The following is a 56891-nucleotide window of genomic DNA, read 5'->3' as shown; positions in this document are numbered from 1 at the left end:
TTTGCTGTTTTTTGCGCTGATGGCTCGGATATTGCGATCGCCCCGTTGGCGATCGTGGTTAATTGCCGTATTTTTGAACGTCGCTCTAGTTGTCAGTTTCTACGGCGTGCGGCAGTGGATTGACAAAGTGCCGCCATTAGCTACTTGGAACGATCCGACTTCTATTCAAGCCAATGTCACGCGAGTTTACAGTTTTCTGGGAAATCCTAACTTGCTTGGTTCCTATTTACTGCCGGCTATTGCATTGAGCGCCGCCGCACTTTTTGTGTGGAAAGGATGGGGAACAAAAATTTTAGCATTGACGATGCTAGTGGTGAATTGCGCGTGTTTGCGCTACACCGACAGCCGGGGTGCTTGGATCGGTTTTGTGGCTCTACTGGTGGTATTTTTAGTGTTGCTGTGGTACTGGTACAGCCCTTTGATGCCTCGGTTCTGGCGGACTTGGGCGCTGCCGTTAGGGTTAGGAGGTTTGGTTGGAGCCTTAATTTTGGGAGTGGCTTTAGTCGAGCCTCTGCGCGATCGAGTTTCGAGTATGTTTATTGGACGAGGTGACAGTAGCAACAATTTTCGGATTAATGTTTGGACGGCGGTGATTGACATGATTCGCGATCGACCAATTCTCGGAATTGGCCCGGGCAACACTGCTTTTAATAAAGTTTATCCGCTTTATATGAAGCCGAAATTCACTGCTTTGAGCGCTTATTCCGTGCTGCTGGAAATTGCGGTGGAAACCGGTTTTATCGGTTTAACTTGTTTTCTGTGGATGCTAACAGTAACAGTCAATCAAGGTTTGTTGCAGATAAAAAATCTGCGGGATGCACAATTTAACATCTCTAATTTAGAGGAAGAATCCCGCAATCGCCAATCTAAAATCCCAAATCTAAAATCGAATCAGGGGTTTTGGTTGATTGGGGCGATCGCAACTTTAGCCGGCATGATGGCCCACGGTTTTGTCGATACAGTTTGGTACCGGCCGGAAGTTAATATGCTTTGGTGGTTGATGGTAGCAATTATTGCTAGTTTTTACAGCAACTCGCACCAACAGCAAGATTCAGCTTTGACGGAGGGCGAGTAGATAGAATTGCTGGCGGGGATTTTCTCCCCGCCGGGTGCGGATTCCAGCAATAGCCGATACAGCAATGATAAAGAGTTATATCAGTGCCAAAAAAGAATGCAGCTTTATGCAAGCTGCAAACCATTATAGCCATAAGTTATTTCCAATTCTTCAATTATTAATCTCAAATCTCAAATGCTATAAGGTGCGGAGGGCGCACCCTGCATACTACTAATACATACTACATACCTGTTGCTGTAAAGTGGTGATGGTACACTCTACAAAATTTATTGAAAATAACTCTTATTCTTCGCTATCCGAAGGCATGATGAATCTGGGACACGGATATTTTCCACCATCTCTATCTCTGCACCCCCTCCTCCTCGCTTGATTAGAGTCGAACGGCGTTTCGACTGATTCATTAACGGTAATTTTAACAGTCGAAGGAGTTGGCAGTGCTGTTGAGGCTTGACTTAGCTCCAGTACCGTTATAATTGCCAGTATGGTTGATGAAAACAAAACTGTGCGTTTCATTTATTTGTTTTTTCCTCGTTTAATCGTTGACGTGCCATCCCTATCCATATATCCTCATCGAATTCTTGAGAATCCGCATACTTTAGACAAATTTTCCACTGCGGTAGCGCTTCCTTCGTATTTTTCATCTTTTCTAGGACTTGCGCTTTTAAGCAGTAGCTTGCTGGTATTTCACTATCAAGTTTAATCGCTGCATCCAGATGTTGCAATGCCTCTGAATATCGACCCTGTTCCAGGCGAGCCCATCCCAAGTTTTTGAGTAAAGAATATTTTACTCGATCGTCCTCAGCTAATTTCAAACCTAGCCACAAGAAATGAACCGCAGCCGGATAGTTTTTTTGCTCAACTATATATAATCTAGCCAGATTGCTGTAAGCAGCAGGTAGACCGAGTTTTGCAGCTTGCAGATATTTTCCCCTGGCGCACTGTAAATCTTGCACCTCTTCGCAAAGCCATCCTAAATTGTAAAGAGCTGTTCGGCTTTTTGGATCTACCCAGAGGGCTAACTCATATGCTTTTTGAGTATCCGCCAATCGATTGGCTTTGTAGTTTTCAAACGCAATATTATTAAAAAAAGATGCCAGTTCCGGCAAAGCAATTTTCCAGCCGCCAAAGCCTACTGCTAGCATCAGTAAGAAGGCTCCCCACTTGGAGTTATGATGCTTTTTTGCTGGCTCTTTCATGGCATTGAAAAGGTTAGCTAATGGTGTGATTTTTAGCATTTTTTAACTTGAGAGTTGGGCGATATTTTGTTTTCCAGATTTAATTGCCACCCTAATGGCATCATAATCTTAGGAAATGACTCAGGATTGAGCCCATTTCTCCATAAGAGTTTGTAAGTCCACAGCCGAATGCTTGAGTAATGCTGCCACTACCTAGATGTATTCGAGCATAGGTTAATCATTCATGAGACTCCACAAGCCATCCGGATATTTTCAGGAAAAAAGAACCGGGAAGTCGGAACCGGGAAGAAGGCAGGACGGTTGGCGATTAAATAAGTAATAATACTTAGTTTAGAGGTGGCGATCACCAATATGTGACTGTATTAGGAGGTAAGAGGGCTCTCCTGAGTTTTAGGTGATTTTAAGGCGTTGCATAATAGCGGGATGATTTTGATTTTTTTGTAGGATGGGCTCATGGGCCCGTGCGGTGTATTTTCATAGCAGGCGGGACGCCTAACCCCTACTCCCCACAATCATCATCCTCAAATTGTGCAACGCCGATTTTAAAATAAAACTTCCTGCGGTACGGGCTCTAAAGCCTGCGTGAGGGAGACGCTCACACTACCGTTTCCACCACAAATCCAGGAGAGCCGATAGGATGGACTCCGTTGAATTAACTCTAATAGGACTTACGCAAAAAATCATTTTTTACACTATCTGTAGTTGTAAGGTGCGCCTAGCGCACTCTACAAGTAGAGTCTGTGCGTAAGTCCTGTCTAAATTAAGTTTGTAGTGACGGTGGAACTCCTCAAAATCCTCCCTTGAGGATATTGAAAAATATTATGATGAGTAATTAACCGAACGCGAGCTAAAATAATCAATCACTAGGGACAATCACCAATCACTAATTACTAATGACTCCTGACTAATAAACATCTCCCGAAATTCAATCTCAACCTTTAAGTCGCAAAGGTTTCAGTTTTTTTCCGGAGATGTCTCATGACAGATGACTAAGGACTGATGACTAAAATTGCTTCATCGCTCTTTCCATATCCCGCTTGTCTTCGCGTTTCTTCAAATCTTCGCGCTTGTCGTACAGTTTTTTCCCTTTACCCAAACCGATATCCAGTTTTACCCAACCGCCTTTCAAATACATTTTTAACGGCACTAAAGTCAAACCTTTTTCTTCGACTTTGCCGATTAATTTGCGAATTTCCTGCTTGTGCATCAGCAATTTACGGGTGCGGCGCGGCTCGTGATTAAAATAGTTGCTAGCACTTCTCCAAGGCGAAATGTGAACGTTTATCAGCCACAGTTCCCCGTTCCGAACTAAGCCATATCCATCCCGCAAATTGGCTTTTCCTTCCCGAATAGATTTGACTTCGGTTCCCTTCAACTCGATGCCTACCTGATATGTCTCTATAATTTCATAGAGATGGCGCGCTTGTCGGTTATCGCTAACAATTTTGTATCCGGGACTTTTTTCGCTCATTTTTACCTCCGCTAAAATTAATTATTATAACGCTAGCTTCTCTGTAGAGAAAATCGAAGCTTGACAAAACTTAAATAATCGGTCTAGACATTACCAATTTGGCTGAGCTAAGATGTCACCAACGTGAATGTCAAGCGGTATCATGCAGCGCACCAAGATCACTGATTCTGCAATTCCAAATTCTGTTACTCCTCATCCTGCGGTAAATTTGCTTTGGCTGGCTCCTTTTTTGCTGGCGCTTGCTTGGTTTTGGGCCAATATCTCGGCTGTTAAGTGGCTGTTATCCTCGTTTGTTGAGATACCCACACTGTACAAGATAGTAATTGGTTTTTTGATTGTAGCATTAGTAGTGCGCTCGAGCGGGAACTCCGTTAGCGCAGCCCTCGAAGAGGATCGCCCGCCGGGATTTTCGCCCAATTTCGTTTTGAGGCGATATCCGCTGCTGTTGATGTTGGGTGCTGGTATTTGCTCGATCGCCCTTCAGTGCATAATTGATATCAAACAAATTAATGTTCTGCTATTTATCCTAGGAACTTACGGGCTGTGCGGCTTATTGGTGGAGCAGAACTTTTGGCGAAAAAACTTACCAGTTGCGGGCTTGCTGGCTTGTATTTTACCATTCAACAGTCAGTTGAATAGCGGCTTAGGTTTGCCGGCGCGAGTGGTGACTGCTCAAGTAGTAGAACATTTGCTCTCAATGCTGCACGTTGGGGCTATTTCTTCTTACGATATTATCGTTTTGGAAAACGGCATCGCTCACGTTGACGTGCCTTGTAGCGGCATTAAAACTCTCTTAGTGGGAACCCTATTTTTGCTGGCTGCTACCTGGCTCGAAAAGCGTAAATTGAGTTTAAAATGGCTGGCTGTATGCGCTGCTAATCTCTTAATGTTGGTGTCTGCTAACGCTTTGCGGGTTGCCGTGCTAGTGCTGGTTGCCCAAGTTTTCCAACAGCCCACCTATGCAGAAATCCTGCACGTACCCCTGGGAATTGTGGGTTTAATCTGCGCTTGCTTCTTAAGTTGGTTGATGCTGCAAAAGGTTCCAAAATTTCAAGAAACAAAAGAAACTGATTTTAATTCGCAACGGGATTTAGAAATACTCAAAAATCAGCCTTTGGCTAAGCCGGGACTAATTGTGGCGGTGGCTGTTTTGGGTGCAATTTCTCAATTGTATCATGTAGAAAGTGAAAAATTAGCGATCGCCCCCCTGAAATTTCCCGAACCGATTGTATCCGAATCAATCCCGCTGAATTCCAGCGAACTAAAATTTTTTGGCAATTACCCCGGCACCCAAACAGAGAAAAAGAGATTTGTGTCAGGCAACTTGCGCGGTTCCATGCTCACAGTAGCCAGCACATCTTGGCAGACTTATCACGCACCAGAATTGTGTTTTATAGCCAGCGGTATCCCCGTCAATCGAATAGAAAGAAAACAGCTAACTCCTGCTGTAACGGCGCGCTGGCTGTCTGTGAAAGACAACAAACTATCCGCTGCATACTGGCTGCAATCGGCGCAGCAAACTACCGATAACTTCTTGTCCCGCATCGGCAGCGACATCACCCATAAAAATCATACTTGGGTGCTAGTTTCCATTCTCTTTGACAGTTCCGTAAACCCCGCAAGTTATGAAATCAAAAACTTCGCTAATACTGTACATAATACCGTCGATTTTAGCTTAAAAATAGGTAAAAATGAAAAATTTGAAACAGGCATTTAATATAATCTTTCAGTCAATATTTTGGCTGTGGAATCTGACATTTTTGTCAATTGTTTATCTAGGAATTTTGCCCTATGTAGGAATTCCCTTAATTCAAGCCACAATAGACAGAACAATCCCCCTGCAATTTTTGTTAACCTTAACAGCACTGATAGCAATACCGACACTATCTACCGTAATCGGATTCAGGAGTTTTAGGAAGCAACCCTTGCAGCTAATGCGATTGTTTTACGGAGTAGAAACACCATTATTTTTGCTCTGCTTACTCCGGTTATTTATCCTGCGAGAACTCACCCCAGCTAGTTCTCAAATCATCGCTACTATCGCTTTGTGCATTGCAGCCTTTTTAGTGGAAATGCTGTACGGATATGTGGGGCAAATAGAAAATGTTCAAAACATTTCAGATTTCCCAACTTCCCATAAAAAACAACCTCGTTTTTTAAGCTTAATCGGAGAAAAGCCAAGTGTCTGGCTGCAATTAGGATGCCACAGTTTAATGCTAGTAGTTGGTATTTGGGCGGCAACATTGCTGATGTTTTACGCTCTACCTGTGGCATTGTTTACACTTTATGGATTTTTTACCGTAGTCATTGAATTTTTCAAATTTACATGGGTATTACCATTTCTGGAGATGTTTAAATACCAGGCCTTTGCCTGGGCTTTCATTTGGATACCGCTATCCTTCATATTCTTTGGTTTAAGCTGTAGCTTGTTCGTGGTTATGCCTTCGCTGTATGGCTTTCTATACATTCATTCCGGGCGGAAAATATGGCAGAGTTTTGCTGCACAATACGGGAAAAATAAAGCGCTAATCGGAAGTTTGGGAGTCATAGCAGCTTGGCTGGCTATTTTCTCCGCTTTGCAGCAGCAACCACAAGTTGCAGCAATGAAAATGCTGGCGACTCCCGCAGCAAATGACACTGCTCGCCAAACTTTATTAGCCAAGTCTGATATGATTCGATCGGGCTTAGTCAATGCTTATTTGTCCCCTTACCGCTACCTCAGCACTGTAGGAGAAAACAACCACATTTATGAGATGTACAAAAACACTTTGAATTTTTCTGACGCAGCCGCTCAGACAGTGCAGAACAGCTATAATTTTTTAATGTCGCCGTTTTTGTATCAAGGCTCTAGTGCTGATGTGGAAAAAGCCGAAAAACTCTATGGCCAATTCTTCGATACGGAACTGCAAAAAGGCGACACAGAAGCAGTAAAACACGCGGTACAGTCAACATCAAACCGGGAAGAAGCAAAAGCAGGTTTGCTGAATGTCAATCAGGAAAAAGTATGGTTGCAGTCGCAAGAAGTGACAGTCAAAGAAAACGGCGACTGGGCTGACGTTCAACTCTACGAAGTTTACAAAAATCAAACGCCGAACTTGCAAGAAGTATTTTACTACTTTTCCCTGCCGGAAAGCGCCGCAGTTACAGGAGTTTGGCTGGGAGATACTGGCGATTTAAACAAACGTTTTGTATTTACGGTATCCCCTAGAGGTGCCGCCCAGCAAGTCTACAATCAACAGGTAGCAGAAAGAGTAGATCCGGCTTTGTTAGAACAAATTGGCCCCAAACAATACCGCTTGCGGGCTTTTCCAATTCCGGTAAAACGAGAATTCACCCAAACAGACGGGCCAACGGAAATGCACCTGTGGCTTACTTACAAAGTCATGCGCCAGCCGCAGGGTTGGGCTATGCCTGTTTTGGCTGAGAAACGCAACATTTTTTGGAACCAAAATACTCGCCGCACGATCGCCGGGAAAGATGTAAAATACAGCGGGAAAGAAGCAATAGAAACTTGGCTGCCATCCTTTTTGCCCGCAGCCGCACAGCAACCGCTAACAGCGCAGCAGGCGGTTCTACCGGGAGGAAATATCATTTCTGCTAAGCCACTGGCTGATGCAAATTACTCGCTACCGCAAGGCAAAAAATTTGCAGTTATTCTCGATACTTCTCGCAGCATGGCGGCGGAAAGTAAGGAAGTAAAAGAGACTTTTGAATGGTTGAAAGCGAATGCAGCAGGCAAAAATGGTGTTGATTTGTATGTCGCCAGCGCTGCGGGAATGCCACCTAAGTTTGTGGAAGATGTACGCAATTTCGATGCGGGAAAGGTGACATTTTATGGTACGCTCCAGCTCAAAGATATGCTCCAACAGTTTACACAGTTGCGGGGCGATAAAAGTTACGATAGTGTATTTTTGGTGAGCGATCGCCACAGTTACGAATTATCGGACGATCGCAAACCTAAACTTTCCATCTCTGCACCCCTATGGACAGTGCATTTGGGAGGTTTGCCCCCCGGCTACGACGACGCAACTTTAAAGGTGATTCAAGATAGCGGCGGTGGAGTTGCTACGGATGTCAAAGAGGCGATGCAGCGAGTAGCAACCACAGCAGCTTCCGGCCCATCTACAGTTAGCGTTGTTGACGGCTATGCTTGGAGTTATGCCAAAACCCCGCAGTCGAAAAAAACCGCTAAATCGGCGGCAGTTGCAGAGTCAAAAAATGCCGGAAATGAAGGCTTTAAACCGATAGCTGCGCGGCAGTTGATAACTGCACTTAGCAAGCAGAAAAGTTCAAATCAATTGACGCAACTGGATGCGATGCACGCAGTAGCTAAAAATTTCAAAGTGGTGACGCCTTATTCTTCGATGATTGTGTTAGTTAATGACGCGCAAAGGGAGCAGCTAAAAGCAGCGGAAGCTAAGAGCGATCGATTTGACAGAGAGGTAGAATCCGGTAAGGAGGAGTTGAGTAAGCCGAATAATCCTCTGAATGTTTCGGGGGTTCCTGAACCGGAAGAATGGCTGCTTTTGGGGGTTGGTGCGATCGGGATTTTGGTGGTTTTCCTCCGCCAGCGGCGCGCGAAAGCGGTAGGTTGAAAGTATTAAAAGTCGCAGATCCCCGGGCCGGACACGGCATTGCCGTGTCCCTACAGACGATCGCGTACAATCTATATTTACCGCTACCTTTCAGAATTTTAACTTCCAGCTTCCAGCCTGGTAATGAGTAAATGACTGATCAATTATGACTAATCTATCTCCACAAAAACTCGATCGCCCTCAATCTTTACCGGATAAGATTCAAGGGCATCGGCTGGTGCATTCAAACATTTACCGCTATCTAACTTGTACTGATACTTATGGAACGGACAGGTAATGATACCGCTGCTTACCTTACCCATGTCGATCGGATATTCCAAATGACTGCAAGCATTGCGGTAACAAGTGACATTCATGCCTTGACGGTTTAATATCACTGAAGTTTCCTCAACTTTTACCTTCAACACACCCCATTCGGGAACTTGATTTACTGCTGTTATCTCTACCCACATATAATCTTTCTCGTTTTAAATAAATGATTGCAAACTAATGGGCGATCGTCCTTGAATGCAGCAAGGGCGATCGGTGCGACACTCTCCACACCTGAGAACCTAACCGTTTTCCTCGCCATTTCCCAGGTACAACCTGACAAATTCATCAGCCGCCTGCCGATTGAAAGTCTGCAACGCTTGCTTAATTGCAAATACCGCCTCGGCAGATGGGTCTCGTTCTTCACTTACCCAACGGCTAACGTTTGAGCGATCGATTTCCATCTTTGCCGCCAATTGATATTGACTGATATCGTATGCCTCTAATATTTTTTTGAGGGCTTTACCTGCTCTTCCCATGCTCCCGATTGTGTCAGAGAGTCATGCTCCTGTAAACGTTGCTGATTGTCATCTAATGCGCTACACTGCGAGTAGTTGACAATTAGCACCTATCAGATCGAGGAGATCGACGGCCATGACTCAAACACAGCTTTTTGTTTCCACAGATATCAACGAAATCCCTACATCGCCGACTTTGCACCCAAATCCTGTGCCTGCTGAACCAAACCGAGAACCTGTGCTGATTCTGGTGATTGGCTCCCAGAAGGGAATCGATAAAATTGTTAGCGCACTCTACTTGCGTCGCTTTGCAGCAGTTCAAGAATGGTCGCAGATTTTACCTGCCCCGACTATCGGCAAGCTCATGCGGAGTTTGATTCGCTATGTTTCTTTAGATTAAATTGGGCAAAAATGCTCTTTTACATCAGACGCAGTGTTCTGCAAAACTGAATGGGGCGATCGCATTTTGAATTAAGTGCGAGGGTTTCTTCCTTCTCAATTTAATTGTAAGGCTGCTCAAATACCAGAGTCTGGCTGGTGCGATCGCCTCAATATTTGACGATCGGCCTCAAACATACTATTCAGCTTTTCCCTAGGGATGAATCTGGCTTAAAATCACCCTCAATCTGTCGTAATCATCCTTCAGCAAAACACTCAAACTCCTCCCCGCTTCCACCAACCAAGATCGATCGCGCATCCGCAACTGATAAATCTCCCGAATCGCCGCCGCCGTCAGCGCATCCACCGGCGCATTAGCCACCCCCAGCAGCGTCCTCAAAAAATCCAACTGCACGGTAAAATCAATCACTTCATCCGGTTCGCAGCGATAAACCGCCTGGTGAATTTGCGGCGGGCGCGGCGGCAAATACTGATAAATTTTACCCCTAGATGGGCCGTGGCCGTTCAACCTTTCCGGCGCAGCCTCAAACCCCACTATCGCCACTCGAAACTCGGTTTTGAGCATCGCAAAAATCTGCGGTTGTTCTTCCCGCAACTCTTCCAGCGACAAACCCAAAGCGCGAGCTCTGTGCACCGAGTCGATCGGGCTAGTCGTAGCGTAATAAACCACCCCGTAAATTTGATTTTTCGACTCTTCATCCTCGGCCTTCACCCAACTCCCAAAAGGCGGCATCACGGGAAAGCTTAAGTCTTCCGGTTCCAAACATTGAGCCAAAAACTCCGAAGTTGCCGTCTCGATCACCTCAGCAATGCGATCGGGATGGCGCTCTTTTGTAGCAAATTGGGGTAAAGGTAAACGCATAGTTTTAGTGATTAGTCATTAGTCATTAGTCATCAGTTATCAGTCATTAGTCATTAGTCAAGGGTTTTCATTTAGTAACCTGGTCTTGGGTACTTTACCAAGTACAAATTACACCTTAACCCTTACCAATGACTAATGACCGCTGACTATTTCACGCGACCAGCCGTCGCATCCACAAGTTCCAATTGCGACAGCCGAAACGTGATCAGCTTGTCCCAATTGCCACCTTCAAACAGTACCGCGACCTTCCCGTCGGTAACTCGCTGGACTTGTCCTTGAAAGGCGTAGTAAATCTCACCCTTATCTTTAACTCGAACTGCCGAACCTGGAAAAATCATAATTGTTTGAATGTTATGTTTGCTGTTTACAGTTTACCTTTTCTTGGCGATCGAGACTTGATGCTAAAACAGGCAAGATGCCTGTTCCACAAACTAAACAGGCAAGATGCCTGTTCCACAAACTAAACAGGCAAGATGCCTGTTCCACAAACTAAACAGGTTTCTTGTGGGGTGGGCGTCCCGCCCGCCCATCAAAAGCTGATTAACAATGCAAGATGTGAGTTAGGCTAAGGCTGCTACGGAAACTTTACCGGCAATGCGGCCCGCGATCGCCCGCAACTCCCTAGCTGAAGCAGAACCCGGTTGCCCCACCACGATCGGCACCCCCGAATCGCCACCTTCCCGCAACGGAATTTCCAGGGGAATGCGGCCTAACAGCGGCACTCCCAACTCAGCAGCAGTCTTTTCCCCGCCACCGGAACCGAAAATATCGTATTGCTTGTCTGGCATATCGGGCGGCACAAAATAGCTCATGTTTTCCACAATTCCCAATACCGACACTCCCAACTGCTGGAACATCTTTAACCCCTTGCGGGAGTCCAACAAAGCCACAGTCTGGGGCGTCGTCACGATCACGACACCAGCCATCGGCACAGCCTGCGCCATTGTCAACTGCGCGTCTCCAGTACCCGGAGGCATATCGACAATCAAATAGTCTAAATCGCCCCAATTTACCTGATAGAGGAACTGCCGGATGATCCCGTTCAACATCGGGCCGCGCCAAATCACGGGCTGGTCTTTGTCAATTAAAAACGCCATCGACACTAATTTGACGCCGTAGTTGAAGGCGGGTTCGAGGCTTTCCCCGCTTTTTCCGTCCCTAACCATGACTTTCGCGTCCCCCAAACCCAACATTGTCGGGTCGTTGGGCCCATAGATATCCGCATCCAGCAAACCCACCTTAGCGCCGGTTTGCGCCAGCGCTACGGCCACATTTACCGCCACCGTGCTTTTGCCGACGCCGCCTTTGCCGCTGGAAATTGCGATAATATTTTTCACTCCTTCAATGCCTTGGCGATCGACCACTCCCTTCTGCTGGGGCGTCTCGGCTGTCACCTCCACCGCCACTTTTTCGACTCCTGGCAACTGTTTGACCGCTTTTTGACAATCTTCGACAATAAATTCTCGCAGCGGGCAAGCAGGCGTTGTCAGCACTAAAGTAAAACTGACGACACCGCCGTCAATTTTTATGTTACGAATCATGTTCAATTCCACCAAACTCTTTTGCAGTTCGGGGTCTTGCACGGGTCGCAGGATTTCTAAGACTGAACTAACATCGAGTGTATTGGGCATTGTGTTCTCCACCATAGCTCTGCAATTGGGTTAGCGAATTTTCGATCGCACGTTTAAGTATATTTTTATTGCTATTTTTTAATGTAACTTCATAGCGATCATTTGCAGACCTGCGGTGGCATAATTACATGACGACAGGATTTGGGACTCACGGTCAATCTCAAACTCAAATGCGCTCGGCAAGAATTTCTACGACCGAAAGCAATTTGCTCGCAATCCCCGAATTGATCCGTGGTCGCAATTCTTCAATCTAAAATCTAAAATCTAAAATCTAAAATCGGATGACAGTTTCTACCACACTTAAAACCGCCACTTCCCCGTTTTTGCCTCCCGCTGACTCTAGAGCTAGAGTCAGCCAATTTATGAAAACCCTACAAGACGAAATTTGTCAATCCCTCGAACAAGTCGATGGCGTTGGCAAATTTAAGGAGGACTCTTGGGAACGCTCTGAAGGCGGCGGCGGACGTTCTCGCGTCATGCGCGAAGGCAATGTTTTTGAACAAGGGGGAGTCAATTTTTCCCAAGTTTGGGGCGAAAGTTTGCCGGCTTTGATTCTGGCCAAGCACCCAGAAGCTGCAGGTCACGATTTCTATGCAACTGGCACTTCGATGGTGCTGCACCCGCGCAATCCCTACTTGCCTACGGTTCACCTGAATTACCGCTATTTTGAGGCGGGGCCGATTTGGTGGTTTGGCGGCGGTGTGGATTTGACTCCTTATTACCCGTTGGCTGAGGATGCAGCTCATTTTCACAAAACTCTGAAAGCAGCTTGCGATCGCCACCATCCCGGATATTATCCGACATTTAAACTCTGGTGCGACGAATATTTCTACCTGCCTCACCGCCAAGAAACCCGCGGCGTGGGCGGTCTGTTTTTTGACTACCAAAGCGCTCAAGGCGCGCTTTACCGCGACCATCATGTCAAAGGCAAGGCCGCTGAGTGCAGCAACAACATCGGCGTGCCGGAACCTAGGACTTGGGAGTCGCTCTTCGCCTTTGTACAGGACTGCGGCCGGGCATTTTTGCCGGCTTACACCCCCATAATTGAAAAGCACCGATCGAAAGAATACGGCGAGCGCGAGCGTAATTTCCAACTTTACCGCCGCGGCCGTTACGTTGAATTTAACTTGGTGTACGATCGAGGCACGACCTTTGGCTTGCAGACCAACGGACGCACCGAATCGATTCTCATGTCCCTGCCACCTTTGGTACGCTGGGAATATTGTTACGAGCCAGAACCCAACTCTCCCGAAGCCGAACTCTACTCCAAGTTCTTAAAACCGCAAGATTGGGCGAATTGGATGCCTCAGCAGTCACCGACCTGAGTTAAACTACTGGGACAGTAACCACCGCGATAGATAATAAATTTGAGGGAAGGGTCAGTGATTCATATTGATCAAAAAACCCACACGCTTCAAGACGGTACAACAGTTATCGTCTTAGCACCGACAGGACGGTTGGACATCACGACAGCTTGGCAATTCCGCCTCAAGTTGCAAGAGTGTATTTCCAAACTCAGCCGCCATGTCGTAGTGAATCTTGGTCAGGTTAACTTTATCGATAGTTCTGGCCTGACCTCACTTGTAGCAGGTATGCGGGATGCGGATAAAGTTAAGGGAAGTTTCCGCATTTGCAATGTTCATCCAGAAGCCAAACTGGTGTTTGAAGTCACCATGATGGATTCTGTGTTTGAAATCTTTGAAACGGAAGAAGAAGCTCTAGAGGGGGTGCCGCGCGCAAGTTGATCGCCGGGCTGGTATCGGTTGCGATGTCACGGCAATTAAAGCTTGAGGCTCAGAAGCGTGCAGAAACCCCGCAGAATAACAGGAAGCAGGTAAATTCTTGCCTGCTTCCTGTTATTCTGCTTTCCTGACACATTTGATAGGCCACTTTAAACCGACAAGCTCTCATTTCCGTTCCGAAAAACCTATGCCGAAGCTAGGCATTCCTATTTAACGTGACCCAACGGTAAGATAGACCGCCACACCTTACCCGCACCAGAGACCTCTGTCGGGGAACGGGAAGATTATTTTGCTCCACCAACTGCACCTACTGAAACCAAACTAGCTGCTATTTGGAGCGAAGTTTTGGGACAGCAACAGGTAAGTATTAACGACAACTTTTTTGAATTAGGGGGACACTCCCTGCTGGCCACCCAAATCATTTCTCGCATCCGGCAAGCCTTTTCGCTCCAACTGCCCCTACGCCATCTGTTTGAAGCGCCCACCATCGCTTCCCTGAGCAAGGCGAGCGACGAAACTGCATACCAAACTGAGTTACAGGTGCAGTCTTCCGGGAAGGGGGCATTTGACGCTCTACCACTTCTGGCCCCTGTAGCGCGATGCACATACGTACCGCTGTCTGTCGCGCAAGAATTTATCTGGTATTGGCAGCCGTCGAAACCTGACAGTTGCCACTACAACAGTGGTGGGGGTTTACGTTTCAGTGGAGCCATCTCGCCCCAAATATTAGAGAGGAGCATTAACCTGAACTTCCCCCTGCCAATATACTTACTCCGGCTCAAAAGCCTCTCTTCACAACGGTTTCAATTGTTGAGTAAAAAATTTTGTACCTATGTAGATGATTGATATCTGTTTGCGATCGGCAATTATATTGAATCTACAACTATTGAGCGCGAGATCCTGCGTCAGCTATTGCTGATAAATGGGTACAAATTTATAGCTCAACAATTGAAACCTTTGTTGGGTAGGAATTTTAGGACTGTTAGTACATTTGTATGGGGGAAGTCCAGCTTAACCCGAACTGACGTTATTTATATCTGTGCAACGTCGGAACGTGCAAATTGAGTGACACCGCCCTCAAACCAATATCTCAGCAGCAAAATCCTGACGCTTGACAAATCTAAAAGGGCCCATTAAAGCTCCCCAGGTAGCTTCGCCTGTCGTGGGGTTTATTCCTTTGTCGTAGCTGAGAAATTCCTCGCTTGCGGCTTCAAATCCCAAATCTACTTGGTAATTTTGCCCCCCGTAGGTAAAGCCGCAGCGAGTGCCCTCCGGCAAAGAAGCCCGAAACCGATAGCCGTTTGAGCCGAAATTTTGCACCGCAACCGAGAGGGTGCAGCCGGGGAGAAGTTGAATTTGCTCGCTGGTTAGCTTTTTGAGCAAGTCCGGGTTGCGACCGGCTCCTTTGACGGCTGCAATATCCTTGAACATATAATACTGAGCTTCGATAAGTCCCGGCGCTGTCTGTGAGTGCCTCAGTTGCACGATGCGGGGGCGGTATGGCTTGTCTAATTGCAGAATGCTGGCTTGTTCCGCAAACAGCACAATGCTGGGTTCCTCCAAGAGAGCAACCGGCAGGGGTCTTTGCCACAAACGAAGGTGAACGTACCAAGTCGGGTCTGCTAGCGCTTGTTCCCGGTTGTCAAATTCGCCTGCCATATACTGGGCTAAAGCTATTAATTCAGGAGAAATTGTCATGTTTGTTTGATTTTTCAGGTTTATGGCTTGACAGCAAAAAGTTATTGTGATAAGCCTTGGAAGGTCTGGGCTGGGCAAGTCAGAAGATTAGATTTATGAGCGATCCCAGCTAAGCTATGATTGTAAAGATACTGGGGTTTTGCCCTCCTACTGCGACATATTAATTGTTGCTGCCGATCGCGCGTAAAATCTTTTTGATAAAATTTTGTGTCGCTTGGAGGCGGCAACGCTTAAAAAAAACTGGCAATTTTTGTCAGCCCGATCGCAGAATTGACTCCCCCGACTTTACTCACGCCGCGCTGGCACGCCCGCTGCGGCAAAATTATTTATCTATAAGACTCAGGTGAACAATAACCGTACTGTTTCAGATACTAAGCGAAGCTTCTATACGATTCACACTCGACCGATCAATTCAATTTACCGTCGAGTGGTGGAAGAGTTGATGGTAGAAATGCACTTGCTTTCGGCGAATGCCGATTTTCAATATGACCCAATTTATGCTTTGGGTGTAGTGACAGCTTTCGATCGATTTATGCTGGGATACGCCCCAGAAGCAGACAGAGTTTCGATTTTTAACGGTTTGTGTTCATCTCTCGGCGACGATCCAGCTCGCTACAAGCAAGACGCTCAGCGATTGGAAAGCTTGGCGGAGCGGCTTTCCGGGCAAGAGTTGCTCTCGTGGCTCGATCGCTCGACCAGCTTTGAAGATACAGCGGATTTGCAAGCGTCTTTAGGGGCGATCGCCAGCAACCCTCAATTTAAGTACAGCCGCTTGTTCGCGATCGGTTTGTTCTCGCTGTTAGAAAAAGCTGACGCCGACTTGGTAAAAGACCAAGAAACGCGAAACGACGCGATCGCCAAAGTCAGTGCGGCCTTGCACCTGCCAGAAGACAAAGTTAGCAAAGATTTAGATTTGTACCGCAGCAATTTGGAAAAAATGACCCAAGCGCGCATAGTGCTTCAAGATGTCATCCAAGCGGAACGAAAAAAACGCGAAAAGCGAGAAACAAAAGTTACCGCCAGCCCCTCAGCAGACTCTTCTGACAGCAACAATTAATCGTTTGGAAGAAGAAGGAAGTTTGGCAACGGATTCGCTTTCTGAGGATGTAACGGATGTCAGGAAGAAGGCCCTTCGGCTTCGCGAGCGGGTAAAAAGAAGGAAGAGGGGTTTTTTGTTTTTTCAAAAAACAAAAAACTCTTAAATTTTAATTTTTTTCTTAAATTCTGGCTTCGGCCTTGTGCCTTCAGATGAATGTTGCTTGCTCAGAAACTAAAAATCCCGCTTTCTGAATTGAGCGGGATCGACTTAACCAAAATAGAGCTGTTGGGGTGGTGCTAAGGCTGCGGCTCAAAATTAGTGGCGTTAGCTTGCAGCCAAGTGCTTAGCTGTGAAAGAACCTCGTTCCCAGAAGACTTGCCCAAAGCTGTGGGGTTTGGGGTGTCGGGCCTGTCCAAGTTGCGGGCGATCGCTGCGTTGACTTCTTTGGAAATCAAATCGTGAAGTTGCTCTTTAGCCCTAGCCCTTTGAAAGTGAGCTCCCTCTTCTGTCGTAGCGTAAAGAGGTGGCAGCCTATTTAAAGCATAAGCTGCAATATCTCCCACATCCAGACTCAAGTCGCTCGTCGCCTCAATTTCTGCCACCCTAGCGATCGCATCGCTGAGCACCAATTCTTCCATGACGTTGATGAACTGTTTGCGTGGCAGAACCACAACTTCGCCAGTCAACAAAGATCCCATCAGACGATCGAGAGCCATGTACTCTTCGATCGACAATTCCGAAGCCGTATTGCATATCCGTCCCACCTCAGCTTCCATAGACGGCGTTAAATAACCATCCTGCAAAGCCTGTTCAACAATTTTTTCAATACTCATATATGCGTCCCCGCTCAACGGCATCATTAATAAAGTTTTGTGAAGACGCAATTGTTAGCGTCTTGAGATTCGAGTTTGGAGGGTTGAGTTGAGAAATTTTATACAAATCCTAACTCAATACTGATAACCCATAACAGTTATGTGTAGACCCCAGCCACAAACTTACCCCATAATTGACGGCTTTATCCGTCAAAACCTGTAAAAACTCCTACTCAACTCCCTGAAGCCGCCAAGGTACAGGATCGACGGACTGCCCGTGCACGTACAATCCCCAGTGCAGGTGAGGGCCTGTGGAAGCCCCCGTTGACCCCAGAGCACCAATTACTTGACCTGCTTTGACGACATCGCCTTCCTTGACATCAATCCGGCTGAGGTGCATCAAAATACTTGCTACCCCCTGACCGTGATCGATACCAACCACGTTCCCGTGGATTTTGAACCCTTGCGACTCGCGTCCCACTAGAGACACCCGACCGGCTGCTGGTGCCACGACAGGGGAACCGTAAGCACCCGCGTAATCAACGCCCCGGTGGTAGTAGTCCTGAGCAAATACCCCATTATAATACCGCCGCACCCCGTAAATAGTGGTGATTTCGCCGGAGTTGGGGCGCAACAATTTGCCGTCCCAAAATTTTTCGGTTGTCACCAGTGCTTTAAATGCGTCTACACGATCGAATTCGGCATCTGTACCTTCCTCGTCTTTTCCAGGCGGTAGCCAGATGGATTGGGTGGGAAAATCTCGATCGCGCACTTGCACGCTCAACTTCTGCACTTGTCCGTCACCTGTGACTTGGATTTGGCGGGCACCGGGTTTCTCTACCGGCGTCGTCGGCAGCAGGGCCCGAAAGCGCCCGTTGCCGATGGGAAACGCAGGGTAGTTTTTCTGCTGTAAAGAAACTTTTGGAGTTTCCCCGCCGTTACCGTCAACCTGAATCATTACTGACAGCGTATCTCCCAGTTCGGGATTTGCCGGCGTCACAACTACCTGCAAAGCTTGCACTGGCAGGGCAAAACTCAGAAGGCCAGCAACAATTCCCCCGATCGAACTCACCGTTAGCTGGTTTGGCTTCAACCGTCGCCACCGGACAATAGCAGCCGCAATTATTTTTGCACTTTGCCCGCACTTGCCTCGATTCACAGTCATTATCATAGTTAGCTTTCCTTAAGCGTTGTCAAGCAGATATTCCTGTTGACTATACATCTCAAATATCTAGACTCAGTGAGTTTTTGATGACTCAAATCACAGTTTAGGCTCTCTCGGTCCGAAAGTAACAATAACCAGGTAGAAGGAGATTAATTTCACAGCAGACAGTATCGCGATTCTTAGCTTCCAACGCCGTCAAATCTTCGGCTTTTTTAGATTCTGCCTTCTGCTTTGGGAAAAAACTTTTTTTCAACAATATTTTTGCGCAGAAAAACTGTCAAGGGTTTTTCTATCAAAGAGTAGAATATGCAACCGAAAACTACGGCGAACACTGCTAGTAGAGCGGGAGCAAAGAAACCGTCGAAATATTTTTCTAAATTTGCATTTTGCATTATTTTTGTAATTGCTGTAATCACCGGCATGTGCGTCAAATATATCGAGTATGAGGCCTCACCCAAGAAAATTAAAAGATAAGGAATTTTAGGGGAATCCTTGAGGTCTATCGAGGTGGCAGCAATGATTAACAGAGCTGCTAGCACTCCAAAACTATGGATGCGTCCGACCCATATGTTTCCCCATACGGCGAGCATTCCTAAAATATATCCTAAATTTGCTATCCCAAACAATATCCACCTGTACTTACCTATATTATTGTTATATTTAATTACAATATACGCAGCCAAGCAGCCATAAACAAATTCTAGATTCATATTTCCAAATACTGCTTCCAGCAAAAAACTATCGTGGGGGAATGTTACAATTTTCCTATAATGTAAAATCGTTACCAATAGCCAAGCCGAAAGAATAGGCACAGAATGTTTAGGTTTCAGCCAGATAGCTATGCTGAACAATAAATAAAAATTTATTTCGTAAGTTAAAGTCCCAGCTACCTCCAGAATGGCCTTGTCATTTTGAGGAATCAAGAGCAGCGACCTAATTACATATCCCAAACTTAAATCTTGATTGTGAGCAAAACCTGGAATTACTAGAAATAAACACAAAGCAGTCAGAGTTACTATCCAGTATATCGGATAAATTCGCACGGCGCGCTTGACTAAAAAAGATTTTAACTGGTCTTTTTTACCGATCGCCGAGCGGTGAACGTATACCATGATAAAACCGCTCAAGACAAAAAAGTAATCAACACCGGTCCACCCAGCCCCAAATAAATTAAAAAAAGGAACTTGATTTAAATTATTCGCACTCTTAATAGTTATGTGAACCATGACCACGAATACAGCCGCAATGCCTCGATAAACTTGCAAGAGGTTAAGCTTTTTGTGAGGAGTGGAACTCTGTGTCATGAGAAAATACCTTAGCTAAGGGTAGCCGTTGTGCTTGTTCCTCAACTATAGTCAACGCGCCAAACATAGTCAACACATTAGAGACTATAATATAACTTTATACTTTTTTCATAAAGTTGTGCAAGAAGACTTCCGACTGATCGTTGACTTAGTTCTAGTTCTCGCTGCTGCCGCAGCAGGAGGACTCTTTGCATCGTTATTGCGACAGCCGGTAATTCTCGGCTATCTCCTGGGAGGGATCGTAGTTGGGCCGGCCGGTTTGGGGCTGATTAAAGAATTAATTCAGGTAGAAACCCTGGCTGAATTCGGGGTTGCTTTTCTGTTATTTGCCTTGGGAGTGGAATTTTCCTTCGCCGAACTCCAGAAAGTAAAAGCCATTAGTTTAGGCGGAGGGGGCTTGCAAATTGTGCTGACGATCGCCTTTACTACTGCAATTTCCTTGGCTGTAGGCTGGGTAGAATCGCCCGCTCAAGGCGTGTTTTTAGGAGCGATTCTGTCGCTTTCCTCGACAGCAGTTGTACTGAAGTGCTTGATGGAGCGCAATGAAGGCGGTACTTCCCACGGTCAAGTCATGCTGGGAATATTAGTAGTTCAAGATTTGGCCTTGGGGTTAATGCTAGCAGTTTTGCCGGCACTCAACCAGCCAGCAGAAGCGATCGGCATGACGGTAGCCTGGGCCCTGCTGCGGATCGGGTTATTTGCTGTCGGTGCTGTAGTGGCGGGCATTTGGATCGTACCGCAGTTGCTGCGCTACCTCGCAAAAACAGAAAGTCGGGAACTGTTTTTGCTGGGAGTTGTGGTTTTGGCTTTAGGAATTGCACTGCTGACAGAATATTTGGGTTTTTCGATCGAGATGGGCGCATTTGTGGCAGGTTTGATGATTTCGGAAGTGGAATATGCCGACCAAACTCTAACTTATGTCGAGCCTTTGCGAGATATTTTTGCATCCTTATTTTTTGTGACGATCGGAATGTTAATCGACGCGGTGTTTCTCTGGAACCATCTAGAATTAATTCTGGGATTGGTATTTCTAGTATTTGTAGGCAAATTCTTGATTATAACGCCGATCGTCCGATTATTTGGCTATTCGCTAAAAACAGCATTAATCGCAGGTTTGGGCTTAGCTCAAATAGGAGAATTCTCCTTTGTACTCGCTAGTTCCGGCCAAGCTATGGGGCTGGTTTCGCGGAACGTTTACCTGTTAATTTTAGGAACGACAGCCGTCACCCTCGTGCTGACTCCATTTCTATTGAGAAGCGTGCCGCAGTTATTGAAATGGGCGGAAAATTTTGGGCCTTTGCAGCGCTATTTTGACGAAACATCTCAACCTGTGGCAATAGCTGAAACTTTGCCGGAACAAAATTATGTTGTGGTTTGTGGCTACGGGCGAGTCGGCAGAATTTTAGTCAAAATGCTGCAAAGCCGCAACTGTTCAGTTGTGGTGATCGACGAGTCAGAAAGTAGTATTCAAGACTGCAGAGTGCAAGGAATTCCTTACATTTACGGGAATGCTGCCAGCTTGCACGTATTGGAAGCCGCGCGGGTGGAACGGGCCAAAGCCATGGCGATCGCCCTTCCCGATCCCATGAGCACTCGCTTGTGTCTGAAGCGGGCTTTAGAATTAGTCCCGGATTTGGATATTGTGGTGCAGGCCAACCAAGATAAAGACATCGAACTGCTTTACCAACTGGGGGCCTGGGAAGTCGTGCAGCCGGAGTTTGAGGCGAGTTTAGAACTGTCTTCCCACTTGCTGGCTGGCATGGGACTCTCGGCAATGGCGATCGCGCGGGATGTGCAGCAAATTCGCAGCAGCCGCTATCTGGAATTGCGGCCAGCGCGCGAACCTTTGGCGGTTTCGCGGGATTTGAAAGTGGCGGTTCGAGATATGAACAGCGAGTGGTACAGCTTGCCGTCGGGTTCTCCCATCGCCAGCATGACTCTGGAAGAAACTAACTTGCGGCAGTTGACAGGGGTCAGCGTGATGGCGATCGTCCGCAAAGATGGCGAGGAAATTGATTATCCCAACGGCAAGACAGCTTTGCAGTCGGGCGATCGACTTTTTGTAGTGGGAGAACCCGAAGAACTCATCAGTTTTGAGTTGCTGGCGAAGGGAGAAGTTGCAGTGCCGCAGGGCGACAGTTCTTGCCAGTGGCTGAGGCTGCCAGCAAACAGCCCTTGGGCGGGCAAAAAACTCTCAGAGGTAGATTTGCTGAGTCAGTACGGGGTGCAGGTGCGGGCGATCCGCCGAGAAGGGAAATTTACTCGCTGGCCGGACGGAACTACCAATCTGCAACAAGGCGATCGTTTACTGCTGTGCGGCGGCTTCTACGAACTAGGCTTGATGCAGCGGACGGCCTCGCCGCCTGTTCGGCAATCTGCTTTAAAGCTGCCTTTTATTACCGCCCAAGTCAGCGAAAAGCTGTTTAGCGATTAGGGAAGTTCGGCAACGGATTCGCTTTCTTCGGATGTAACGGAGATCGGGAAGACCGAAGTTGAAACAGGTTCGAGGGAAGAAGGAAGAGGTAAGAGGTTCAAGGTTCGAGGGAAGATTTTTCCCATCTCCCACTCTCCCACGTCTCCCCCGTCTCCCCCTCTCCTCAGCCGTTGGGTTTAAGATAAGCAATTGCTGGCCGCGAGATCAGAATTTGTGTTTCTGAGGGATCGAGGAGGCAAATGCAGCTATGATCCTGCCAAAAAATTCGGCCCGCTAGCAAGTCGCCGGTCACGAGTTTAATCTCTACCTGTTCTTTGTCTTTGATGTAGCTTTGTATTAAGCGAACGCTGGGCAATCCGGTCTCAAATTCTGACATAGTGGGAAATGGGTAATTTGGTCATTAGTCATTAGTCATTAGTCATTAGTCATTAGTCTGGGGTGGCAAACTGAGGATTGAGGAGTGAGGACTAAGGAGATGCGGGCGGAACGCAACTGGCAAATGACTAATGACTTTATGAAGTCTATCAACTAATCAGTTTTAACATTCAGAGGTTTTTATGCCGATCGAGTTTGCGAAGTATCAGGGACTGGGAAATGATTTTATTCTGATTGACAACCGCCACTCGTCAGAACCGGCGATTACACCAGAACAAGCTGTGGAGTTGTGCGATCGACATTTCGGGATTGGCGCAGACGGTGTGATATTTGCTCTTCCGGGTCAAAACGACACTGACTATACGATGCGGATTTTTAACTCTGACGGTTCGGAACCGGAAATGTGCGGCAACGGGATTCGCTGTTTGGCTAAGTTTATCGCCGATTTGGAAGCGTCAGAAATTCATCCCCCCCAACCCCCCCTTGCTAAGGGGGGGAGTGAATCGAAAGAAATTGACCCCTCCCTTGCTAAGGGGGGGAGTGAATCTAAGACTGAGTACCGGATTCACACCGGTGCGGGCGTTATTATCACCGAATTGCGATCGGACGGTCAGGTGAAAGTGGATATGGGAGTTCCCCGGCTGCTGGCTGCGGAAATTCCGACCACTTTGGCTGCAGCGGATGCCAAAGCTATAGATGTGCCGATCGAAGTTGCTGATAAATCTTGGTCTGTTACCTGTGTCAGCATGGGTAATCCTCACTGCATTACGTTTGTAGAGGATGTTGCGGCTGTTGCTTTAGAAACTGTCGGCCCTCAATTCGAGCACAACAAAGCCTTCCCGCAGCGTACCAATACGGAATTTATTCAAGTGGTACGTTCGGACTATGTAAAAATGCGGGTGTGGGAAAGAGGCGCGGGTGTTACTCTAGCTTGTGGGACTGGTGCTTGTGCTGCTGTGGTAGCTGGGGTGTTGGTAGGGAAGTGCGATCGGGCAACTGCGGTTGAACTCCCCGGCGGCGTTTTGGAAATCGAATGGGCAGAAGTTTCGGGGCGGATTTACATGACTGGGCCGGCACAGCGAGTATTTACTGGTTGTATTAGTCATTAGTCATCAGTTATTAGTCATTAGTTATTAGTCATCAGTCACTGGTCAGAAGGAATTTTTTGTTGAATTAACAAACAATAAAAATTATTGACTTCAAAATTTTTATTGAATTCTGACCAATGCCTTCTGCCTTCACAAATCATTGCCTGCGGACTGAAGACTGAAGACTAATAACTAAGCCTGAAATCTAAAATCTAAAATCTAAAATCTAAAATTAAGTAGGTGGGCTGGCATGGCTGGAGGTATTTATCTGATTCAGGACGACGACAGGCTGGTAGAAATGATGGAACAGCCCTACGACTCGGAAGACCAGTTACAAGATTTGTTAGTAACTTATCCTAATTTGATCGCGGGAGACCAAATCGATCGCGCGACGGCGCGGAGGTGGCTGTTAATTTCGCGGGAAGCTGCACCCAGCGATGAGGAAACAGCGGTGCAGTGGTCGCTGGATCATTTGTTTCTCGACCAAAATGCAGTTCCTACTTTGGTGGATGTCCGGCGAACTCCTAATGCCGAACTGCGGCAAAAAGTTTTGGGTCAGTCGATCGACTATGCTGCTAATGCGTTGTTTTACTGGCCCATTGATTCAATTATTGCTCTGTTTGAAGCTAATTGTCGCGATCGGGGTCGCGATCCCGAACAGATTTTTGAAGAGTTTCTCGGTGCAGATGCTAATGAAGACAGATTTTGGCAGAAGGTTAAAACTAATTTGCAAGCGGGTAAAGTTCGCTTAGTGTTTGTAGCTGACGAGATTTCCGCTGAAATGCGCCGAGTTGTGGAATTTCTCAACGAACAAATGGACCCGGTTGAAGTTTTGGCCCTGGAAATTAAACAGTATGTAAGTGAAGACGGTTTGAAAACGCTGGTTCCCAGAGTGATCGGTCAGACAGCCGAAGCACAGCAGAAAAAATCCAGCGCAACGCGCGAAAGAAGGCGCTGGGATGAATCTTCATTTTTTGCGGAAATCAAAGCTAGACGAGGCGCGGACGAGGCGCAAATGGCAAGAGAAATTTACCTGTGGGCAAAAAGTCAAGAACCAGAAGTTAAAATCCACTGGGGAACGGGGGATGCCTACGGCGGTTTCGCCGCTCAATTGCCTCAAAAGGGAAGAAAACCCTATCAGTTATTCACTGTAGATATTGCTGGCAGAATGGAGATTTCTGCTGATAATTATGGTTCCCAGCCGCCTTTTAATGCGGAACAAAATTGGCTGGAATTGAGAAGTAAGCTGAGTTCGATCGGTCTGTCGCTGCCTATCGAACCGGGTGAGAGAAGGTCGCCGAGTCTGGCTTTGTTTACTTTGCAAGACGAATCTGCCCTCAAGCAAGTGATGGAAACTTTTGATTGGGTGATCGATCAAATTAACACCTTATAGTTACACTCAGATATGATAGAAACGGAGGACACGGCAGTGCCGTTTCCCTACCCCCATCAATTGTAGGGAAACGGCACTGCCGTGTCCTGACTGTGGGTAATATTAATTCCGAGGCTACCGGATTTGATATTATTTGTAGGGTGATATTCGGCGTATCTTACCCCTATTTGTACGGTGCGCCGAATATCACCCTAGAACGAGCGGGAAGCCCCTGGCTTTAGCACCTTACCCTTGTTAGCGGATTTTATTTGTCCTCAATCTTGATTAAATAGTTATTAGTTGTTAGCTGCTAACTACTAACTAACGACCCATGACTAATGACTCATGACCATGACTATTGATAGCGAATGTTTGCTTGTTTCATGCGCCGCAGTGCCTCTCCCAGCCGATCGCAATCTGCAATCAAACTAATTCTCACATATCCTTCGCCGCCTGGGCCAAAAGCATTACCAGGAGTCACCACAACACCCGTTTGCTGCAAAACATTCAGGGCAAAATCTGTCGAACTCATGCCGCGAGTGCAGGGAACCCACAGATACATTGCAGCCAGAGGTTTAGGAATATTCCACCCTAATTCTGCCAATCCTTCCACCATGAAATCCCGGCGAGTCCTGTAACGATTCTGCACTTCGTGCAAGTAACTATCGGGCAATTGCAGTGCTGTTTCTGCTGCTGTTTGCAAAGCGGAAAATATACCGTAATCTAGGTTAGTTTTTAATGTCCGCAAACCTTGGATAATTTTGCTATTTCCTACTACAAAACCGACGCGCCAGCCGGCCATATTGTAGGTTTTGGACATCGTGTGAAATTCGACGCCGATTTCTTTACCGCCGGGAATTTCTAATAAACTTGTCGGTTGATAGCCGTCAAAGGCTAATTCCGCATAACACAAGTCGTGAACCAGCAAGATTTGATGCTTGTGTGCGAAAGCCACAATATCTTTGTAAAATTCGCGGGGTGCTGTTGCTCCAGTCGGATTACTGGGATAATTGAAATAAAGTATTTTGGCTTGTTCGGCTACGCTGTCGGGAATGTCGGCTAAGTCAATTACCCAGTCATTTTCTGGTTTGAGGATGATGTTGTGAACTTTTGCACCGGCGATAATCGGGCCGCGAAATAATACGGGATAAGCGGGACTTGGTACTAATATTACGTCCCCTGGATTGATATAGGCGATCGCAAAATGTGCTAAACCTTCTTTAGAACCCAATAAAGGCAATGCTTCGCTTTCTGGATCGAGTTCAACGTTGTAGCGGCGGCTGTACCATTTAGTAATAGTACGGCGGAAACTGGCAGTTCCTTCAAAGGGTGGATAGCCGTGATTTGCAGGATTTTGGATGGCTGCGACGGCGGCTTCTACTACTGGTTGAGGAGTGGCACCGTCGGGGTTTCCCATTCCTAAGTCTATTAAATCGAGTCCTTGTTCGCGGGCGCGGGCTTTGAGTTCGTCGAGACGGGCAAATACGTAGGGCGGTAGTTTTTGCAACCTGTCAGCAGGGCTAATCCAATCCAAGGTCATTTATTTTGTGTCAGTTGTCAGTTTTCCTGGTTTGTAGTAAGGACTTTCGTCCTTGCTAGCACAGCCTTTTCAGGACTTTAGTCCTTACTACAAACTGTTTTAATTCTTAATCTTTAATTCTCCCACAGGTGCGGTGGTAGAAACCATCGCTGCCATTAATTGTTGGGGAACAACTTTAAAAGGCAGTCGGTGGATGTCGGAATTGGGATTGCAGGCGATATCGGCGGCGCGCTGCAATTCTGCTAGGGTAATGTCTCCGAGTCCGAGGTTGTCTAAAGTTTGGGGCAATCCAATCTCGCTGTAGAATTTTAGCAGTTGCTGTCTGGCGCTAGCGGCGAGTTGATTGTTTTGCAGCATTTCTTCTAGTCGCAGTTGTACTAAAATGCCGTAAGCGACTTTTTCGCCGTGCAATGTGCCGTGACTTGCTAATAGATGAGTTAGACCGTTGTGGACGGCGTGGGCGGCGACGGTGCGGCATTGGGCACCACCAATTCCGCCGATTACTCCTGCTAGCAATACGGCTGCATCTGTGACTTCTTGCCAGGTTTCGCTACCGGGTTCTTTGAGGGCGGCGGCTGATTTTTGGAATAATATATCGCGCAGTATTCTAGCTTGTTGAACGGCGGAAATTATCAGGGTTTGTTCGGAGTGTCCGCTGCTGACTGATGCTTCGTACCATTTGGCGATCGCATCTCCAATTCCTGCTACTAATGTCCGCTGTGGTGCGGTTTGAATTAAGCCGTAGTCGAGTATTAATAAGTCGGGACATCTGGCTAAACTTACATCGTATTGGAATGCACCTTGTTCTGAATAAATGTTAGAAAGGGCTGTCCAAGCGGCACAGGTGGCTGCTGATGTGGGTATTGTGACGATCGGGATTTTGCACTGATAAGCGACGAGTTTGGCTGCGTCTAAGGCTTTGCCGCCGCCGACACCGATGATGAAGTCGGCTTGATGGGTTTGGGCTGCTGCGCGGAGGATTTCGAGGCTGGTTTCGCTGCAATCATTGCCGTATGCTGTTTCGGCGGATTTTAACTGCTGCTGTTCGAGGATTGGTTGCAGGTAGGGTTGGGCGGCGGCGAGGGAGTTGCTGCCGCCGACGATTAGCGGCCGCTTTCCGAAACGGGCGATCGCATCTCCGGCTTGTGCGATGGCCGATCGACCTCGCAATACACAGGCGGGAGCAATTGTCAAGGAATAAATTGCAGTTGGGGTGGCGGTTTTGGTGCTTTGGGTTTGAGTCATCGAACCACTGGATAAGTGACGAGAATGTTGACGCTTTGCAGGATTGCTGGATTTTCTAGGATAACTCTAACCCATGTTGGGCGATCGGGTAAGTTTTGTAAAGTTTTTATTAAGTATTGTGCGGGGTTGGGGGATGGGAGGGGAGTTGGGGGGTTGAGGGCGATCGAATTATGATTAAAGTTGAGACTTAACGTACAAATCCCAGACTGGTTTCACTGCTGCTGCATCTGGTTGAGAAATTTGCCCGATTTTCGCTAGCAACAAAAACTTTTCCAGACAATCTAATCTAAACAAACGTACTGTAGTCATCATAAAGTCCTTCGTCTTCGGGTGCGTAACCTTTCAAAAAAGCGTCGTGGCTGCGAGTAATAGCTGGATCAATTAAATACTCCTCGCCATCGAGTGCCGAAAACTCGGTTAATTCAGGATATGTCAAAAAATCTTCGGCTGTAGCAGCCATATACGGTGCTAGTATTTTATGGCGTTCTGCTATTGGCAGGCTAGCAATTTCTCTAAGTGATAGCTTGAGAGTAGGTTCGGTTATTGACGAACTGTTAGACTCAGAACTTTCGCTGGAGAACTGCTGTTTCTGTTCCGTTTTTTGCACCAGGAATTGTGCAAAGTCGAGCAATTCTTGTTGTTTCTCAGTGGGCAACTGTCGCAACTTCTCTAACAGTGCTTTCTCAAAATTAATTGTTTCTGACATTTCAATTACCTTCCCTAAGCGTTTATCGGTTTATTTCTCATGCAGTCAAGTTTTGTAGTTCCCTGTTTGCCAATCGCGCCATAATTGTCATCTTTCCCTCTTACTTCACCCATCACACCGCCAAATCTTGATATTCCCACCATTACTGCCACTAACCAGAGTGTTTCCATCCGGGCTAAAACTGACCGAATTAACCTTGGCTAAATGCCCTGTGAGAGTGCGATTTTCCTGTCCGGTTTTCAGATTCCAAAGCTTGATAGTATTGTCATTACTTCCACTTGCAATAATTTGTCCCTCCGGGCTGATGACAAGGGAAAAAACCCCCTGTGAATGCCCTCTTAGAGTGCAAATTTCCTGTGTGGTCTTCAGATTCCAAAGTTTGATAGTCTTGTCTCCACTACCACTAGCAAGAATTTGTCCATCCGGGCTGAAGGCGACAGAATAAACTGACTCTGAATGCCCAGTAAAAGTGCAAATTTCCTGTCTGGTTTTCAGACTCCACAGTTTGATAGTTTTGTCCCAACTGCCACTAGCAATATTTTCTCCATCCGGGCTGATAGCGACAGACATAACCAGGTTTGAATGTCCAGTGAGAGTGCGGATTTCCTGTTTGGTTTTCAGATTCCACAGTCTGATAGTATGGTCACCACTGCCGCTAACAAGAGTTTCTCCGTCTGGACTAAAAGCAAGAGACCGAATTAAACCTGAGTGACCCTTGAGAGTGCTAATCTCTTGTCCAGTTTCCAGATTCCACAGCTTAATTTGTTGGTCAGAACTTCCACCAGCTAAAATTTTTCCATGAGGGCTAATGGCAACGCAATAAACCGCACCTGAATCCGCAGAAAAAGTACGAATCAGCTCTCCTGTATGGAGATTCCAAAGTTTGCTGCAATTTCCACTGCTGTTACTAGCAAAAGTCTTGCCATCTGGACTAATAACTACGCAATCAACAGATGACATAGCTACGCCATTAAGAGTTTTTACACATTTGAAGGAGTAAGCTTTCCTAATTATTTTTTCTTCTATTTGTTGTTGGCGTTGAGCTTCAGCATTGGCAGCTTCTTCTATTTGTTGTTGGCGTTGAGCTTCAGCATTGGCAGCTTCTTGAGATTGACGTTCAGTCTCTACTTGCTCAATCAGCTTTTTCAATTCCTGTTCATACTGTTCTCGCTGTCGTCGCTGAATATCATGAAGAATATCAAAATAAGGTTTCACCCACTCTTCTGCTAATCCATCTTCAGCCAATTCATCCTTTAAATTAAATAACAAAGGTTCATAGCCGGGGTCAATATTGAGATAATACAAATCTGCCAAAAATCCAGCCAGTAACTTGTGAATCGCTACAATCAACTGCCGAATCATGCGGAGGGCTTTTTTCTCACTTACCCCAGATGCTAAAAGTGCATCTTTTGCCTCTTCCCAGTCAAAAACTTTGGTAGAAAACAGGGAGACTTCCTGATTACTCAGGAATCCCCAAAAGCCGACGCGAAAAGTTACTGCATAGTCGCTGATATCGCTATATAAAATTGTAGTAGGAACCGGAGATAAAATTCGCTGCAAGCGTTCCACATCAATATCACCAATCGACTCAGTGAAATAGTCGCTATAAAACTTAACTGGACGTAAGACATCCTGTTGAGGATAATGCTGTCTGAGAAAATCTCCCACACTTCTCATCTCAATTGGCAAATCTTCACAGAAGGTTTCCGGGCATCGCTTGCTAATTTTTGGCGGTGATAGTAAGATTAAGAGGCGATGTTGCTGCTGAAGTAAAATCTGCTTAGTTTCCTCTCGATTCAACTTAGAAAACCAAGTATCTTTATCCCAAATTGTTTGAATTTCAGCCAGCTTGACCTGAATATCTTTTGCTTGCAATTCCCGCATCAAATCCCGTTGCAAGGCGGCCAGCTTCCGTCTGTCTCTCTGTTCCTGTTCCTGCAACTCTATGCGACGCGCCGTTTGTGCTACTGTCAGCTTTAACAATTCGTTATCTCTGCCATCTTTCGCTTTCGCGTATTCGATCATTTCCTGGGAATAACGCTGTTTTACTGGCTCTATCTCAGTCGAATCGGAGGATATCTGATTGGGATCGGGAATCAGAAATTCTACCCATTGTTGAGCTTTATTGCCGAGGCTTTCTCCTAGTTTGTGACCGATATTTCTGGCGATGGGTGACAGCACTTCCGAGATTAAGGGAGCGAGAGCGAGGATTGCTTTTGCGAACATAATTGTGGGTGAGGATGCGGTTATTAATAGTGTAGCAGGATGTTAGGAGGTATAATTCGGATGGTTGCCAACTATTCTGCACTTGTTGCTTTTTAGATTGAATTTCATCATGAATACTCCTGGACGCATAAACCGGGTTTTTTACGGAAATAACGTTACATTTTTTACCGACAGGTGAAACCCGATCGCTCGCCCCTTTCCAATATCCTAGAAAAATACAAGCACGGTCAAGGCTCAAATCAGCTCGGGCTCGATCGCCTTCTCTGTGCGATCGCGCAGGAAACCATCCCTAGTGGATGATGGTTGTAACAGAATTTGTGGGATTATAATTTCTGTGCAATTAGCCTTCTTGCCTTCATGCCAACGAATGATTCTGACATACAAATCCAAGCGCGAAGAATTCTAGACGCGATTGCTTTCATTCCTTTTGAGCAATGTCAACCCTTGACCCGTGGGTTTGAGAGCATTCCTGCGCGTCCTGGCATTTATGCAATCAGGCACAGAACTGATGGATTGCTCTACATCGGTAAAACCAAGAGCTTACGAGGTCGCTTCAGTGGTGGGCACAAAGCTTTTTTGTGGGCATGGCTCGATAAATATAGCGATGAAGACATACGGATTGCAGTACAGACAATTTCTCACGCTTGAGAACCCTGCGTTACTATTGGAGCTAGAAGCCATCATTCTAAGAGCTGCTGAGCCCCCTTACAATGTCCAAATTCCAACTGAGATGTAAAGCCATGCAAGCCAAACTTCAAGAGCAACTTTCCCTCGCTGATGCCGAAGTTATTTTAGGACGTTTTCCTGAACGAATTCGTGCTGCCCTAATTGCTCGTGCTGCTGAAATTGAATACCCAATCGAAGCAGTCATTGAGATGGCGATCGCTAGTTTCCTTGACACAGAGGCATTAGGTTTTGCAGATTGCAAACCGGGACGCGGACAATAACAGCGTCAACTGGCGATCGCAAATACGCCGCCAATAGCTCCGATCGAGGGGCTTTACAGTGTTTGATAGGTTCTTTGTCGATCGCTGTTGTCAAGGAAGGAGCTAGTCACGATATGCTCTGCTTTTATACCAGCCTCAATCAGCGATTGGCTTAGCCCTTCCTCGAAGTTATCCTCTTCAATTACCACTTGACGATCGACTAAACGAGCATGAAACAGAATGGTGTCCATCCAGCGCTGTTTATCCCAGCCTGTCGCCAGAACCAGAAAGTGACCCGAATCGACATCACAGACGGAGTAAAGCTCGATCGCCTGTAAACGGGGTTGCGCGCGAGTTGCTTCTTGCAGGGTTTTTTTGAGAATGTCTGCATAGGTTAGTGAGTTATCCATTGGAGAATCGCCTCTTGACTTGGTTCGTAAACTAATAAATTGATTTTATTTCGCTGGACGGCTAACTGAAAAATCGGTTTTTGAAAGTGCTTAATGTAGATCGCTTGGCTCACTGCTAAAAACAACTGACGCTCCGGTTCTTGGTTTTCCAATGCCCATTGGTAAAGCTGAAGTTGTCCCATCGTTTTTTCCAGTTCGCTAATGACTGATGGTGAATCAAAGTCTTTGATTTCAACAGCGATTTTATGCCCTTCTTTTTCGGCACTGAAAAACTTTTCTGCTCCTAAGTCGGCTTTCAAAAGAGTCTGCTCTAACACTAAGACTAAAGGATCGTCCGTAATTGTCCACCCGTCTTTTTCGAGGGTGCGACGCAGGGAGGAATGTAAATTATCGCGTCTAGACATTCGATATTCCAGAATTTAGGTTAGGAAAGCTCAGCACGAACCTCTTCAGCTCCCATGTCTTGTGGATGTCCCTTATTGTGAAAGTAAATAGTCTAATATGTAATCAAAGATCGCTTTTTTAAGTGCGACGAGTAAGATGTTTGAGTCTGGTGGTGCGCCGTCGATCGAGAACAGAAGATTCCGACGGAGGTAAGAAGGGGTGGACAGACATGGGCAAGTTGCGGTATTTTTAGACTTTATTATGTATTGTATCGCATCTGCGGTACAATTATAAGTTAGCTGGCTCCGCTTTTGGCTGAAACAATGCTTCTAAATTATCTGCCAGTGTTTAACATTAAGCTATTCACCTCTAATTACTGTAGTTCAGTCTATGAGAAAGCCACAAACTGTTAAAGCTTTGGAAGAGCTAGGACGGGTTCAACTCTCTAAGAGTTTTTTCATGCGTGAGTTTCTTTATTCAGAAATCTCTCAAATTGAAGGTATCCCTAACATTCCTAGCGATCCTGACTTGGCGATCGCAGCAGGAAAGAATTTGTGTGAGAGGGTGCTTGAACCAATTCAAGATGCGCTTGGTCGGATTAGTATCCGCTCAGCCTATCGTTCTTGTGCGGTGAACGCCAAAGGAGCAGAGAATAAAAATCAGTACGGCTGTGCCAGTAATGAGGACAACTATGCAGAACATATCTGGGACGTAAAAGATTCAGATGGGTATATGGGAGCAACAGTATGTATTGTTGTTACATCATTCATCCCTTACTATGAACGCACTCAAGATTGGACAGCATTGGCATGGTGGATACATGACCACATTGATGCTTATGCAGAAATGACCTTTTTCCCAAACTATGCAGCGTTCAACATTAGGTGGAGCGAGAATCCTAATGTTTCAAAAACCATTTCTAGCTACGTAAGAAACCCGCACACTGGTAAGAATAGCGGGTATCTGACAAAGGAGGGGATGGAGAATTTCTTAGGTTTGCATGAGCAGTTTTACCAAGAATTTATCGCTCGTTGACTAAACATCTTTTTGAACTTCTATGCGATAGTTGTAGCCCTGTTCAGTGAGGAAGAGTTGGCGGTGGCGGGCAAAATCTTCCTCGCAAGTTTGTAGCGATACTAATGTATAAAAACTCGCCGTATGTCCGTCGGATTTCGGGCGGAGAATTCGTCCCAGGCGCTGCGCTTCTTCTTGGCGAGAACCATACTTTCCCGATACTTGAATCAACACATCGGCATCGGGTAAATCGACGGCAAAATTGCCCACGCGAGATAGAATTAATCCCGGAATCTCTTTGTGACGGAATGCTTCGTATAACCGATCGCGCTCAGCCTGTTTCGTCTTCCCCGTAATCAGAGGCAAATCGGTAATTTTGGCGATCGCATCCAACTGTTCCAGAAACTCACCGATAATTAAAATACGATGTCCCGCTTCCTTTTGCAACAAACTTTGCACCACATCCAACTTACCCGGATTTTCCGCAGCAATGCGAAACTGATTGCGGCGGGGCGCTAGGGCATATTCCATTTTTTCCGCCTCATTTTGGGCGACGCGGATTTCCGTACAATTGGCAGTGGCAATAAATCCCTGTCCTTCCAATTCGCGCCAAGGTACGTCATAGCGCTTGGGCCCAATCAACGTGAATACATCGCCTTCTTTCCCGTCTTCGCGAATCAATGTCGCAGTCAAACCTAACCTGCGCCGTGCTTGTAATTCAGCGGTGATCCGAAATATCGGTGCAGGTAATAGATGGACTTCATCATAAATAATCAGTCCCCACGATTGGGCGTTAAACAACTCGAAATGCGGGAATTCATCATCTTTATTCGATCGATAACTTAGCATTTGGTAAGTCGATAGGGTGACAGCAGCCGTCTGTTTGGTGACACTGCTGTACTCAGCGATCGCATCCTCAGTTAAACTCGTTTTGTCTAATATTTCCCTGCGCCACTGGTGCACAGAAGTCAAACTGCTGGTGAGGATGAGTGTCTTTTGCTTTACCAAACTCATGGCTAACATCCCGACTATTGTTTTACCCGCCCCGCACGGTAGGACGATCGTCCCACTTCCACCTTTTACCTCCCCATCCTGATAGAATGCCTCTGCTGCTTCTTGTTGATAAGCACGCAACTTAAAGGGCAAATCTGTTAGAGTACGATCGCGCAAAGAAATCCCTAAATCGGCACCCTCCACATATCCCGCCAAATCTTCTGCCGGATAGCCCACCGCTAGTAAAGCTTGCTTGAGTACGCCGCGATTTCCGGCATCGACTTGAAAGCAAAGATCGGAGATGCGCTTCCCCAACATTGGTTTGACGCGATCGTCTCGTACCAGCAATTCCGCTAGGGGCAAATCGGCAATTCGCAGTTGTAAATCGGGGCTAGCCGCATCGATTCTTTCAATTACAGTTAATCCATACCGCGCCCCTAACAGTTCAATTTCCTGCGCTACGGAGTCAGGAATGGGATACTTGGCATACTTTCGCAAAGCTGCGATCGCGTCTTCAACAGGCATTCCCGCCGCCCGCGCATTCCACACGCTGAGGGGCGTGATGCGATAGGTGTGGATGTGTTCGGGACTTTTGATTAATTCGGCAAAGGGGGCGATCGCTTCTCGCGCCTGTTGTGCTGTTGGGGCGTGAACTTCTAGTAAAATTGAGCGATCGCTTTGCACGATCAAAGCATTTTCGGGAACATAATTCATAGGTTGTTTCGATCGCAGATAAAAGGCAGATAAACGTAGATAATTTTAATTGGTTGTATAGCAATCCTTGGAGGAGTCGTAAATTTTTTACCCCACCCCAACCCTCCCCTTGGTAAGGGGAGGGAGTAAGAAACTCACAAATGATTTAGGATTGCTATAGATACTTGTAGCGGTGAAGGAGTCGGGCGATAATCTGAGTAATAATTTCAGGATTTGTATCCGACTGCTGCACCCTGGCGCGAGTGCGATCGATAACACCGGACACGATCTTATACCACTTTTAAACGAAATAACAGTATTCTTGTCCCCCCCGCAATGCAGCGGGGGGGGCTAGGGGGGGTCGAAGAGTGTTGCACGATTTTAGAGAAATGGTATTACTATTTATCCCGCTGGGGTAAGACGTAGCCGATCTGCCGCAGGGCGTTGCGAAATTTAGTTTCCTGGAATAATGGAACTGCCAAAGTGCGATCGCCCGCTAGCTGACAGAATTTTTTGGTACGGGAATCATTGGCAATCAACAATGCTAAATGGGCGTTTTTACATTCGATTAACTTGACAGTTCCTGCATCTTGCAAACTATTCGATCGTTCTGTAACATCCGTCAGAAATTGCTGTACGGTTTCGGGTAGCGGTTCGATACTTCTTGTCTCTAAAACTTCTTGAAATTCTGCTAGCGGGTATCCCGCTTCAATGGCGGTAAATAGCTTTTGTCGATCGAGTTGCCAGACGACATCTGAAACTTTTTTAGCATAGAGATCGAGGACGATCGCATCTGATGTCGCGATGCCTTCTCCTGCTACAACAATATCTAAATTGGGCAGTACGCGGAGTGTTTGACGGAACTCAATTGCTGGCGGGGTGTAATTGTTAGTCAATCCCAAACAGTAAGCCCCCAAAGCTGTCAGGCGAAAAGATATTAAGCCGTCGTAGCGACTGAGAAATCTCAAATCGTCCGTTCCCCAAAGATCGTCAAAATCGCTGGGTATGAGGGACGGATCGGCATAGGCAACATCAATTATTCCCAGGGTAGCAACATATTCAAATAACAGGCAGCGCATATATCTTTCTTGCAGAATATGCCAATCGTGACTGCCCGAATATCCTAAGTTACCATACCCAAATTCAGAAATATAGAGATTGTCGGGATCGCGCGTTACTTCAAACCGATTCCCCGTTGCCAACATATACTTGCTAAATTCGCTAAACAGAATCCATTTACCGACAGGACATTCTGCTAGCCTTGAGGCGATCGCCTCTCTCCGCCCCGCCACCGCTGTCATGCCGCGCGCGCCCTTGCCGGTTTGTCCTTTAATCGCATCAATGCGGCGAAATTCATCAAAAGTGTTTGTTTTTAACCAGCGCTTCCATGCTGTCTGTAATCCTTTAGCAGGTGATTCTTGCAAAGCTTTCTGTCCCGCTTTGGTCAAAACTAGCTTTTTGCCCGATTGTTCGGCGAATTTGCTCGCTTGGGCGATCGCGGCCCAAGCAAAGGATTTGATGTTACCAACCTCGTAGAATATATCGCCCTTTTCCACGGTAGCTTGGCGCTGTTCGTCGTTATAAAAATCACCCCCTTGCAATACGGCGGCGATCGCTTTTACAGTTGTGGCACCCGGTAATGCAGTTTTCTCACTAACGGCAACTTTGCCCGACTGAATCAGACGCAAAACTGCTTCCAAGTCCTTTGGGGCTGCCCGTTCCATTTCAAAAATTGTCAAAGGAATTTCGTACTCGGATACCTCTATTTTAGATGTACGAAAGTTCTGTTTTTCTACACGAATTATAAAATTATCTGGCAGTACATCGCCAACCAGATTTAAGGAAGTTGCTTGAGGTTTTGGCACAAACTTCAGCAATTTTTCTTCAAGATCGTAGGGTATCGCACTCCCGTAGAAGAACAAGCATAGTAGGGATGGTTCTCGGTTGTATCCATAGCGATCGCTCATTCCCCAGTTTGGTTGTTGTCCGTATTTCGCCACAAATACATCGGGATCATAGCCACCACCTGACCCATGTATAACTTCCGCTACGGCTGCTTTTTGCAGGTCGTCTAATTGCGCCCAAACTTGCTTGAGTTTTTGTCCCTGCATTTGCTCTTTAATCCCAGCAACCAGGTCAGCTTTGCGAGTTAATTTGCGATCGCCCGACAACAGCGCATTCAGCTTTTTTAAATCTTCAACAATTATTCCTTCGAGTGCCTCTTGGAGAGTAGTAACATCATCTAGGGTTTGGTAACGCGGCATAATTTTTGGCAATTCGCCTGCTGCAAAATTGTTTGTGCTACCAAATATAACAACTTTCCCCGATTGGGAACTTGAATTTTTGTTACAAAAATCAGAAGCATGGTTTAATATTTATTGTCAAACAGGTATATTTTATCTAATAAAGTAAAGAATTATGCGAAATAAAAAACTCTGAATTACACAAATACTATTGCAAAAATTTAGGGGAAAAATCTTAAGTTCAAATTTGAGCTTTGAGATTTAACTCGGAGTGTGAGATAATTATTTACAATCGTGACTGCTGTTTTACGGGGCGTGCAGGCGCGGTAAAACAGCAGTGACAGTCAGCAGTGTTTAAAAAAAATCCCCCATTCCCAATCATCACAAACAAGGCGATATGAGCGAACACCCAACCATCAGCTACCGCACCGAAAGCGACTCAATGGGAGACAAACAAATTCCATCTAATGTCTACTACGGCATCCAAACTCTAAGGGCTATTGAAAATTTCCCGATTAGCGGCATTAAGCCTTTATCAACTTACGTTGATGCTTGTGTTTTAATTAAAAAAGCAACGGCGATCGCCAATGGCGAACTCGGCTGCATTCCCCAAGACATCAGTCAAGCAATTGTCCAAGCAGCAGATGAAATCCTAGCTGGCAAATTGCGCGATCAATTTGTAGTTGATGTCTACCAAGCCGGCGCCGGAACTTCTCACCACATGAATGTTAATGAAGTTCTTTCCAATCGCGCTTTGGAAATTATGGGCGATGAAAAAGGCAACTACAAGCGCGTCAGTCCTAACGACCACGTAAACTACGGTCAATCAACCAATGATGTGATTCCGACGGCGATTCGGATCGGCGGATTGTTGGCGTTAGAAAAAACTCTGTTTCCGGCTTTGTCGGATGCGGTAGTCGCCCTAGAAAACAAAGCAGAAGAATTCAAAGATATTGTTAAATCCGGCCGCACTCATATGCAAGATGCTGTGCCGGTTCGACTCGGCGATACCTTTGGCGCTTGGGCGCAAATTCTCAGAGAACATACCTTGAGAATTGACAGGGCATCCGATGATTTGACATCTCTGGGATTGGGGGGAAGTGCGGCAGGAACAGGCTTAAACACTCATCCTGAATACTGTCAAAAAGTTGCTGAAATTCTCTCCGAATTAATCGACCACCGCGTGAAACCAGCAAGGCATTTAATGGCTGCTATGCAGAGTATGGCACCCTTTGTAAATGTGTCCGGTGCACTGCGAAATCTCGCTCAGGATTGTGTTAAAATCTCCCATGACTTGCGTTTGATGGATTCCGGGCCGAAAACGGGTTTGAAAGAAATTCAACTGCCTCCCGTGCAACCGGGTTCGTCAATTATGCCGGGAAAATACAATCCTGTGATGGCAGAAATGACATCGATGGTTTGTTTTCAAGTTATGGGTTACGATAGCGCGATCGCCCTGGCAGCCCAAGCAGGACAATTAGAATTGAACGTGATGATGCCCCTGATTGCCTACAATCTCATTCACAGCATCGAAATTTTGGGCAATACCATCAGCGCTTTGACTACACAATGCCTCGCCAAAATTGAAGCGAAGGGCGATCGGTGTCTCGCTTACGCAGAAGGCAGTCTCGCCCTCGTTACCGCCCTCAACACTCACATCGGCTATCTCAACGCCGCCGCCGTCGCCAAAGAATCTCTAGAAACTGGCAAATCTTTGCGGCAAATTGTGCTAGAAAGGGGTTTAATGAGTGCAGAAGACTTGGCAAAAGTTCTAGATTTAGAGAAAATGAGTGCGATGCCGGCATCTTCTGCTAACGTTTAGAAGAGCGAAGGTATCAGGTAGAAACTAGAAGGCTGAACTCGATATAATTCTGCCTTCAGCATTCTGATTTCTGCCTACGCGCTGTCACAGGTTAAAGTTAAAAAATTCAGAATTCAAGTTTTTTACATTTAATTCTGGATTTTTTTTATAGTCTAAAGTTTGGGAGCAAAGTTTATGCGCGCAGGTTCTTTTGGCAAATTAACTCACGATAAAGAGAACACGACTCAAGTGACATTTCATTATGTGGAAGGTCACGCAGAAACCTTTACTATTCCGATTCCTGCACCTGAATTCCAAGAGGAAGTGCTGAATTTGTTAAATCAACCTTGGTTGACTTTTCATTTAGCCGATCAAACCGTTTTTATTTGCACTGCCAGGGTGGTAAAAATAGAAGTAAAACCTGCTATTCCGGAACTTCAAGGTCAAGGAATATTCTCTAACTCGCTGCGAGTTAGTACCATGCAGCGGGCTGCTGTTGGTAGATTGCCGATGGATACTTAGGACCCATTTGTATTGAGATTATTCTGGGTAAGGTGCGCGCAGATCGCCCTGCTTAAGGTGTTCCGTGCGTGCGTTACATTGAAATTATTCCCGATCGCTCAACAATTACAAATTAATTCCTAAATATGTCTGCTGTTAGTTTAATTCGTGCCAATTCCTACGATCGCCAAATCTTGCAAGCATCTTTAGAAAGTTTGCTGGCACCGTGGGGCGGAATCTCGGCTTTTGTCAAATCGGGCGATCGAGTTTTACTCAAACCCAATCTCCTCACTGGTTCTCGCCCTACCAAAGAATGCGTCACCCGCCCGGAATTGGTTTACTGCGTGGCTAAAATGGTCATTGAAGCGGGAGGAAAACCGTTTTTAGGTGATAGTCCAGCTTTTGGCAGCGCCATGGGTGTAGCCAAAGCCAACGGTTATTTGCCACTGTTGGAAGAACTGAATTTGCCAGTAGTTGAGTTTCAAGGAAAACGCTACAAAACAGTCAGCGAAGATTTCAATCATCTGCGAATTTGCAAAGAAGCTATGGAAGCGGATGTAGTGATTAATTTGCCCAAACTAAAATCTCACGTTCAATTAACCGTAACAATGGGCGTGAAAAATTTGTTCGGCTGCGTCCCCGGCAAAATGAAGGCTTGGTGGCACATGGAAGCTGGCAAAGATAGCGCCAGATTCGGTGAAATGCTGGTAGAAACTGCCCGCGCTATTAACCCAAATTTGACGATTTTGGATGGCATTATCGGCCACGAAGGTAACGGGCCAAGTGGCGGCGAACCTAAGTTTTTGGGAATTTTGGGCGCGTCTGATGATGTGTTTGCTTTGGACAGAACTTTAGTTGAAATTATTAATGCCGATCCGGCGGCGGTTCCGACTGTAGCTGCGGCGATGAGATTGGGACTTTGCTCGAATTTAGAGGCGATTGATTTTCCGCTTTTGCAGCCGGAAGATGTGAAAATTTTGGATTGGAAGTTACCGGAAAGCATGATGCCGATCGACTTTGGTATGCCGCGGGTGATTAAGTCTACTTTCAGGCATTTTTATATCCGCTTTATCAAAGAACGGATCGGGGCTTACGCCGATCGATAGGAGGCATTCGCGACACATTCATCATAAAAAGGCGCGCTTGTCAACCACCTCTTGTACTTAAGATTAAACAAAAGTTTGGCTTCCTAACTCAACTGGGAGCTAAATTTTGATGTCAAGGAACTGTAGCGGACGCAAAATTTGTGGCTACTGATAGATGAAATCGCAAATTTTATACTTCGATGTCGCTAAAGATTTCAGCAATATTATTTAGCTACAAATGCAAGAAAGTTTTGGCGTTGCTGATTTAGGGTATGAAGGGCTAAATATGCAAGTCAGAGAAACCAGTATCCACAAAACTTCGGGATTTTCAAGTTATTTTTTTCATACCCTGATTAAGCAACGCCGAAAGTTTTTATTTGTCTCAATCGCAGCCTACATCGCTACCCAGTTTTATAACTTAATTTATACTTAAATTATTGCTGAATTTCTAAATATAGGAAAACTTACTCACAGCCCGATCGCGGAATGTGTAGTTTTTTATCAAACGTGACAGAGCCAGTTAAATGCGTTAGCTTAAATTCGATGTAAGCTGAAAACCACGCTGCAGCAATCGTGTTTCCGAAACCTAATAATTTTGGGGCAGTCATCCGCTGTATTTCGGATTCCGCAATGGTAACTGGCAGATAATTTCTTTGCGGGTTTGAAATCCAACATTAGTGGTTATTAGTACCTCAAGTACCTAAATAATGAAAACTAAAATGCAAAGTCAAAATTGCTTAAGTCCTACCGTCGTCTGTCCTATATCGGGAGAGACTATGAAACCGTGGCTATTGATACCGGGTGATTGGCGCAGACCTGGAAACAAAGAATCGTTTCAATTGTACTGCTGCGAAAAGTCACAACTTGGACGCATTCATCCTTTACCGGAACTCAACAAAATCGCCAGCTTCTACGAAATTGACGAGTATTATACTCACCATGCAGACTCTACAGATTCTGACTCTTCCTCTTCTATTTCCTTCTTGGATAAATTGCGCACGCATCTAGCGTGGCGTTTCGATCGCGGAGTAGATGTCACAAGTCAATGGTGGAAGCAACAGTTCGGGACTGCTTCGTAGTCGATCTTAGAAATCGGTTGCGCCAACGGCGAACTGATGGAAGAACTGCAAGCAGATGGTCACAAAGTCTGGGGCGTAGAACCCGATCGACAAGCTTTGGTTTTCGCCCAGCAGCGAGGTCTTGATGTATTTTACGGTACTGCTGAATCTTTGCCCCCGGAAGTCAAGTCTAGACAGTACGACATGATTGTGATGAACCACGTACTCGAACATACCAGAGATCCTTTACTGGCACTGCGCAATGCCATGAGTTTGCTCGTGGATGGCGGCAAATTGGTGATGGAAGTACCAAATAACTCTTGTATTGGACTGAAAGTCATCAGGGGTGGCATGGATGCATCTAGATGTACCGAGGCATTTGTATTTCTTCACACCGCAGAGCTTCCGCGCTATCTGTGAAAAAGTGGGATTTGAGATAATTTCTACCGAGTTTAATGGCTACTATCGCCAATTTGCCAACAGTTGGATCGATGATGAAAGAAACATTTTTAATGTGTTCGATTCAATGGAATCTCATCAGATGGTAAAGCCCAAAGAAAACAGTAAAGTCCAAGCTTGGAACCTACTGCTGAAAACAATTTTTGCGGCTGATGAAAACAAGTACGATTCGATCCGGGTTGTGGCACAAAAGCCATAGGAAGAGCGAGCTAAGGGCAATAAACTTTTGGTTTTATATCAAGTGTGGTTACACAGTCACAATACTTTTGCCCTCCCCTGCGATAATTCCCAATGCCAGGAGTGCGATCGGACAAAATGCGACTATTGACCCAGCACTCAACCTGACTCGATCGAGACTGACCCACAAACTGTATATGTAGGGTGCGCAGTGCGCACCTTACCCCATAAAAAATCTAAAAATTGCTTTCTGGCGTAAGTCTTCTTGAAGATGCGATCGCAGTTACACATCAAAACAATTAGTTACGCTCTCTACTTTTTGCTTTTTTACTTTTTAGTTGTGAACGCTTATAATTCACCAGAAACGTTTAAATTTCAACCATACAATACTTCTTCCACAGGCGGCGTGGCGTCTGTGGGGTCGAACTGTTTGATTTTCAAAGCTTGCAGCAAAAACAGCCAGATATAAAGCGGATTCAAAAAAACATAGCGCTGCCAAAGGCGCTTGGGTTCCTTAATCATCCGAAACAGCCATTCCAAACCTATCTTAGATAAAAACTCAGGAGCTTTAGCCAAATTACCCGCATGAAAATCGTAAGCAGCACCTACAGCAATCAGCGGCATTGATAAGTCGTCCCGGTATTCGTAAGCCCAGACCTCTTGTCGCGGACATCCCAAACCGACAAAAGTAATTGCGGCACCGCTGTTGCGGATTTGCTGCGCAATTTCTTGTTTTTCTTGGGCCGAAACGTGCCTAAATTTAGAAGGCTGAGTTCCAGCGATAATTAACTTGGGAAAACGCTGGCACAGATTGTGAGATAAAGCCTCCAGTACAGAAGCGTGAGAGCCGTACAAATAGATAGATAATCCTTCTTGAGCGGCACGTTCGCAGATATGTAACATCGCATTGGGCCCGCAAACTCGATCGGGCAATCCCGTATTGTAGAGCAAATTTAACGCCCACCTCACCGGCTGTCCGTCTGGCAATACTAAGTCAATGTGATTGATCCGATAGCGATGAGTCCTGTCAAGAACCCCAGTCATCACCCCGTGAACCGCTAGAGCCGAAACAGACATAGGTTCTCGGGCGCTGGCTGCCGCAATAATTTTGCTGACAGCCGCTTCATAATTAACCGCATTTACTAATATGCCCAGTACATTCTTTTTCCCTTTATCAATCATGGAAGACCTCTTTAAGCCAACACTCGCCGTTACACTCATAAATATCCTGTAGGATTTTTTTAACTTTGTATTCCATCGTTTGCAAAATTGGCACCCTGTTCTTTTTTTTACTCAATCCTTCGACCCCTCTTTCAGCCAACGCTCGCGGTTACATTCATAAATCTCCTGTAGGATTTGTTTAACGTTATATTTCATTTTCCAGTCAGGATAGTGACTTGCAAATTTTGAATTGTCGCTAATCCACCAAATGTGATCGCCAATGCGATTTCCTTCAGCATATGTCCAATTAAATTTGCGTTCCGCAATTGCCTCGCACATCTGGATAGCTTCTAACATAGAACAATTGCTGTACCTGCCTCCTCCTGTATTATAAACTTGGGCGCTTCTGGGAGCTTTATAAAATTCATAAAATGCCGAAATTAAATCCGCGCTGTGAATGTTATCGCGGACTTGCTTGCCTTTGTAGCCAAACACGGTGTAAGGGGTTCCCGTGACGGCGCACTTCATTAAGTAGGCGAGGAAGCCGTGCAATTGAGCTCCCGAGTGATTTGGTCCCGTCAAGCAGCCGCCGCGAAAACAAGCGGTGTTCATATTAAAATATCGACCGTATTCTTGAACTAAAATGTCAGCAGCTACCTTAGAAGCACCAAACAAACTGTGCAGGCACTGGTCGATCGACATATCTTCCCGAATGCCGGTTTCGTAAGTGTGGCCAGATTCAATTTCCCACCTGTGTTCTAATTCAATTAAAGGCAATTTGTTGGGTGTATCGCCGTATACTTTATTCGTAGAAGTGAAAATGAAAACTGCTTTTGGACAGTACAAGCGAGTTACTTCTAGAAGATTGAGAGTGCCGTTGGCATTGACGGTAAAGTCTATTTTCGGAGCACGGCAAGCCCAATCATGGCTAGGTTGTGCTGCTGTGTGAATGACTAACTCGATCGACTCGCCGTACCGCTGAAAGATATTGGTAATCGCTTCGTAGTCGCGAATGTCCACATCTAAGTGATAATACTTGGTTCCCAAGGACTTTTCGAGGAGTTGGCGGTTCCAGTTTGTAGAACCATCAGCCCCAAAAAAGAACTGGCGCATATTATTGTCGATACCAACTATCTCGAAGCCTTGTTTGGCAAAGAACTTACACGCCTCCGAGCCAATTAAACCCGCCGATCCAGTAATGATTGCAACGCTCACGTTTTACCGCCTAAAAAATATAGTTTTCTTTGTTTTGTGCGCTAGAACAAATCAGATATCATCCTAATTTTCGATAGACTATATCTTCGCACAATTGAGCAAAGAATTTACCTTTGATATTCCAATCATATACTTCCCTGACGTGATTTCGACCTGCTTCACCCAAGCGCGATCGCAACTCGGCATCGCCGGCTAAATGAGCGATCGCCTCAGCTAGACCCTGCACTGCCTGTTCTGGATTGTAAGCAGGTACTTTTACCCCAGTTTGGGCAGTCACTTGAGTGGCAGGCCCTCCCAGATCCAAGCAGATGATGGGACGCCCCGCCGCCATCCCCTCCAGACACGTCCACCCCCCTGAATCGTGCAAGCTAGGGTGAATCAGTACATGAGACTCCCCTAACTTGTCCAAACTTTCCTCGCGCGGCAGCCTCCCCCACAACTTAACTTGAGAAGCAATGCCCAATTCTTGCGCTAAAGACTGAAGGCGATCGCGTTCCGGGCCATCCCCCAGCAGCCAATATTCGGCATTCGGCAAGTTAGCTCGGGCAAAGGCCCGTACCGCCAGGTGATAGCCTTTCCAGTGCAGCAACCGCCCCATACTGATGAACCTGATCGGTGAAGGCCCTGGCAGCTTGCACTCTCCCAGCCGCTCCATCTCTGCCTTTGACAGACCCGCTTCTGAAAGCACCTGCACCTTTTTAGCCCCCATCGCCCGCACCCGCTTCGCCGTGTCCTCCGTTGTCGCCAAAGCTAAGACGCTTCTGCGAGCCGTCATCCTGGCAAAGGGATCTCTCTCACCTAGGCGCTGCCCCCAGTCTCGCGCTGTTTCGTAAAGTTTTGCCTTGGAGCTAAAATCTTCCCAAAAAGGTTTAGGGGCTGCTTCGCCGCCGCCCACAGGCCCCCAAATAAAAGGAATAGGCAGCAGCGAGATGAAGCTCGGCGACCAAAATTTAACGTAGGTGACGTGGCGGGCGATGTCGAAATTAATTTGGCGGTGGAGATCGCGCGCCTCTAAATAAGCCAAAATTTGCCACAGGTAATAGTGCAATTGCAGACCTCCCTGTCTACCTTTAAAGTTTTCGCTCCAGCCGAAAGGCTCAATGTAGACGAAGTGCAGGTTAGAGTTCGGGTTCGCGGCGAGGAAGGCTTCAATAGCGGTACGGTAAAAGGTGCGAGTTAGTACCCACACTTCTTGGTGTTTGGCGGCTTCTACCACCGCATTCCAGCCCACTCCTTCCTCAGATCCTTGTCCGGGTTCGCAGGCAAAGGCAGATAAAAGAATTTTCATCGGCAATTGTTAGTGCTTAGTGGTTAGTGGTTAGGCATGAGTTTTTAATTTTTTGTTCGTGGTTAGTTTCTGTTGGTTACTTAAAACGCTGTTTTTTTCTACTACCCACAACAGCTTAACCGCTAACCATTAAAAATGATGTTACTTCGACATAAGCTTGGGCGGCTGTTTCGGGAGTTTTTTGAGCAATTAGTTCGCGCGATCGCTCTCCCATCGACTCAATCAAATCTGGATTGTCCAGAAAACGCCCCATCGCCGAGGCCAAACCTTGAGAGTCTCTAGGATCGAAAATGTAACCATTCTCCCCTTCAGCAATCAATTCGCAGGAAGCCGCACCATTTGAGCAGAGTACAGGTTTGCCAAAAACCATCGCCTCCGGTACCACCATTCCCCAGACATCCTCAAAAGTAGGGAATACAAAAACATCAGCTTGCTGAAAGTAAGCACCCAAACTTCCATATTCCACCCATCCGGCCCAAGTTACCTGCTCTTCAAAATTGCGCTCTTTAATAAAAGCTTCCAGTTCCTCCCGCTGATCTCCCTTGCCAACAATCAACAGCGAATAATCAGCATAACCTTGACTTTTAAGAATAGCGCAAGCTTCTAAAAGCGTCTTAATTCCCTTTCTAGCTGTGAGCCGCCCTACATACAGAAAAATTGGGCGTTTTAACTGCAAATTTGGTGGCTTAGTTCGATCCAACCGTTTCAGCAAAGCTCCCGCATCCGGTACGAGATAGGTTCTAGTAAAAATTTTATCCTCGGGTACGTTTAGAACTTCCATCAGATATTGTTTGCCAGCATTACTGTTAGAAACAAAAGCATCAGCAAACCGCACAAGTATGCGGCGAACAAATGTCCGAAAACTGGAATCTCTAAAGTCTGTATTCGGGGAACTGCCATCATAAATAATCGCAATTTTCCATCCGATCAGCGGTTTTAACAAAGCCACAATTACAGTCCACAAAGAGAAAGCTTGCGGAAATACGACATGAGGTCGAAATTCAAGCAGATAGCCAATAATGGATGGTGAGACTACAATAAACCCGCGATCGTAGCCTGTATTTATCTTTGTAGTTTCGACAAAACTCGTCTTTCCTACTAGCTGAATTGCCGACGATCCAGGCATTGTCGGATCGAATCCCGGCCAGACACCGCCGGTGTAGAACACAGTGTTTTTAAACACTTTCGTAAATTCTCTCAAAACAGGCTGCCAGTAGGCTCCCAGACCCACTTCCGGGACAAGCCAAGCGATGCGGAGTTCATCCATGCGGTTCACCTTTAGTTGTAGCGACGACAAGAAAGCCGGCGGTATCGCCAAAAATCTTCCCCATTCCCTGTGCTTGCAAAAATACTATCAGCCGCGATAGCCTACAGATCCTCGGCGGAGCGAGATCAAAATCAACCTCAAATAAGGTAACAGCCAATATATCGGCCACAAGATATTCGTGTGCCGCTGTACCAGCACTTTCGACTCTTTTGGTCCAAAACCCTTGGGTTGCAGTACCTTTTTAAATCGATCGAGCAAACTCATGTTCGGGTCTTCCCAGCAGTTACCCTCAGGCGGGTTGGTCGAGCAGGTGCCCGCGTATCCAGGAACCACCCAAACTGTACAATTTTGTTGCACCGCTCGCAAACCGTAGTCAATATCTCCCATGCTGTGGATGAATGCGGGGTCTAGGTTTCCCACTACTTCAACTACCGATCGCGGCATCAAAACGCAGTTACCGTTCATAGTATGGCACGGCTGAGCTTCCTCGCTCGGTTCCAGCAGACGAAAGTGCAAAGGATGCCACCAGCTAGTCCGCAACCAGCCTCCATAAGTCAGCGCCCCAGTTTCCGAGTCGCGAGTAGAACCCACTGCAATAGCTCGCGTGTTGCCTTGCTCAGCTAAGCAGCGGGACGTTGCCAGCATTGTGTTCAAGGCTTCCGGTTCCAGTACAGTGTCATCGTTGAGCCAGACGTAGTAGTCATAATTTTGCTTGATGGCTTCAGCAAGTCCTTGCCGCATTCCTCCATTCCAAAACAGGTTCCCATCTCCGCGCAGCAATTTAACTTGCGGATAAGTCTCCTGCACAGCTTCGGCCGTACCGTCAGTGCTGGCGTCGTCCACTAAGTACGCCACCAGAAAGACATCTGCAGGCAGTACCTGATTGAATAGCGCCGCGAGACTAGCTAAGGTCTTTTGCTTGCGGTTGTGGCAAGTTATGATTGTTGCTATAGTGCTGTGTGGTTTCATCAATCTATAATAGTTTCATTCAATATTGTAGTCTGGAAAAAAATATGAGGCAATTACTCAAAAAAATAGCGTATAAAATACTTAAGCCTTTGGGATTCGATCTCCCGCGTCAAGGCATGAGAACATCTATGTACGGCGTACTCGATCAGTTTATCAAGTTGGGTTTTCAACCAGAAACCGTTATAGATGTCGGCGTTGCCTACGGGACTTTTGAATTGTACGAAAAATTTCCCCAAACCAATTTTTTGCTGGTAGAGCCTTTGATCGAATACGAGAAAAATTTAAAAGAAATTTGTCAAAAATACAACGCTCAGTATATCATGGCTGGTGCCGGCGCTCAAGCGGGAAATATTACGATTAATGTTCACCCTCAACTTTACGGCTCTTCAACTCTCAAGGAGTCAGAAGGTAGTGTTGCCGACGGTGTTCCCAGGGAAATTCCTCTGGTTGTCCTTGATGATTTGTGCCGGGAAAGAAACTTAAAAGGGCCTTATTTATTGAAGGTAGACGTGCAGGGCGCTGAGCTTAATGTTTTAGACGGCTCTCGCCAGGTGCTGGAGGATACAGAAATAATCATTCTGGAAGTATCCCTGTTTGAATTCTTTGTCGGCGGGCCACAATTCTACGATATCGTCAGTTATATGAAAGAGCGCGGATTCGCCACCTACGATATTTTTGGGGGTTACATCCGTCCCCTCGACGGAGCTTTAGCTCAAGTAGACATGGTGTTTGTTAAAGAAAACGGACAATTTAGAAAGTCTAATTTTTTTGCTACGCCAGAGCAGCGGAAACAGTTGGTTTAAGGGGCGGTGCTGTTTGAAGCCGTGGCGAGTTCTGAAAAAAGAGACAAATAGCGATTTGCTTGTATGTCTAAGGTAAATTCTTGTTCCACTTTTTGACGGGCCCTGGCGCAGAGTTTTTGGTGCCGCTGCGGATCTTCGAGTACCCATGCAATACCTTTAGCTAAGTCTTCTGTTTCATAAGGTTTCGCTAAGTAGCCATTTGAGCAGTGTTCGATCATATCCGGGAGTCCCCCGATATTGAATGCGACGCTGGGGATTGCGCAGGCTCCAGCTTCCATCACCGTGTTTGGCAAATTATCGTAAACAGAAGGGGCGACGAAGACATCTGCTGCTGCATACACTGTTGCTAGGGAGATATCATCTGCTAGATTACCCAAATAGTGAGCTTTAAAACCCAGTTCAACGGCATTTTCCGGTTGAGAAGAACCAAAAACCAGCAGCTCTATCCGATCTTTCCAGCCCGATTTGCTCAGGCTTTGCAACGCCGATACTAGCAAATTAAACCCTTTCCAGCGGTTGCTAGTTCCACCTGCAATTCCAAAGAGTACAATTTGTTTATCTTTAGGTAAATTCAGGATTTCTCGCGCCCATTGACTATTGATGGGTTTGTACTTTTGAATATCGATGCCGTAAGGAATTACCTCAACTCGATAATCTTTGAACAAAGAACTTGAACTAGCGCATTTAGCCAACCAAGCGCTAGGGCTAACCAGAGTTAGGTCAATATTTTTCCAAGCTTTAGCTTTCCGCTGCCACACCCACCGCGACAGATCCGAATCTTTGGTGCTGTGCAGTTGCGGGCAGCTACCGCAAGATTTAGTGTAGCGATCGCACTGTTCGCTGTAGTGGCATCCACCTGTAAAAGGCCACATATCGTGGAGCGTCCAGACTAGGGGTTTATTAAACTTCGGAACACTTTCTACTTGCAAATAACCCCCACAAACCCAGTGCAGGTTAATAATATCTGGCTGAATTTTGGCAACTTTAGCAGCCAGGGAGTCCGGCAGCCATTCTGGAGAAAATATAGCGGGATTTCTCTCAGGGTAAAGTCGCAATGGCGAGTTTGATATGGTTGAAATAATCTTATCAAACTTATTCGCAATACCATTCTGTGACAAGATGACATTCGGATCGCCACTTTTCTTATTTTTCACCAGCATTTGCGAAGACACGCCAATTCCCTGCAAACCTTGGTGCAGTCTATAAGCGGCGCGGGCTGCACCGCCTTCAATATCAGAACTATTAATAAGTACAACCTTCATCTCCCCTGCCTATCATCTAGAGTTATCTCGGATTTTACTTGTTTTTTTTCAACAGTTTATGTATTTTTTTTTGCACCTTCTTCAGCAGCGGCGGATCGTAATCATACAAAGTATTTTGAGTAAAATTATCTGCTTGCGTATCCCTAATTGCAAAAGGCGGGTGTTTCAGCGGAAATGTTAAAGCTTCTGTTGGCATATTATTGTAGGGACTGCTGGCATCTCCCGTGTGGGTTCCTCCCGTACCGTGTCCGATGTTAGAAGCTAAATTGACATTTGCCAGAATATTCATACCATTTTGAATAAAGCTAGCAAAGGCCCACTGGAAATCCCAAGTATCTATTTTTCCCTCATAACAAAGTTGAAAAATATTGGTCCAAACTTTTACAGTTTGCGGATCTCCCAGTACGTCAGCCAAAAAATTACCATCGCGAATTTCCGGCCACAGCTTCATGTCTAAATCATAGTGCTGCCAAGCTCGCCTCCAACTGGCCCAACTCCAGCAGTGATTGTAGCGAGAAAAGTAGTAGCTGTAATCAGTTCTTTTGCGGCCGAACTGAACATTTTGACCGGAGATTGACATGATCCGGCGATCGTCTCGGTAGCGATCGAGCAATTCCTCAGCGAAACGGAAAAATGTAGGATGAGGCAGACAGTCATCCTCAATAATAATTGCCTCTTCAACCGTATCAAACACCCAATCTATACCGCTAGAAACCCGCCGCCGACAGCCCAGGTTTACGTCAGCGTAATTTTTCAAAACTTCGCACTCCCAATCTACTCGGTCAATAATCGCACGAGCCCGATCGCAATCTTGGTCTTCCCCCGGTCTATCTGCACGGGGCCCGTCAGCAACTACTAATAGTTTCTGCGGCTTTACTTTGCGAATTTCTGCAAACACCCTTTCTGTTTCTTGGGGGCGTTTAAAAATAATAAATGCAACAGGGGTCTTCACTTGCCAATCGGGCATTTAACTACTCTACTATGTTTATGATTGTATGCAAGTCTCGCTTCGTACAAAAACAATTCCAAGTATTTACCGTACTTCCACCATTGACTAAAAAAACATTAACCAGGTCGCAAATCTCGCCAGGAAGTAGATTCTAAGTCTACCAGTCTCATTTCACCCGCAGTACCCGCAAAGTGCAGAAAAAAAGTATTGATTAGAGCCGTTGTTGCACACTCGCTAGCCCGCCTGTCAACCAACCGCCCCGGTATTCCTTTTGATAAAAGTTTGCCTTTGACCCGGTTAAATAAACTGGGTTTTGTGTGCGGTTTGTGCAGCAAAAATGGGTAATACAAAGCTTTGTGAACGCTCCAGACAGTGCTGAAGCGCGGATCGATCCATTGAACGCAATCGGCTTTTAACAGTTCATAAGAAAGCCAAGGCATTTCACCGAACCCTGTTTCCTCGCATTCATAATACACTTTTTCTAAAATCGAGCGGTGGTGAGACGGTGACAGTACCATAATACCATCTTGGACAATCCGATCGAATTCGGCAGGAATACCGTACTTAGCATAAGTACCCCGCTCGTTTTTTTCGTCCGTAATTCCCCAAGTTTCAAACAATCGGTCTCTAGCTTCAGCAGATAACTGCTCGTTAGGTGTTGCCCATTCTGGGGCCGCACCTACTTGATCAACAGCCACACCTTCCACAATACAGGGAGCATTTGCCGAATTGATCAAAACGTCTGCATCTACCCAGACTACTCTATCATATTTATTGACAGATTCCTCGCCCAGAATTAAACATTTTTGCCAGCAGGGCGATCGCTTTTGTGCCCGTGCTGAATCATCTAAAGGCTTTTCAATACAAATAAGATCGTATCCGTGCCTATCTGCATACTTTTGCCAGTTTGCTTGGCACAAAATTTTCCAGTTTTCCAAAAATTTTTGACCAATTGCTAGCGTTACTATGGCTTTAGAGTTCGTCATATTTTCCTGCTATCCTCCATCCTTTCAATTAACAACATCAGCAGTCATGTAGGATTTAAACTCATCAAAAGTCAGAACCATCACAGCCGCTATGAATGCTAGTGTATCAGTGTGCGTCTGATAGGGCAAAAATCTATAGCGAAAAGCAGCCATTTTCCGATCGCTCTCTTGGTAGATAATGTCTTGTGCAAAGTTGCCCCACCGTTCATCTATTAAATCCATGGTCATGCCAGCATGACCAGAAGGAAGCAGCATATTAGAGCCGTGCAGGCCTATTACTAAACGGCTATCAGCATAGACTTGGCAGATGTCCTGCTCGATTTTTTCATTAAACATCTCTACCCTGTAATCTTCAATCCATTCTGGAAACTCAGTCTTTGTCCCTAAACCTGCTACTGCAAATTGTGCTGACGGTACGCGCGATCGAATTCCCTCAAATAACCGCCGCACCTTCCAATTTTGAACCGCCAGCCCAATTGACAGCAGATTCAGCTTTCTCAGAATTCGGAATAGCAAGCTGTTGATAAAAAGGCGATCTTCCCGCCAAATAAAAGTAATATTTACATCTTCTTTGTCGAAACTGTGCTTGGGAACTCTAGTAAACCGCGTGATGTCAAACTGACTCGGATGAGAATAGGCTTCGCTCACATAAATTTTGTCGAAGCGTTTGGTTTCTTCCTCAGCAAACTTGGCGAAATCAAGATAGTAATCGCGGCCATTTTTTAAAGAAATAGGTACTGTCCACACTTCAGCGACTCCATCTGGAACCATCCACCTTAAGAACTTAGGCACTATCACAATTAACCCGCATTCTGGGTTACACTCCAAGTGTCTTTGTGCATTCAGTAACTTTAATAACGAGTGACCGTAAAGATAGTCAATACAGTTTAAAATGATGACCCGCTGGCACGGCTTGAAAATTTCTTTGGTGATTTCAAGTTTCTCGCTTCGAGGATTTTGGAGTGAATTTAGTAACGGTTTTCCCAACCATTCTGCAACGTAACTGTTGCCCGAAAAAACCTCTCCTTTTGCCAAATCTACTTGAAGGGATGTGTTAGATCCATGACCGACTCTCAATAAATCGATTATTTCACTACCAGAGTCCGACTTGAATTCAACACAAATGTGCATACCCTGCCACAAAATTTTTGCTGGCTGTAAAGCCGTCCCAGATTTGGGGCAATTAGATTTATGCTGAATTTGGGGTTTGATTTCAATCATTTTAGTAATCCTATTAACCGGGAAGCAGCCTTGTACAAGTTAAGAGATCGCCAAATTAATTTACTAAAAGGGCGCAATTCCTTAATTAGGAAATTGACTAAAATAATCACGTAAAAATAAGTAATTAGAGTAGCAGCCGTAGCACCAAAAGCTCCATACTTAGGAATGAGCCACAAGTTTAACCCCACATTTAAAATCGAGCCGACTACAGTCAAGTAAAGACTGTAGCGCAACTGACCCTCGATCGTAAAATAGGTGTTCCGCGCTACTCCAAAGTTGCTGCCAAATTGCGCCCAAACATAGATGGCGAGTACCGCTGCTGACTTAGCATACTTTTCACCGTAAAGCACGTCCACTATCCACGGAGAAAGTAATGAAATCGGGATTGCCACTCCCAACCATAAAATCATCATCGTATCACAATAAATTTGAAATTTATTTAGATATTCTGCATAATTTCTCTCTCTCAAATTCGCTAATTTTGGAAAAATAGAGGAAGATATGATCATCGGGAAGAAATCGCTGATTTCCGATATTTTAACAGCCGCCGCATAATATCCCAGTTCAGCATTTTGATTCATCGCACCCAGCATAAGCTGATCGGTTTTTGAGTACAAATAAACTGCCAATCCCGACAAAATTATCGGCCAACTCTCGTGCAGCAGTTGCTTGCCCCGGGCCCAACTGAATTGCCAATCCTGAATTTTATTTCCTGTAAGGCGATAAAAATATACATAAGCTATTCCTACGATCGCCACCTCTGCCAATCTCATCCAGGCGAAGGCAAGCAGCGGTGCCTTAATCAGCACCAATCCAATTCTGACTCCGGCAACCAAAAAACATACCGAATTCTTCGCCAGCACTGTATATTTTGACTGCACTTGGGACTCGAACCAAAAATTGATCGCCTCAAAAGCCTGAAAGATAGTTCCGGCGGCGATGATGCCCACCAGCCAGCGAGTCAGGCTGTCGTCAGGTTTGGATAGCGAAATCACCGCGACAGTTAACAACAGAGTGATGCAACCGCCAGTAAATTGCAGCCCGAAGGCAGTCCCCAGCGTTTCGTTTTTGCATTCAGGATTGCGAGCGATATCGCGGATGATGATGCTGCCCAATCCCATTGTCGCTACCGAACTAAAGACGGACACAAAGGCGATCGCGTAGTTCAGCAAGCCAAATTGAACTGGCCCCAGATAGCGGGCTACCCAAAGGCCTACCACCAAACCCAGACCCATTTGCAAAATTTGGTCAGTGAACAACCACGCCAGATTCACGAGTACCTGACGGAGACCTGGCCCGAGTTTTTGACTGGCCGCAGTTAGCTTTTCTAACATCAGAAAGTTTTGAATCCTTATAATAAATAAATATGTTTTTTGAGCCGTCAAGAAGGAATTAACAACCAGGCTTCTTATGATAGTATATCATAAGTTTTACCCGAAATTAAACATTTCTTGAAAAACTTCTCGCTGTTCTGGTTGAGAATTTTTCCATTGGTTTGAGTACCTTGCCAACATCGGAACCATGCGAGCGGTACGCGAGGTTTGGTTGAATTTCAATGACCCGCTCGCTCCGAGCAGCCGAGAAGCTACTTTGTATAAATTCAACGAGCCAAAAATTAAACTTCCGAAAGGTTTTAATTCTTTTATGTAAAACTTTAGTAAAATACTTACATAAGAATAAGTTATTCAACTTGCTACTGTTGCTCCCAAGGCTCCATATTGAGGAATCAGTAGAGAGTTCAATACTATATTAAAAATTCAGCCGGCTACCGTCAAGTAAAGATTGTATCGCAGTTGACCTTCGATAGCAAAATAGATATTTATAGCTATGCCGATGTTGTTGCCAAATTGAGCCCAGACGTAGATTGATAGCACCCTGGCTGAAGCTGCATATGGCTCGCCGTAAAGAGTCTGGACGATGAAACGAGCTAGCAGAGAAATTGGCAGTGCCACTCTCAGCCAAAAAAATAACATAGTATCCAAGTAGATCTGAAACTTTTTGGTTCTTCCGTACTTACTGTCTGTGCTAAAATGTTAATAAATGCTCAAAGAAAGGTTTTAAAAAAATAAGCTACGAAGAGGTTCATGACAAATATACTAAATTTAGCGGTGGTCATAGTAGAAAATAAAAAACAGACAGGCGAAACATTAATTTTCGCCGTGAAATCGGAGAATAAAACCGCAGTTGGTCCCCGATGTGGTCAAGCCAGCCATCGTCTTCATCAAAATCAAGGAATTATGGTGAGAGATTTACCCATCAGCGACCAAGAAGTAATTCTCAGAGTAAATCTGCGCAGATTTAAGTGTGAAAATTGCCAAAAACCTTTTAGTGAAACCTTATATTTTGTAGTAAAAAATAAAAATTCACCCATCGATATGCGGAAAGTATTACTAAACAAGTAATCCATAATGATATTAATAACGTTGCTAAAAATAAAAAATTAACAGAAGAGGTAGTTTGGTCAATGGTAAAATCTGTAGCTAAGAAAATATTCCTATCAATGTATAAAACTTAAGTAAATTAGGAATAGATGAAATTAGTTTAGTGAAAGGACAAGGAAAATTTATTGTGGTCTTAGTTGACCTAGAAACACATAAATTAATAGGGTTGGTTGCCGAAAAAAAGCAGTCATAGATAGAGAAAGTGATGCTTAAATGGGGAGAAAAAGTATTATATCCAATAAAAAAAAGTAAGTATAGATATGACGGGTCATTATAAATCATTAGTCACAAAAGTTTGTCCGAATGCTGATGTAACAGTAGACAGATTTCACGTAACAAAAATGCTTCAGGAGGAATTTAATCAGGCGAGAATTGCTCAAAAAAAAGCAGCATCAGCACTAAAAGTTAAAGAAATAACTAAATTATTTTACTGTTTAAAAGTAAGTAAATATATATTAATGAAAGCAGCAATTAAATTGTCTGAACCACAAAAACAGAAATTAAAAAAAGTAAAAAATGCTGCAGCCTTACTAGGAATTATGCACGAGTTAAAAGAAGAGTTTCACGCTCTATTTATTTGAGCAGAGTCAAAATTTGGGAAAAGAGACCTTAGAACTAATTGATTGGTTAAAAAAGGCAGAACCATACTATAGCCTTTCTCAGAAAGATGAGGTACAATAACAGCAGTGTGTAAACCAGTTAAAAATATTTGACGATGTAACTTGTCCAAACGCAAACTAAGAGTGCTTTTCCTAACTCTTGATAATAGACCTCTTGCAAAAAAGATATATGTTATAATCAGAAGTTTTAAATTTAGCCCCCTAGAGCTAACTCATAATTGTA

The 56891-nt window shown here is 45.7% G+C and carries 56 protein-coding genes (1 of these 56 running past the window's edge); 23 read left to right on the top strand and 33 right to left on the bottom strand.

The genetic code is table 11. The features are described 5' to 3' along the window. Positions 1 to 1075, top strand: the 3' portion of a protein-coding gene (locus QUB30_RS17410; RefSeq protein WP_333335571.1) for an IctB family putative bicarbonate transporter. The gene continues 386 nt to the left of window position 1, outside the view; the window shows 1075 of its 1461 coding nt (coding positions 387–1461); its start codon lies beyond the left edge, outside the window; it ends in the stop codon at positions 1073 to 1075. 282 nt (positions 1076 to 1357) lie between these two features. Here the strand turns inward: QUB30_RS17410 and QUB30_RS17405 are convergent, their stop codons facing one another. The 3 genes from QUB30_RS17405 to smpB form a co-directional block, all read right to left on the bottom strand. Next, positions 1358 to 1588, bottom strand: a complete 231-nt coding sequence (locus QUB30_RS17405) for an Osc7112_2153 family protein (RefSeq protein WP_333335568.1) — start codon at positions 1586 to 1588, stop codon at positions 1358 to 1360. Further along, a complete protein-coding gene (locus QUB30_RS17400) occupies positions 1585 to 2310 on the bottom strand; it encodes a tetratricopeptide repeat protein (protein WP_333335565.1) in 726 nt (241 codons plus the stop codon). The genes QUB30_RS17405 and QUB30_RS17400 overlap by 4 nt, the downstream gene beginning before the upstream one ends. A gap of 964 nt (positions 2311 to 3274) precedes the next feature. After that, entirely contained in the window at positions 3275 to 3742 is a 468-nt protein-coding gene (gene smpB, locus QUB30_RS17395; protein ID WP_006631384.1) for an SsrA-binding protein SmpB, read from the bottom strand. Between the two features lie 142 nt (positions 3743 to 3884). Between smpB and xrtO the strand changes: the two genes are divergently transcribed. Together xrtO and QUB30_RS17385 are read left to right on the top strand one after the other, a co-directional pair. Continuing rightward, the gene (xrtO, locus tag QUB30_RS17390) at positions 3885 to 5459 is read left to right on the top strand and encodes an exosortase O (protein WP_333335562.1); all 1575 of its coding nucleotides are present in this window, start codon (positions 3885 to 3887) and stop codon (positions 5457 to 5459) included. Then, positions 5434 to 8337 carry a TIGR02921 family PEP-CTERM protein gene (locus QUB30_RS17385; RefSeq protein WP_333335558.1) on the top strand — a complete coding sequence of 968 codons (2904 nt, stop codon included), beginning with the start codon at positions 5434 to 5436 and terminating at the stop codon, positions 8335 to 8337. The genes xrtO and QUB30_RS17385 overlap by 26 nt, the downstream gene beginning before the upstream one ends. Positions 8338 to 8486: 149 nt before the next feature. On the opposite strand, the gene QUB30_RS17380 is transcribed toward QUB30_RS17385, so the two are convergent. Both QUB30_RS17380 and QUB30_RS17375 read right to left on the bottom strand, forming a co-directional pair. Beyond that, the gene (locus QUB30_RS17380; RefSeq protein ID WP_333335555.1) at positions 8487 to 8789 is read right to left on the bottom strand and encodes a Rieske (2Fe-2S) protein; all 303 of its coding nucleotides are present in this window, start codon (positions 8787 to 8789) and stop codon (positions 8487 to 8489) included. Positions 8790 to 8888: 99 nt separating this feature from the next. Next, on the bottom strand, positions 8889 to 9125 hold the full coding sequence (locus QUB30_RS17375) for a helix-turn-helix transcriptional regulator (RefSeq protein WP_332959785.1): 237 nt from the start codon (positions 9123 to 9125) through the stop codon (positions 8889 to 8891). Positions 9126 to 9240: 115 nt separating this feature from the next. Here QUB30_RS17375 and QUB30_RS17370 point away from each other — a divergent pair, with 115 nt between their 5' ends. Beyond that, positions 9241 to 9504: a peptide ABC transporter substrate-binding protein gene (locus QUB30_RS17370; protein ID WP_333335552.1), complete on the top strand. Its 264-nt coding sequence runs from the start codon at positions 9241 to 9243 to the stop codon at positions 9502 to 9504. 192 nt (positions 9505 to 9696) lie between these two features. Here QUB30_RS17370 and QUB30_RS17365 read toward each other — a convergent pair whose 3' ends face one another. The 3 genes from QUB30_RS17365 to QUB30_RS17355 form a co-directional block, all read right to left on the bottom strand. Continuing rightward, the gene (locus tag QUB30_RS17365) at positions 9697 to 10365 is read right to left on the bottom strand and encodes an HAS-barrel domain-containing protein (RefSeq protein WP_332959789.1); all 669 of its coding nucleotides are present in this window, start codon (positions 10363 to 10365) and stop codon (positions 9697 to 9699) included. A gap of 146 nt (positions 10366 to 10511) precedes the next feature. Beyond that, positions 10512 to 10703, bottom strand: coding sequence for an NAD(P)H dehydrogenase subunit NdhS (locus QUB30_RS17360; protein ID WP_332977793.1), 192 nt, complete (start codon positions 10701 to 10703; stop codon positions 10512 to 10514). Positions 10704 to 10925: 222 nt separating this feature from the next. Next, complete coding sequence (locus tag QUB30_RS17355) at positions 10926 to 11996, bottom strand: Mrp/NBP35 family ATP-binding protein (protein ID WP_006631390.1); 1071 nt, start codon at positions 11994 to 11996, stop codon at positions 10926 to 10928. A 281-nt stretch (positions 11997 to 12277) separates the two neighbouring features. Here QUB30_RS17355 and hemF point away from each other — a divergent pair, with 281 nt between their 5' ends. The 3 genes from hemF to QUB30_RS17340 all read left to right on the top strand — a co-directional run bounded on the left by hemF (position 12278) and on the right by QUB30_RS17340 (position 14584). Further along, positions 12278 to 13321, top strand: coding sequence for an oxygen-dependent coproporphyrinogen oxidase (gene hemF, locus QUB30_RS17350; protein ID WP_333293756.1), 1044 nt, complete (start codon positions 12278 to 12280; stop codon positions 13319 to 13321). A gap of 57 nt (positions 13322 to 13378) precedes the next feature. Then, positions 13379 to 13741 carry an STAS domain-containing protein gene (locus QUB30_RS17345; RefSeq protein WP_006631392.1) on the top strand — a complete coding sequence of 121 codons (363 nt, stop codon included), beginning with the start codon at positions 13379 to 13381 and terminating at the stop codon, positions 13739 to 13741. A gap of 228 nt (positions 13742 to 13969) precedes the next feature. Beyond that, the gene (locus QUB30_RS17340) at positions 13970 to 14584 is read left to right on the top strand and encodes a phosphopantetheine-binding protein (protein WP_445300511.1); all 615 of its coding nucleotides are present in this window, start codon (positions 13970 to 13972) and stop codon (positions 14582 to 14584) included. A 231-nt stretch (positions 14585 to 14815) separates the two neighbouring features. Here the strand turns inward: QUB30_RS17340 and QUB30_RS17335 are convergent, their stop codons facing one another. Then, complete coding sequence (locus tag QUB30_RS17335; RefSeq protein WP_333335546.1) at positions 14816 to 15436, bottom strand: chromophore lyase CpcT/CpeT; 621 nt, start codon at positions 15434 to 15436, stop codon at positions 14816 to 14818. Positions 15437 to 15779: 343 nt separating this feature from the next. Between QUB30_RS17335 and psb29 the strand changes: the two genes are divergently transcribed. Continuing rightward, positions 15780 to 16493 (top strand): photosystem II biogenesis protein Psp29, encoded by a 714-nt coding sequence (psb29, locus tag QUB30_RS17330; protein WP_333335542.1) that lies wholly within the window; start codon positions 15780 to 15782, stop codon positions 16491 to 16493. A 278-nt stretch (positions 16494 to 16771) separates the two neighbouring features. Here psb29 and QUB30_RS17325 read toward each other — a convergent pair whose 3' ends face one another. The 3 genes from QUB30_RS17325 to QUB30_RS17315 all read right to left on the bottom strand — a co-directional run bounded on the left by QUB30_RS17325 (position 16772) and on the right by QUB30_RS17315 (position 19756). After that, a complete protein-coding gene (locus QUB30_RS17325) occupies positions 16772 to 17308 on the bottom strand; it encodes a late competence development ComFB family protein (RefSeq protein WP_006631395.1) in 537 nt (178 codons plus the stop codon). A 208-nt stretch (positions 17309 to 17516) separates the two neighbouring features. Then, on the bottom strand, positions 17517 to 18458 hold the full coding sequence (locus tag QUB30_RS17320; protein ID WP_333335539.1) for a M23 family metallopeptidase: 942 nt from the start codon (positions 18456 to 18458) through the stop codon (positions 17517 to 17519). A 206-nt stretch (positions 18459 to 18664) separates the two neighbouring features. Further along, complete coding sequence (locus tag QUB30_RS17315) at positions 18665 to 19756, bottom strand: acyltransferase (protein WP_333335536.1); 1092 nt, start codon at positions 19754 to 19756, stop codon at positions 18665 to 18667. 118 nt (positions 19757 to 19874) lie between these two features. Here QUB30_RS17315 and QUB30_RS17310 point away from each other — a divergent pair, with 118 nt between their 5' ends. Then, positions 19875 to 22190, top strand: a complete 2316-nt coding sequence (locus tag QUB30_RS17310) for a cation:proton antiporter (RefSeq protein ID WP_333335533.1) — start codon at positions 19875 to 19877, stop codon at positions 22188 to 22190. 163 nt (positions 22191 to 22353) lie between these two features. On the opposite strand, the gene QUB30_RS17305 is transcribed toward QUB30_RS17310, so the two are convergent. Continuing rightward, the gene (locus QUB30_RS17305; protein ID WP_333239123.1) at positions 22354 to 22566 is read right to left on the bottom strand and encodes an Hfq-related RNA-binding protein; all 213 of its coding nucleotides are present in this window, start codon (positions 22564 to 22566) and stop codon (positions 22354 to 22356) included. A gap of 181 nt (positions 22567 to 22747) precedes the next feature. On the opposite strand from QUB30_RS17305, the gene dapF reads away from it, so the two are divergent. Then, positions 22748 to 23674: a diaminopimelate epimerase gene (gene dapF / locus QUB30_RS17300; protein WP_333335530.1), complete on the top strand. Its 927-nt coding sequence runs from the start codon at positions 22748 to 22750 to the stop codon at positions 23672 to 23674. A gap of 229 nt (positions 23675 to 23903) precedes the next feature. Then, positions 23904 to 25046, top strand: coding sequence for a hypothetical protein (locus tag QUB30_RS17295; RefSeq protein ID WP_333335526.1), 1143 nt, complete (start codon positions 23904 to 23906; stop codon positions 25044 to 25046). Between the two features lie 334 nt (positions 25047 to 25380). On the opposite strand, the gene QUB30_RS17290 is transcribed toward QUB30_RS17295, so the two are convergent. The 5 genes from QUB30_RS17290 to QUB30_RS17270 all read right to left on the bottom strand — a co-directional run bounded on the left by QUB30_RS17290 (position 25381) and on the right by QUB30_RS17270 (position 30742). Next, positions 25381 to 26565: an aspartate aminotransferase gene (locus QUB30_RS17290; RefSeq protein WP_333335523.1), complete on the bottom strand. Its 1185-nt coding sequence runs from the start codon at positions 26563 to 26565 to the stop codon at positions 25381 to 25383. Between the two features lie 99 nt (positions 26566 to 26664). Beyond that, positions 26665 to 27810, bottom strand: coding sequence for an iron-containing alcohol dehydrogenase family protein (locus QUB30_RS17285; RefSeq protein WP_333335519.1), 1146 nt, complete (start codon positions 27808 to 27810; stop codon positions 26665 to 26667). Between the two features lie 174 nt (positions 27811 to 27984). After that, positions 27985 to 28122: a hypothetical protein gene (locus tag QUB30_RS17280; RefSeq protein ID WP_333335515.1), complete on the bottom strand. Its 138-nt coding sequence runs from the start codon at positions 28120 to 28122 to the stop codon at positions 27985 to 27987. Beyond that, on the bottom strand, positions 28097 to 28516 hold the full coding sequence (locus QUB30_RS17275) for a DUF2281 domain-containing protein (RefSeq protein ID WP_333335512.1): 420 nt from the start codon (positions 28514 to 28516) through the stop codon (positions 28097 to 28099). Before QUB30_RS17275 ends, QUB30_RS17280 begins: the two co-directional genes overlap by 26 nt. A 105-nt stretch (positions 28517 to 28621) precedes the next feature. Further along, the gene (locus QUB30_RS17270; RefSeq protein WP_333335511.1) at positions 28622 to 30742 is read right to left on the bottom strand and encodes a serine/threonine protein kinase; all 2121 of its coding nucleotides are present in this window, start codon (positions 30740 to 30742) and stop codon (positions 28622 to 28624) included. 357 nt (positions 30743 to 31099) lie between these two features. Between QUB30_RS17270 and QUB30_RS17265 the strand changes: the two genes are divergently transcribed. Beyond that, positions 31100 to 31390 (top strand): GIY-YIG nuclease family protein, encoded by a 291-nt coding sequence (locus tag QUB30_RS17265; protein WP_333335705.1) that lies wholly within the window; start codon positions 31100 to 31102, stop codon positions 31388 to 31390. 92 nt (positions 31391 to 31482) lie between these two features. After that, on the top strand, positions 31483 to 31689 hold the full coding sequence (locus tag QUB30_RS17260) for a hypothetical protein (RefSeq protein WP_006631417.1): 207 nt from the start codon (positions 31483 to 31485) through the stop codon (positions 31687 to 31689). 53 nt (positions 31690 to 31742) lie between these two features. Here the strand turns inward: QUB30_RS17260 and QUB30_RS17255 are convergent, their stop codons facing one another. After that, positions 31743 to 32078, bottom strand: coding sequence for an element excision factor XisI family protein (locus QUB30_RS17255; RefSeq protein ID WP_333335508.1), 336 nt, complete (start codon positions 32076 to 32078; stop codon positions 31743 to 31745). Beyond that, positions 32063 to 32482: a XisH family protein gene (locus tag QUB30_RS17250; RefSeq protein WP_332948402.1), complete on the bottom strand. Its 420-nt coding sequence runs from the start codon at positions 32480 to 32482 to the stop codon at positions 32063 to 32065. Before QUB30_RS17250 ends, QUB30_RS17255 begins: the two co-directional genes overlap by 16 nt. 370 nt (positions 32483 to 32852) lie before the next feature. On the opposite strand from QUB30_RS17250, the gene QUB30_RS17245 reads away from it, so the two are divergent. Next, positions 32853 to 33497, top strand: coding sequence for a peptidase M15 (locus tag QUB30_RS17245; RefSeq protein ID WP_333335504.1), 645 nt, complete (start codon positions 32853 to 32855; stop codon positions 33495 to 33497). Here the strand turns inward: QUB30_RS17245 and QUB30_RS17240 are convergent, their stop codons facing one another. Together QUB30_RS17240 and QUB30_RS17235 are read right to left on the bottom strand one after the other, a co-directional pair. Beyond that, complete coding sequence (locus QUB30_RS17240) at positions 33498 to 35183, bottom strand: DNA repair helicase XPB (RefSeq protein WP_333335501.1); 1686 nt, start codon at positions 35181 to 35183, stop codon at positions 33498 to 33500. A gap of 377 nt (positions 35184 to 35560) precedes the next feature. Then, entirely contained in the window at positions 35561 to 37426 is a 1866-nt protein-coding gene (locus QUB30_RS17235; protein ID WP_333335498.1) for a hypothetical protein, read from the bottom strand. Positions 37427 to 37802: 376 nt separating this feature from the next. On the opposite strand from QUB30_RS17235, the gene QUB30_RS17230 reads away from it, so the two are divergent. From QUB30_RS17230 to QUB30_RS17205, 6 genes are all read left to right on the top strand, one after another. Further along, positions 37803 to 39227, top strand: coding sequence for an aspartate ammonia-lyase (locus QUB30_RS17230; RefSeq protein WP_333335495.1), 1425 nt, complete (start codon positions 37803 to 37805; stop codon positions 39225 to 39227). Between the two features lie 174 nt (positions 39228 to 39401). After that, entirely contained in the window at positions 39402 to 39728 is a 327-nt protein-coding gene (locus QUB30_RS17225) for a hypothetical protein (protein ID WP_333335491.1), read from the top strand. A gap of 125 nt (positions 39729 to 39853) precedes the next feature. Beyond that, positions 39854 to 40813 carry a DUF362 domain-containing protein gene (locus QUB30_RS17220; protein ID WP_333335488.1) on the top strand — a complete coding sequence of 320 codons (960 nt, stop codon included), beginning with the start codon at positions 39854 to 39856 and terminating at the stop codon, positions 40811 to 40813. Positions 40814 to 41568: 755 nt separating this feature from the next. Continuing rightward, positions 41569 to 41871 carry a hypothetical protein gene (locus QUB30_RS17215; protein WP_333335485.1) on the top strand — a complete coding sequence of 101 codons (303 nt, stop codon included), beginning with the start codon at positions 41569 to 41571 and terminating at the stop codon, positions 41869 to 41871. A 3-nt stretch (positions 41872 to 41874) separates the two neighbouring features. Beyond that, positions 41875 to 42270, top strand: a complete 396-nt coding sequence (locus tag QUB30_RS17210; protein WP_333335702.1) for a class I SAM-dependent methyltransferase — start codon at positions 41875 to 41877, stop codon at positions 42268 to 42270. 4 nt (positions 42271 to 42274) lie between these two features. Further along, positions 42275 to 42508 (top strand): hypothetical protein, encoded by a 234-nt coding sequence (locus QUB30_RS17205; protein ID WP_333335482.1) that lies wholly within the window; start codon positions 42275 to 42277, stop codon positions 42506 to 42508. A 353-nt stretch (positions 42509 to 42861) separates the two neighbouring features. On the opposite strand, the gene QUB30_RS17200 is transcribed toward QUB30_RS17205, so the two are convergent. The 5 genes from QUB30_RS17200 to QUB30_RS17180 form a co-directional block, all read right to left on the bottom strand. After that, positions 42862 to 43707 (bottom strand): WecB/TagA/CpsF family glycosyltransferase, encoded by an 846-nt coding sequence (locus tag QUB30_RS17200; RefSeq protein ID WP_333335478.1) that lies wholly within the window; start codon positions 43705 to 43707, stop codon positions 42862 to 42864. Between the two features lie 72 nt (positions 43708 to 43779). Then, a complete protein-coding gene (locus tag QUB30_RS17195) occupies positions 43780 to 44862 on the bottom strand; it encodes an NAD-dependent epimerase/dehydratase family protein (RefSeq protein WP_333335475.1) in 1083 nt (360 codons plus the stop codon). A gap of 58 nt (positions 44863 to 44920) precedes the next feature. Further along, positions 44921 to 46150 carry a glycosyltransferase gene (locus QUB30_RS17190; protein ID WP_333335472.1) on the bottom strand — a complete coding sequence of 410 codons (1230 nt, stop codon included), beginning with the start codon at positions 46148 to 46150 and terminating at the stop codon, positions 44921 to 44923. 115 nt (positions 46151 to 46265) lie between these two features. Further along, a complete protein-coding gene (locus QUB30_RS17185; RefSeq protein WP_333335469.1) occupies positions 46266 to 47417 on the bottom strand; it encodes a glycosyltransferase family 4 protein in 1152 nt (383 codons plus the stop codon). Positions 47418 to 47504: 87 nt separating this feature from the next. Further along, on the bottom strand, positions 47505 to 48386 hold the full coding sequence (locus QUB30_RS17180; protein WP_333335465.1) for a glycosyltransferase family 2 protein: 882 nt from the start codon (positions 48384 to 48386) through the stop codon (positions 47505 to 47507). 44 nt (positions 48387 to 48430) lie between these two features. Between QUB30_RS17180 and QUB30_RS17175 the strand changes: the two genes are divergently transcribed. Then, positions 48431 to 49189 (top strand): FkbM family methyltransferase, encoded by a 759-nt coding sequence (locus QUB30_RS17175; protein WP_333335462.1) that lies wholly within the window; start codon positions 48431 to 48433, stop codon positions 49187 to 49189. On the opposite strand, the gene QUB30_RS17170 is transcribed toward QUB30_RS17175, so the two are convergent. The 6 genes from QUB30_RS17170 to QUB30_RS17145 form a co-directional block, all read right to left on the bottom strand. Further along, on the bottom strand, positions 49186 to 50451 hold the full coding sequence (locus tag QUB30_RS17170) for a glycosyltransferase family 4 protein (protein ID WP_333335459.1): 1266 nt from the start codon (positions 50449 to 50451) through the stop codon (positions 49186 to 49188). The two genes, QUB30_RS17175 and QUB30_RS17170, sit on opposite strands and share 4 nt — an antisense overlap. 34 nt (positions 50452 to 50485) lie before the next feature. After that, positions 50486 to 51418 (bottom strand): glycosyltransferase family 2 protein, encoded by a 933-nt coding sequence (locus QUB30_RS17165; RefSeq protein ID WP_333335456.1) that lies wholly within the window; start codon positions 51416 to 51418, stop codon positions 50486 to 50488. Positions 51419 to 51516: 98 nt separating this feature from the next. Beyond that, on the bottom strand, positions 51517 to 52386 hold the full coding sequence (locus QUB30_RS17160; RefSeq protein WP_333335453.1) for a hypothetical protein: 870 nt from the start codon (positions 52384 to 52386) through the stop codon (positions 51517 to 51519). A gap of 24 nt (positions 52387 to 52410) precedes the next feature. Beyond that, positions 52411 to 53607: a hypothetical protein gene (locus QUB30_RS17155; RefSeq protein WP_333335450.1), complete on the bottom strand. Its 1197-nt coding sequence runs from the start codon at positions 53605 to 53607 to the stop codon at positions 52411 to 52413. Continuing rightward, complete coding sequence (locus QUB30_RS17150) at positions 53604 to 54941, bottom strand: flippase (RefSeq protein ID WP_333335447.1); 1338 nt, start codon at positions 54939 to 54941, stop codon at positions 53604 to 53606. Before QUB30_RS17150 ends, QUB30_RS17155 begins: the two co-directional genes overlap by 4 nt. 423 nt (positions 54942 to 55364) lie before the next feature. Beyond that, positions 55365 to 55580, bottom strand: coding sequence for a hypothetical protein (locus tag QUB30_RS17145; protein ID WP_333335445.1), 216 nt, complete (start codon positions 55578 to 55580; stop codon positions 55365 to 55367). Between the two features lie 111 nt (positions 55581 to 55691). Here QUB30_RS17145 and QUB30_RS17140 point away from each other — a divergent pair, with 111 nt between their 5' ends. Then, positions 55692 to 56009: a transposase family protein gene (locus tag QUB30_RS17140; RefSeq protein WP_333335443.1), complete on the top strand. Its 318-nt coding sequence runs from the start codon at positions 55692 to 55694 to the stop codon at positions 56007 to 56009. Between the two features lie 299 nt (positions 56010 to 56308). Next, entirely contained in the window at positions 56309 to 56629 is a 321-nt protein-coding gene (locus tag QUB30_RS17135; protein ID WP_333335440.1) for a transposase, read from the top strand. Positions 56630 to 56891: the final 262 nt, after the last annotated feature.

This window comes from Microcoleus sp. BROC3, assembly GCF_036702515.1.
Lineage (GTDB): Bacteria > Cyanobacteriota > Cyanobacteriia > Cyanobacteriales > Microcoleaceae > Microcoleus.
This window is presented reverse-complemented; position numbering and strand designations above follow the sequence as displayed.

Excerpts from the sequence above, each read along its gene's own strand:
- QUB30_RS17405 (WP_333335568.1), bottom strand. The coding sequence starts at position 1,588 with ATGAAACGCACAGTTTTGTTTTCATCAACCATACTGGCAATTATAACG.
- QUB30_RS17400 (WP_333335565.1), bottom strand. The coding sequence starts at position 2,310 with ATGCTAAAAATCACACCATTAGCTAACCTTTTCAATGCCATGAAAGAG.
- smpB (WP_006631384.1), bottom strand. The coding sequence starts at position 3,742 with ATGAGCGAAAAAAGTCCCGGATACAAAATTGTTAGCGATAACCGACAA.
- xrtO (WP_333335562.1), top strand. The coding sequence starts at position 3,885 with ATGCAGCGCACCAAGATCACTGATTCTGCAATTCCAAATTCTGTTACT.
- QUB30_RS17385 (WP_333335558.1), top strand. The coding sequence starts at position 5,434 with ATGAAAAATTTGAAACAGGCATTTAATATAATCTTTCAGTCAATATTT.
- QUB30_RS17380 (WP_333335555.1), bottom strand. The coding sequence starts at position 8,789 with ATGTGGGTAGAGATAACAGCAGTAAATCAAGTTCCCGAATGGGGTGTG.
- QUB30_RS17375 (WP_332959785.1), bottom strand. The coding sequence starts at position 9,125 with ATGGGAAGAGCAGGTAAAGCCCTCAAAAAAATATTAGAGGCATACGAT.
- QUB30_RS17370 (WP_333335552.1), top strand. The coding sequence starts at position 9,241 with ATGACTCAAACACAGCTTTTTGTTTCCACAGATATCAACGAAATCCCT.
- QUB30_RS17365 (WP_332959789.1), bottom strand. The coding sequence starts at position 10,365 with ATGCGTTTACCTTTACCCCAATTTGCTACAAAAGAGCGCCATCCCGAT.
- QUB30_RS17360 (WP_332977793.1), bottom strand. The coding sequence starts at position 10,703 with ATGATTTTTCCAGGTTCGGCAGTTCGAGTTAAAGATAAGGGTGAGATT.
- QUB30_RS17355 (WP_006631390.1), bottom strand. The coding sequence starts at position 11,996 with ATGCCCAATACACTCGATGTTAGTTCAGTCTTAGAAATCCTGCGACCC.
- hemF (WP_333293756.1), top strand. The coding sequence starts at position 12,278 with ATGACAGTTTCTACCACACTTAAAACCGCCACTTCCCCGTTTTTGCCT.
- QUB30_RS17335 (WP_333335546.1), bottom strand. The coding sequence starts at position 15,436 with ATGACAATTTCTCCTGAATTAATAGCTTTAGCCCAGTATATGGCAGGC.
- QUB30_RS17325 (WP_006631395.1), bottom strand. The coding sequence starts at position 17,308 with ATGAGTATTGAAAAAATTGTTGAACAGGCTTTGCAGGATGGTTATTTA.
- QUB30_RS17320 (WP_333335539.1), bottom strand. The coding sequence starts at position 18,458 with ATGATAATGACTGTGAATCGAGGCAAGTGCGGGCAAAGTGCAAAAATA.
- QUB30_RS17315 (WP_333335536.1), bottom strand. The coding sequence starts at position 19,756 with ATGACACAGAGTTCCACTCCTCACAAAAAGCTTAACCTCTTGCAAGTT.
- QUB30_RS17305 (WP_333239123.1), bottom strand. The coding sequence starts at position 22,566 with ATGTCAGAATTTGAGACCGGATTGCCCAGCGTTCGCTTAATACAAAGC.
- dapF (WP_333335530.1), top strand. The coding sequence starts at position 22,748 with ATGCCGATCGAGTTTGCGAAGTATCAGGGACTGGGAAATGATTTTATT.
- QUB30_RS17295 (WP_333335526.1), top strand. The coding sequence starts at position 23,904 with ATGGCTGGAGGTATTTATCTGATTCAGGACGACGACAGGCTGGTAGAA.
- QUB30_RS17290 (WP_333335523.1), bottom strand. The coding sequence starts at position 26,565 with ATGACCTTGGATTGGATTAGCCCTGCTGACAGGTTGCAAAAACTACCG.
- QUB30_RS17285 (WP_333335519.1), bottom strand. The coding sequence starts at position 27,810 with ATGACTCAAACCCAAAGCACCAAAACCGCCACCCCAACTGCAATTTAT.
- QUB30_RS17280 (WP_333335515.1), bottom strand. The coding sequence starts at position 28,122 with ATGATGACTACAGTACGTTTGTTTAGATTAGATTGTCTGGAAAAGTTT.
- QUB30_RS17275 (WP_333335512.1), bottom strand. The coding sequence starts at position 28,516 with ATGTCAGAAACAATTAATTTTGAGAAAGCACTGTTAGAGAAGTTGCGA.
- QUB30_RS17270 (WP_333335511.1), bottom strand. The coding sequence starts at position 30,742 with ATGTTCGCAAAAGCAATCCTCGCTCTCGCTCCCTTAATCTCGGAAGTG.
- QUB30_RS17265 (WP_333335705.1), top strand. The coding sequence starts at position 31,100 with ATGCCAACGAATGATTCTGACATACAAATCCAAGCGCGAAGAATTCTA.
- QUB30_RS17260 (WP_006631417.1), top strand. The coding sequence starts at position 31,483 with ATGCAAGCCAAACTTCAAGAGCAACTTTCCCTCGCTGATGCCGAAGTT.
- QUB30_RS17255 (WP_333335508.1), bottom strand. The coding sequence starts at position 32,078 with ATGGATAACTCACTAACCTATGCAGACATTCTCAAAAAAACCCTGCAA.
- QUB30_RS17250 (WP_332948402.1), bottom strand. The coding sequence starts at position 32,482 with ATGTCTAGACGCGATAATTTACATTCCTCCCTGCGTCGCACCCTCGAA.
- QUB30_RS17245 (WP_333335504.1), top strand. The coding sequence starts at position 32,853 with ATGAGAAAGCCACAAACTGTTAAAGCTTTGGAAGAGCTAGGACGGGTT.
- QUB30_RS17240 (WP_333335501.1), bottom strand. The coding sequence starts at position 35,183 with ATGAATTATGTTCCCGAAAATGCTTTGATCGTGCAAAGCGATCGCTCA.
- QUB30_RS17235 (WP_333335498.1), bottom strand. The coding sequence starts at position 37,426 with ATGCCGCGTTACCAAACCCTAGATGATGTTACTACTCTCCAAGAGGCA.
- QUB30_RS17230 (WP_333335495.1), top strand. The coding sequence starts at position 37,803 with ATGAGCGAACACCCAACCATCAGCTACCGCACCGAAAGCGACTCAATG.
- QUB30_RS17225 (WP_333335491.1), top strand. The coding sequence starts at position 39,402 with ATGCGCGCAGGTTCTTTTGGCAAATTAACTCACGATAAAGAGAACACG.
- QUB30_RS17220 (WP_333335488.1), top strand. The coding sequence starts at position 39,854 with ATGTCTGCTGTTAGTTTAATTCGTGCCAATTCCTACGATCGCCAAATC.
- QUB30_RS17215 (WP_333335485.1), top strand. The coding sequence starts at position 41,569 with ATGAAACCGTGGCTATTGATACCGGGTGATTGGCGCAGACCTGGAAAC.
- QUB30_RS17200 (WP_333335478.1), bottom strand. The coding sequence starts at position 43,707 with ATGAGTGTAACGGCGAGTGTTGGCTTAAAGAGGTCTTCCATGATTGAT.
- QUB30_RS17190 (WP_333335472.1), bottom strand. The coding sequence starts at position 46,150 with ATGAAAATTCTTTTATCTGCCTTTGCCTGCGAACCCGGACAAGGATCT.
- QUB30_RS17185 (WP_333335469.1), bottom strand. The coding sequence starts at position 47,417 with ATGGATGAACTCCGCATCGCTTGGCTTGTCCCGGAAGTGGGTCTGGGA.
- QUB30_RS17180 (WP_333335465.1), bottom strand. The coding sequence starts at position 48,386 with ATGAAACCACACAGCACTATAGCAACAATCATAACTTGCCACAACCGC.
- QUB30_RS17175 (WP_333335462.1), top strand. The coding sequence starts at position 48,431 with ATGAGGCAATTACTCAAAAAAATAGCGTATAAAATACTTAAGCCTTTG.
- QUB30_RS17170 (WP_333335459.1), bottom strand. The coding sequence starts at position 50,451 with ATGAAGGTTGTACTTATTAATAGTTCTGATATTGAAGGCGGTGCAGCC.
- QUB30_RS17165 (WP_333335456.1), bottom strand. The coding sequence starts at position 51,418 with ATGCCCGATTGGCAAGTGAAGACCCCTGTTGCATTTATTATTTTTAAA.
- QUB30_RS17160 (WP_333335453.1), bottom strand. The coding sequence starts at position 52,386 with ATGACGAACTCTAAAGCCATAGTAACGCTAGCAATTGGTCAAAAATTT.
- QUB30_RS17155 (WP_333335450.1), bottom strand. The coding sequence starts at position 53,607 with ATGATTGAAATCAAACCCCAAATTCAGCATAAATCTAATTGCCCCAAA.
- QUB30_RS17150 (WP_333335447.1), bottom strand. The coding sequence starts at position 54,941 with ATGTTAGAAAAGCTAACTGCGGCCAGTCAAAAACTCGGGCCAGGTCTC.
- QUB30_RS17145 (WP_333335445.1), bottom strand. The coding sequence starts at position 55,580 with ATGTTATTTTTTTGGCTGAGAGTGGCACTGCCAATTTCTCTGCTAGCT.
- QUB30_RS17140 (WP_333335443.1), top strand. The coding sequence starts at position 55,692 with ATGACAAATATACTAAATTTAGCGGTGGTCATAGTAGAAAATAAAAAA.
- QUB30_RS17135 (WP_333335440.1), top strand. The coding sequence starts at position 56,309 with ATGACGGGTCATTATAAATCATTAGTCACAAAAGTTTGTCCGAATGCT.